This window comes from Variovorax sp. H27-G14 (assembly GCF_046156345.1).
Lineage (GTDB): Bacteria > Pseudomonadota > Gammaproteobacteria > Burkholderiales > Burkholderiaceae_C > Variovorax.
Map to the genome: position 1 here is coordinate 1 of NZ_JAYLVN010000031.1, position 55753 is coordinate 55753.

The window sequence follows — 55753 nt, forward strand, 5'->3', positions numbered from 1 at the left end:
TGTCTTCTTTCTCTTGCCTGCATGCTCGGCATCCGAAAAACTGATCTGGCTCATCGTTGGCTCTCCTTCAGCTGGGTGATCAACGTTCAGGTCGGCAATCGGTGGACTTGATCAGACGTTCCCTAGGCGGCTTCGTTCAGGGCAACCCCTTCCTGGCCAGAGGCCCGGCACGCATCATCCTCAACGAAGTCAACGGCGGCGTGCCCAGCCAGTTGCGCGGTTATGTCGAGGTCGGCGGGCAGCGCGCCGAAGTGATCATTGCGAACCCCGCGGGCATCAGCGTGAGCGGCGGCGGCTTCATCAATGCGAGCCGCGCGACGCTGACCACCGGGGTGCCGCAGTTCAACGCGGCAGGCCAGCTCGACAGCTTTCTGGTTCGCGGCGGCACCGTCACCATCGACGGCGCAGGCCTGGACCTGAGCAGGACCGACTACGCAGCCATCCTGGCGCGTGCCGTGCAGGTCAATGCCGGCATCTGGGCCAGCGAACTCAAGGTGGTGACGGGCGCCAACCAGGTCTCGGCCGATCACGGCCAGGTCACACCCGTTGCTGCAAGTGGCGCTGTGCCAGGCTTCGCGCTCGACGTGGCTGCGCTGGGCGGCATGTATGCCCAGAAGATCAGCCTGATAGGAACCGAAGCCGGGCTGGGCGTGCGCAACGCGGGCAGCATCGGCGCCGGCGCGGGCGGGCTGGTCGTGACCGCGGCGGGACGCCTTGAAAACATCGGCACCATCGAAGGCCCGAGCCTGCAGCTGAGCACGCCCGGCGACATCGACAACCGCGGCGGCACGATCCGCCAGACCGGCATGGCGGGGCTGACGATCGGCTCGGCCGTGTTGAGCAACACCGGTGGTGGGGTGATCGGTGCGCAGGCTGTGGGTGCAGGCGCAGGCCCGGCAAATTCTGGAAGTGCGAACCCAGGCAGCACCAGCCCAACGAGCGGCCAAGGCATGGCGACATCGCTCGCAACAGACAGCGGCAACGCCGCAGGTGAAGGCTCATTCACGCCCGCCGTCTACACCCCGCCCGCACCCGGCGCCATCACCGCGGGCGGCACCATTTCCAACGACGCAGGCCGCATTTATGCAGGCGGCCCCATCCCGCTGAACACGCCGCAAATCGACAACGCAGGCGGCACGCTGAACGTCGTGGCGCTGGCCGTTACCGGGCCCAAATTCAGCAACGCGGGAGGCACGCTGAACGTCAGCCGCAACTTCAGCGCCGATGTGGCACGGCTGGACAACAGTGGCGGCACCTTGCGCGCGAGCAGCGTGCAGATCCACACCACGGGCGACCTGGTCAACGTCGACGGCACCCTCGCCAGCGCCAGCGACACGCAACTGACGGTGGGCGGCAAGGCCGACAACACGCGCGGCACTGTTTCTGCCGTGGGGGCACTGAGCGCAGACGTCGCGGGCGCGGTCGACAACACCGCCGGCACCTTGCTTGCGAACAACAACGTCGCACTGAAGGCCGCATCGCTGGACAACGGCATGAAGGGCAGCGTTCAGTTGGCACAGGGCGCGACGCGGCTGAACGTCGCAGGCGCGCTGAGCCAGGGCGATGGCGCGGTCGGTGCAGCCACCGACCTGAGCGTCAGAGCGGGCGCGCTGAACAGCAGCAACGGCGGCAGCCTGCGCGGCGCAAACGACGTCGATCTGCGGGTCGGTGGTGCGCTGGTGAACGGCGGCAGCATCACGGCGGGCCGCAACACCACCATCTCGGCGGGGAGCGTGACGTCGGGCAGCACGGGGGTGCTGGGGGCGGGTGTGGGCAGTGATGGAACGCTGGGGGGTGTGGGCGAGTTGCGGGTGACCGCTTCCGGTGCGCTGGTGGCCAATGGGACAAACCTCGCCGCAGGCAACACCACCCTTCAAGGTGCGAGCGTCGAGCTCTCGGGCAGCCAGACCCAAGCGGCGAACATCGCCCTCACGGCGACGCAGGGCGATGTGCGCACCACCGACAAGGCCAAAATCGTCACGCCCGGCACCCTGAGCATCACGGCCAATGCTCAGCCCCGGCAAACCTTTGTCAACGGCGCCGGCAAGCTCACTGCGGGCCGGCTGGACCTGAAGGTCTCCAACCTCACCAACGCGCGCCTCGGCGAGATCGTGCAGACGGGCGCCGAAGCGGCCACCGTGCTGGCCGTCTCAGGCACCTTGAACAACGACGGCGGGCGCATCGCCAGCAACAGCCAGGATCTGAGCCTGAGCGCGGCCACGCTCGGCAATGCGAGCGGAAAGATCGAGCACGCGGGCGCGGGCACCTTTCGCATTTCGGGCGGCAGCTACGCCGGGGAGGGCGGGCACATCACCGGCAACGGCGCGCTGGTGGTGGACGTGGCCCGCAGCTTCGATCAAGACCACGGCCAGACCCACGCCGGCCAGATCACCATCGACGCCGGCTCGTTGAGCAACCGAGGCGGCAAGATTCTGGGCAGCGCGTTGTCGGTGAACACCCGTGGCGGCGCGCTGGACAACAGCACCAAGGGAACGATGTCGGCCGCGGGGCCCGTCACGCTGCGCTCGGGTGCATTGAACAACGACGCAGGCCTGATCCAGTCCGGCGGTTCATTGCACATCGACACCAACCGCGAAACACTGACCAACACCAACGCGGCCAACTACAAAGCCCTGCCTGAAGACAAGACCGGAGGCATCGTCAGCGCAGGCCCGCTCACCCTGAAAACGGGCAAGGTCGAGAACAGTGCGGGCGCCATCGCATCGAAGGGCGCGCTGAGCGCCGACACGCTGGCCTTCACCAACACGGCCAGGGGCGAGGTGATCGGGCGCTCCACAGTGACCATCGACACCCACGGTGCCGGTTACGACAACGCCGGCGGCCAGACGGTGGCCGCTGGCGATCTGCGCCTGAACGCAGGCGCCGGAACGATCGGCAACAAGGGCGGATTGATCCGCTCGGGTGCAAGCGCCATGCTCGACGCCGCCAGCGTCGTCAACACAGACACGTCGGATGCGCAGCAAGGCATCGAGGGCAGAAACGTCACCGTCACCAGCAGCGCGAGCGTGAACAACACGGCGGGACGAATGTCCGCCGTGGAAACGCTGCGCATCAAAGACCCGAACGCGGCCAACCCCGCCGGCAGAACCCTGTCTGTCACCAACACCAATGGCGTGCTCATGGGCGGCCAACCCTCTGCGCTCGACGCGGACGGCACAGTGACAAAGGGTGTCGGGGGCGTCTTCATCGAGGCCAAGTCCTTCAGCGGCGACGGCCGCATCGCCTCGGCCAACGACCTGGGCATTGCGCTGGGAGAGGACGCCACGAACAACCAGCAGCTCGGCGCGAGCGGCAACCTGACCTACAAGACCAGCGGCAAGTTCACGAACAACGCCAAGCTCTCCGCGGGGCGCACGCTCAGGGTGGAAGGCGACAGCATCGACAACAATGCCGGCGCTGAAATGTCGGGCAAGGACACCGTGGTGAGCGCCACCAAGGTGCTTGTCAACCGAGGGCTGATCGACAGCCAGGGCGCGACGCAGATCGACGCGGGCACGCTGAACAACATCGGCACGGGCCGCATCTACGGCGATGCCGTGTCCGTGGCGGCCGGCACGCTCAACAACCAGGCCGAGACCATCGACGGCGTGACCAGGGCCGCCACCATTGCGGCACGCAAGACGCTGAACATTGGCGCGGGCACCGTCAACAACCGCGAGCACGCGCTCATCTTCAGCGGCGGCGCAGCCCCCAAGGCCCTGAACATCGGCCGCGAACTCGACGCGAACCGCCAAGCCACGGAGAGCGGCGGCGTGCTGAACAACGAGAGCGCACGCATCGAGTCGCTGGGCGGCATGACCATCTCCATGGGGCAGATCAACAACGTGGACACCCGCGTCAAGCTGGGCACGCCGACGATCACCAAGGAGTTCGCCCGAACCATCGGCGTGGAAGGTATCGGCTTCTTCAAACTGGAGGACATTGCCTACGCGCCGGGCAAGCCCAATCTCACGCTACGCAACCCCGGCGGCCCATGGCGGGCTGCCAACGGCCACGTCTGGGGGCTCTGGGACAGCACCGTTGCCACCACGACTGACAACGCAGTCGACGCCGACCCCGCCGTCATCGCCGCCGGTGGAGACATGACGCTCAACGGCGCTGGCGTGAACCGCAACAGCCGCATCACCGCCGGCGCAACCTTGACGGCTCCCGGCATCGGCAATGAGGCATTGCAGGGCGAGGTCACGACGCAACGCGCGTCCATCGTGCATTGGCGTGCCACCAAACGCAGCCCGGACGTCATCGAGCCCGTCACCCGAGTAAGCAAGGACGTCGGCGCCTATGTCAAAACCGGCAACCTCAACGCCACCCGGGGGTACGACGCGGGCAATTCTCCCGGCGGCGCAACCGGTGGCCAGGGCGTCGTCACCATCGTCGAAGTGCCGGCCAATGTGGGCATGGTCGTGCAGCCCGGCTGGCGCAAGGCTGGCGCAGCCGTCGGCGACAAGAGCAACGCCAGCACCAGAACCAGCACCAGCCAGACCATCCCGATGGTCGTGCGCACCAGCACCCCGCGCACGGCCGTTCCCCAGGCCAGCCTGTTCAACCTGAACAGCGGCCCGCGCGGCTACCTGGTAGAGACCGATCCGCGCTTTGCGAACTACCGAGCCTGGCTGAGCAGCGACTACCTTCTGAACAACCTCGGGCTCGACCCCAACACCACCCTCAAGCGCCTGGGCGACGGCTTCTACGAGCAGAAGCTCATTCGCGAACAGGTGGCCCAGCTCACCGGCTACGGCTACCTGGGCGGCCACTACAACGACGAGGCGCAATACACCGCCTTGATGAACAACGGCGCCACCTTTGCAAAGCAGTACGGCCTGCGCCCCGGCATTGCGCTGACAGCGGCCCAGATGGCGCAGCTCACCAGCGACATCGTCTGGCTGGTCGAGCAGACGGTGACGCTGCCCGACGGCAGCACCCAGAGCGTGCTGGCGCCGCAGCTGTACGTGCGCGTGCGGCCCGGCGACATCGACGGTTCAGGGGCGCTGCTGAGCGCGGACGCCACCTTCATCGAAGGCACGGGCGACCTGGCCAACACCGGCACCATCGCCGGGCGCACGCTGGTGAAGATCGACAAGGACAACGTCAACAACATGGGCGGGCGCATCGCGGGCGGCGACGTCGATGTGCATGCCAGGAAGGACATCAACAACACCGGCGGTCGCATCACGGCCGAAGACTCCGCGGTCTTGAAGGCCGACCGCGACGTCAACATCGAGACCACCACCCGCACACAGGACGGGCTGTTTGCGAGCAGGACCAACATCGACCGGGTGGCCGGGGTGTACGTGAGCAACCCGGGCGGCTCGCTGATCGTCAACGCGGGCAACAACGTCAACCTGATTGGCGGCGTGCTGTCGAACACGGGCAAGGACAGCTTCACGTCTGTCACTGCGAAGAAGAGCATCAACCTGGGCACGGTCACCGAGGCGAGCCGCATGGCTGTCGTGGGGGCGAAAAGGACGTATCGCGAGGCGTCCAGCAAGGAGACCGGCAGCACCATCACCGGCAACGGCACCGTGCTGCTCAACGCGCTGGGCGGGGACATCAACGTGCGAGCTTCCAGCATCGCGGCCGGGCCGGGTGTGCTGGGCCTCACGGCGGCGGGCGACATCAACATTTTTGCGGATGAAGAAACCCGCTCGACGGCAGACCAGCGCCAGGACAAGAAAAAACGCATCCTCAAAACCACCACCACCACGACCACCACCGACAGCGAAGAAGAGTCCACCACCAGCATCGCCAGCCGCTTGTCGGGCGGATCGGTCGGGCTCTTTGCTGACGGCGACATCAACGTGGTGGGCAGCGACATAGAAGCGCAGAAGAACGCACTCATCAAAGCCAAGCGCCGCGTGAACATCGTGTCCTCGACGGACAGCACGTCCAGCAGCGTGGACACCGCGCGCACCACCAAGGGCCTGTTCGTCCCCAAACTCACCGATTCGAACATCGACCGCAAGCGCGTGCTGCAACAGCATGCGGACGTGTCGAGCCAGACGCAGCGCGCATCCAACATCACCGCCGGGGAGAACCTCACCGTCATTGGAGACGAGGAGGTCACCGTCTTCGCAAGCCACCTGGGCGCGGGCGAAGACTTGTACGTCAAGGGCGGCAAAGTGCGCATGCTGAGCGGCCTGAACGAATCGAGCATCGAGAGCGGCACCAAGACCTCCAGGCAATCCATCGGCACGACTGGCATGCCCACGCGCACAGGCACGGGCATGAACGGCAAGTCGAACGTGACCGACCGCGTGTACGAGACCACGCTCGCACCGACCACGCTCAGCGGCAAGAACGTCAAGCTCGAGGCGACCGAGGGCGACCTGACGCTGGCGGCAGCTCAGATTCGCGCGGAAGAAAAAGTGACGCTGAGCGCCGTGAACGGCAAGCTGAACATGGCGCTGGTCAAGACCGCCAAAGAGGTGAGCCAGAAGCGCGGCGAGAGCGACCCGCTGTACCAGCGCACACGCGAGACCGGTTCGTATGAAGAGAGCGCGAACTACACGCGCATCGACAGCGCGAGCCTGGCGCTGAAAACGCCCAAGGTGAACGTGGAGTGGGGACAGAAGCCGGTCAAGGAGCAGAACGGAGCCGCCGCGCAGCAGACCCTGGAGCAGGTGCTGGCCGTTCAGCGCAACCAGCCCGGCATGGGCTGGCTGGAGCAGGTGCAGAACGACGCAGCGCTCAACAAACTGCAGATCGACTGGCAAAGCGTGCCGCTGGCGCAGCGGGAGTGGGCGCAGAAGCAGGGCAGCCTGACGCAGGCCGGTGGGGCGGTGGTGGCGATCGTGGTGGCGGTGCTGACTTGGGGCGTGGCCAGTGGGGTGGGGGCTGCAGCGAGCAGCGGCTTGAGCGGTGCGACCGCGACAGTGGCCAACGCGGCCGTCAGTGCGGCGGTGTCGAGCATCGCCTCGCAAGCGGCGGTGGGCCTGATCAACAACAACGGCGACATCGGCAAGGTGATACAGGAGCTGACGTCCAAGCAGGGCGTCAAGAGCATCGTGACCGCGATGGCGACTGCGGGGGTGCTGCAGGGGCTGAACATCGGACTGGGGATGGAGGGCTACACCGCAGCCAATGTCGGAACGACGCTGGCGGATGGGACCACTGTGGGGTGGGCGCAGGTGCTGCAGCGCAACCTGATCAATGGCGTGTCGGCAAGCATCGTTCACTCGGCGATCCAGGGCACGAGCGTGGAGCAGGGGATCAAGAACGGGTTGCTGACTGGGCTGCTGAACACCGCGGCTTCAGGAAGTGCGAAGTGGATCGGCGAGAACGGGCCGGACGGAAATCAGAACCTGAACCGACTGGCGGCAGAGGTTGCGCATGCGATTGCCGGGTGTGCAGTGGGTGCGGGTCGGGCGAGTGGCGGTGGTGGCGCGAGCGGAAGTGCCGGGTGCAAAGCGGGCGCCGTCGGCGCATTCGCAGGGCACCTGACAGGCCAGCTCTACAACCCGAACGCTGACCCTGAATACGCGGAACGGACCATCAAGCTGGGGCAGATGGTGTCGGGGGTTGCGGGGGCGTTGGTTGGGGGGACGCAGGAGGCGGCGGATATTGCTGCGGCTGCTGGGCCAATGCGGTAGAGAACAACTGGATGAGTCGGCCAGATCGAGGGACGCTGGATGGCTTGACGGAAAAATGCAAGTCTGAATGTTCAGATGAAGAGAAATCGAGGCGAAATTCCCTTGCCCTTAAAGACAAAAAATCGGATGCATTGCTTGCACAGTGCGTTGAAAATATGACGTCTTTTTGTACGGGTGTGTGGAAAAGATATCTGAACGATATGACGACCTATGATTCAACTACACACTTTTCAAGTGATTTGAATGGATACCAGTCGGGGAACTTGGTATTGCCAGGATTCCATGACTATGCGATTAAATCCCAAGCGTGTACTGTCGGTGAGAGCGGTTGTACGATGGATAAAGTTTTCGAGGCGCTAAAAATGTATCCCGCTCCATCCCGGTTTGCAACGCCAGATCGGCAAGTCGGAATAAAAACTGGAGATCGGTCTTTTGCACTAGGTGTCGGTGAAGTAACTCACTGGGTGGGAAATTACACGATTACAAATACAACAATTACGGGCCTGCATTTGCTAAACCCAGGAGTGGTGATCAGAAGTGTGGAACAAGAGGGGAATTCTATTGTTGTCGTTACGCGTGGATACGGCGAGGGGCTGTTTCCCTTGCTTAATGGCGGAAAAGCAGCCCAATGGATTTGGGGGAAGTACACGGATGGAAAGATAAAAGACTACTTAAAAAAATGATGCCTTATGAAAATCGCCAAGCTAACCCCAATCATCTTGTTGCCAATTCATTTTTTCGTCTACTTGACTGCGGCTAACTTTAGGTTTTTTTCTTTTGATTTTGATGCTATTTACCTGGGTTGGTTTTTCGGGCTCTTTTTTTGGTGGATTTTAGTTTATCCAATTTACAATATTTTGGGTGCTGGTGGAAAGGTTGTTCTTTGTTTTTCAATATTAGTTCCATTGGTGGCTGCGCTTGCTGCGTACGCTAGTTTTTCATTTGACATTACGCCGGGTGTAACTGCGGTTTCTGGTTCAAAAGTTTATGTGGAAAATGGCGTCTACACAGATTCTTACGCGAGAGAAATTCGTTGGAAAATTGTCGCATCAATCGTCGGCGTATTGATTGAGGCTCCATTTTTTTATAATTTTTTGAACTATCAAAAAAGCAAAAAATAAAAATGCGAGTGGCCGATGAATTTCCCTGAAATGGCGCTTCGATTCCGAGGCACGAGCGTGGAGCAGGGGATCAAGAACGGGTTGCTGACTGGGCTGCTGAATACCGCGGCTTCAGGGAGCGCGAAGTGGATCGGTGAGAACGGGCCGGACGGTCTTGAAGGAAGCCAGAACCTGAACCGACTGGCGGCAGAGGTTGCGCATGCGATTGCTGGGTGCGCAGTGGGCGCGGGTCGGGCGAGTGGCGGTGGTGGCGTGAGCGGAAGTGCGGGGTGCAAAGCGGGCGCCGTCGGCGCGTTCGCAGGGCACCTGACCGGCCAGCTCTACAACCCGAACGCTGACCCTGAATACGCGGAGCGGACCATCAAGCTGGGGCAGATGGTGTCGGGGGTTGCGGGGGCGTTGGTTGGGGGGACGCAGGAGGCGGCGGATATTGCTGCGGCTGCTGGGGCCAATGCGGTAGAGAACAACTGGATGAGTGGTGCGCAGAAGAAACAGCGCGCTGCCGAGTTGGCGACTTGCGGCAAAGGCGCAGCTGCCTTGAGCTGCCAGCTCAAAGTGGCTGAGCGTTGGATTCAGGTGGATGCGAGCCAGCAAGTCGTGTTCGACAACTTGACGGCCGCAAAAGACAGGGTCGTGGTCAATCCCACCCCTGCGAACCTGGCCGCGCTCGATGACGCTATCGCGGGCATGGCGAGCCTGTTCGGAGGGTTCGAGGCCACGGGCGACAAAGGAGCAGGCCGTACCCTGAGCGCGGCGCTGGTGCCTGCGGTGCTTCTCAGAGGACAAAGTTGCGCGGTGATGCAAGGTGCCTGCGGCCCGATCACGCTGAGCACCACGGAACGCCATGTCGTGGGTCAGGCCTTCAGCGATTTCGGATTCGCGGCCGATGGAAACCTTGGCGCGGGCAATCTGCGGAACATGCAGGCCATCGGGGAGGCGATTGCTTCGGGCGGCGCGTCGACATGGAAAGCGATTGCGGACGCATCCAAGGGCCTGAGCGATGCGACCAAGCTGGTGCTGCGACCAGCGAGCGGCGGCGCCACTGCCGCTGCGGCGGCCGGCGAGGTACAGGTGCCAAGTACGGTGGCGAAGCTGCCTGGTACTACGGATGGGACTGCGAGCAGTCCTTACAGCAGTGAAGGGGTGAAGTACGGGACCAGTGCGGCAACTGACGCGGCTGGCACTGCTGTCCCTACTGTGCCGAGCGTGAGGGTCGGTGCAGGGCGGCTAACAGGCTCAGAAATTCCATCAAATTTCACCTCGCTCTTATTGGAGCACAACACTCAAATCGGAATAAGAAATAGCAAAGCAGGAACGATTTCTGGGGCTCACAATCACGATTCTTTTTTGGAATCTATAGAGATTACAGGTGCAAAAATATTAAACAAAATAACTGATGTTCGCTTTCCAGGGCTCGTGGAATACACTTATCAGCTTCCTCGGGTTGATGCCAAAGGGGACTTAATTGGAGGTTACAAGCCGCCCTCGACTAAAACCACTTATAAGTCAAGCGTAATATCGGATAATAAAATTGCAGAACTCTCATCCCGGGCGGCAATTGAAGCCGAGTTGATTTTAAAGGGAGATCTTTCCCTGCAAAATTTAAGCGTAAAAGTCGATGGCTATTATTTTCAGGTCACGCGAAATAAGAAGACAAATGAAATTACAAATTCTTTTGTTACAATGCCTCCGAGGAGTAAGCAGTGAAAGATAAGATTTGGCTGGAAAAGTTAAAAGCAAAATTTGCCGCCAGTGCAATTTATAGCGATGACTTTTATGACTTATTAAATGAGGCGGTGATCGATAAAAGGATTAGTTTTGCTGGTATTTTATTTGATGCCGCAAAGGGGCATGGCTGCCGAGTTAGCGAAGGGTTTTTTTATTCACTTGATCAGGATTGGGATAATCCCTCCGAGTTCGATGGCGTCGCGTTTTTTATTGGCGATATTGAAAGCTCGGTGATGCCAGTTAAAGATTATCTAGCCTTGATAAAGATTGCAGCTGAGGTGTATTTGGAGTCGTTTCCAGAGGAAATGAAAAGAATTTTCGATTCTTTAGAAGAGATCGAAAAACGATATTCTTGAATGACTCTTTCTAGGATGGTCTGCGCAACGTAGTCCGAAACGCTGAAAACAAAGAGAAGCGCAGATTAAAGACCACTAACCCGGCGCGAGCTGCGACGAATAGTCCAGCGCCAGCATAGCCAGTCGCTCGTCAGTTTACTGGATGGAAACTGACTCTAGGAAGACCTCGGCTTGAAATTATTAAAAAAATGGAGTATTGCGGCGGGTAAACTCATTATAAATTTGACTCATTCATTTTTTAATAATGAGTTTCCCCCGGAAGATTTTTCCAATGGATTTATTAATCAATGGAATTTTGAGCGAGGCGATGGGGTCTTGAATATTAACGACCCCAAGATGAGCGCGGCGCTACCCACCAAATTTTTAGCGGATACGTTCAATGGCGATGATCATCGTGAAATTTATGAATTGAGTGAATGAAAATTAGGGATCGAAATGGGGCGGGTGCCGATAGAGGTGGGGTTTTAAATTTCTTCTTAATTCTGACCTGACCAAATCAATGTGAGCCGAATATTTGCAGGAAAATAATCAAGCGAGCAAGGTGCAGTTGTCGCTTCAATATCAGACGGCATGAATGAAATTCATGTGCCAAAAGACATCACTCTTCCAAAGGTGCGTTGAGGATTTATTCGATGAGAGTATCAAAAGATTTTGGGATTGTTATTAGGCGAGAAGCTATCCGTCAAAGATCAATGGATTTATTTCCGGTGATGAAGGAGTTTTAATTTGAAAAGTATTTCGACGAGTCAGCAGCCTTCGTGTCGCTTGGGCAGTTCTTCGGGGGAGATAGCGCAGAGAGTTGTATGAAGTCACTGGAGAGGCAAGGTTTAGTCTATATCGACGATTTTTTTATTATGGAAGGCTATTTTCCAGCTTGGTGCAGGGTTGAAGTATTTGATGTTGATGGTGGAAATCCGTTATGACGCAAAATAAATACCCTCCTTGGCTGGACAAATCGAAAGATGGCGCCATTTTCGAAATGGATGCTATTAGATGAATATGAAACTTCGACGAGTCAACTGAATAGTTCCTGATGTGCGTGGCGTGAGTAATTCAGCGCGTCCAGCAGCGTGGACACCACGCGCACGACCAAGGGCTTCATCGCTCCAAAAATCACCGACGCGAGCCTCGACCGCAAGCGCGTGCCGCAACAGCATGCGGCGGTGTCGAGCCAGAAGCAGCGCCCATCCGACGTCACTGCCGGCGAGAACCTCACCGTCATCTGAGACAAGAAGGTCACCGTCGTCGCGAGCCACCTGGACGCGGGCGAAGACTTGTACGTCAAGGGCGGCGCAGTGCGCATGCTGAGCGGCACGAACGAATCGAGCATTTAAAGCGGCACCAAGACCTCCAAACAATCATTCGGCTCGACGGGCAACCCCAAGCGTTCAGGCAAGGGCATGAACGACAAGTCGAACGAGACCGACCGTGTGTACGAGACCACGCTCGCACCGCCTGGATGACAACGCAGGCTCATCCCCGAGTTACGATTTCCGACCAAAACGTTGCGCCCCGAGCGACAGCGTCAAAGAAGCGATAACCCCAGGGAGCCGCCCAGCGCGGAATGCATGAAGCTCATCCACATCACCATGTGCGCCGTGGCGGCGTTGCTCGTTGCGGGCTGCGCGTCCCCGAGCCGCCCGCCGACGCCCATCGTCGGCAGCCTCGTCGAGCACAGTCTGCTGCGCGTCGACGACCAGGTGTCCTTTGCCTTGGAAGACGGGCCCGAGACGCGCAACCTCACGGTCGCGTGCAATGCGCCGCAGGCGTGGTTGCTCTACTCGGACTTGCGCACCGGACGCAGCTACCCGGTCACGGCCCGGCGTTACGGCGTGCGCAAGGAGCTGGGCGAGGTTCAGTCGCAGGCCCTGTCGGTATTGCCGGCATGGCCCGCGGTGCAGCGCGCATGCCGCGCCGCACCGCCCGACTGGCGCGAGGTGCAACGCAGCCCCGACGGCACCGTCACGCTCATCGACATCGCAAACATCGAAACATCGGGCGATGCATTGCTCTTCTGGGGCGCTTTCGACTATCCGCGGATGGACTTCGACCCGCCTTACCGGGCCCCCTTCGGTCAGAAGCGCGAGCGCTTCAGGCTCGCGTGCCAATCGCAGTCCTACGCGCAGGTGAGCGGCTTCGACATCGATGAGCGTGGCCGCGTCACCGACGGGCGGGTCGATGGCGACAAGGCCAAATCGTCGGTGGTCGGCGGCGACACCAACGAGGACTACAAGGCGTTGTTCAAGGCGGCCTGCGGCAGCGCGTCGGCAGTCAAGGCGCTGCCTGCATTTGCGCCTCGCGCCAAGGTAATGCCCGATGCCGCAGGCCTGACGACGCCGAGCCCGGCGGTGATGAACGCCGTTTCGCAGCTCGGACTTTCGCCGGCGCCCAAGCGCCTCAAGCGCGTCGTGCTGGAAGGCACCTTTACCCGCGACGGCAAGACCTTGCCGACCCGCAGCGAACTCTTCATTGCACCGGATGGCGCCCCCTCCACCCCTGCCACCCCCTCCACCCCTGCCATGTTCCGAACCCGTACGAAGTCCGCTACCGGTTCCGCGAACGGCACGTGGGCGCAAACCGCTTCGTTGCTGGGGCTGGTCAATCTGAGCAGCTTCGTCAACTTTCTCCCCGGCACCGACACGATCAGCCGGGCAACGACCGACCTCGCATTGACCGGCGACTGGCAACGCATGGCGGTCGGCTCGGAGCTGCGCTACGCCACGAAGACGCTGAGCCTGTTCAGCATGATCGGCGGGGTGACCTACGACTACACGACGGTCTGCAAGGTCGTGGGTGCGGGCGCAGCCTCTGAACTGCATCCCGATCTGAGCGGCGATGCCAGGCGCCTGGAGTGCCGCATGGCACCGGACTCGCTCGACCGCACCGACACCTATGTCTACCTGACCGACTACGGCTATGCGCTGCAGGTGGGGGAGGCCGCGGCCAAGCCGCCTTCCGCAGGCGTCAAGAAGATTACGGCGGTCGAACAATGAGCGCCGTCATCGCCTGGCAGCGCACGCTGCTGCGCCGCCTTGTACTGCTCGCGGCCTGCGCAGGCACGCTCGCTCTTGTGGCCTGCGGCTCCAGCCCCAAGACCCCACCGCCGCTCCCCACCGTCACCCGCATCATGGTGATCCCCGTGGCGCCCATCGCCAAGCTGCACACCGAGAACAAGGGCATTCCCCTGGGCGTGCTGTGGCAGTCGATAGCCGATCGCGTGAAGGGGGCGGACTTCAACGAGCGCATGGAGTCCGTGCGCAAGGACATGGGGCCGAAGCTCACGGCGGCGCTGGTCGAACAATTGAATGCGCAGGGCTACCAGGCGCAGGTGCTCGAAGGCGTGGTGCGGCCGGCGGGCTCGCCGGACAACATCGATCTTGCGAAGCTGCCGACGTCGCTGCCCGTGCTGCATGTGTATTTCAACGAGGTGGGCATGCTGTCGGCGCGTTTCTCCAACGACTACGTACCGCGCGTCAACGTGAGCGGCTATCTGATGGGCAGCAGGAACGACGACACCGTGTGGACAGACACGATCTACTACGGCGCCGACGCAAGCGGCGACACGCCGACCAGCGTGCCAGGCAATCCGGCGTATCGCTGGTCGAGCTTCGGCGAGATGGTGGGGCAGCCGCAAGCGGTAGCCCAGGGCTACGACGCGGCAGTCACCGCACTGGCGTTGCGCATCGCGAAGAACGTCCGGGCGAGCACCTCGCCGCCACGCTGACGCAACGCCATTGAAAAAGGGCACCGAGGTGCCCTTTGCTTTTTTTGACGAGGCAGGTGTTCCTGCCTTCAGCGCTCAGCGCCCGAACGAACGGCCACCACCACCACCACCGCCGCCGCCGCCACCGGAACGGCCGCCACCGCCGCCGCCGCCGCCGTAGCCACCGCCGCCACCACCCGAACGGCCACCGCCGCCCGAACGGTTGCCGCCGTAGCCGCCACCACCACCACCACCCGGGCGACCGCGACCGCGGCCGGCACCCATGTGGTCAACGCTCGTGCGCAACGGATCCGGCTGGCCTGCTGCACCGCCTTCGACCGCTTCGGCACGCAGGTGCGCGACCTGGTTGGCTTGCGTCGGGCTGTGGCTGTTGCCGTGATGGCGCGGTTGGCGCTCGTCATGCGGCTGATGGGCCTGCTGCTGGTGCGGTGCATGGTGCGGCGTGCGTGCCGGACCTTGCGGGCCGCGCCCTTGAGGCGCGCGAGCGCCGGGACCGCGCGGGCCCTGGCCACCACCGCCGCCACCACCACCGTTGGCGCTGCGCCCTTGACCGCCGCCCTGGCCCTGGCCGCCACCGCGGCGTTGACCGCCACCGTTGCCACCACCACCACCGCCGCCGCCGCCGCCGCCATTGCCGCCACCCTGGCCGGCCTTGTTCTCACGGATGCGCGACAGCATCTCGGTGCGCGCCGCCTTGGCAGCGGCCTGCATCACGTCGCGGCTCGGCGGACGGCCGGCGCCGCCCCAGATCGTCTGGCGACCCATGGCGATCGGCTCGGCGCGTTCGCCGTCTTCAGGACCGAAGCCCTCGACGGTCTGCACGGGAATCGTCTGCTTGGTGAAGCGTTCGATTTCCTGCATGAAGCCTTCTTCGTCCAGGCACACGAAGCTCACTGCCTCGCCGCTGGAACCGGCGCGGCCGGTGCGGCCGATGCGGTGAACGTAGTCTTCGCTGACGTTCGGAATTTCGTAGTTCACCACGTGCGGCAGTTCGTCGATGTCGATGCCGCGGGCAGCGATGTCGGTGGCCACCAGGGCGCGGATGTCGCCGCTCTTGAAGCCGGCCAGCGCCTGCGTGCGTGCGCTCTGGCTCTTGTTGCCGTGCAGCGCCATCGCCTCGATGCCGTTCTTGGTGAGGAACTCGGCCACGCTGTTGGCGCCGAACTTGGTGCGCGTGAACACGAGCACCTGGCTCCACTTGTTCTCGTTGATGATGTGCGCGAGCAGTGCCTTCTTCTTGCCGCGGCCCACCGGGTGGATCACCTGGGTGATGCGCTGCACGGTGGTGTTGCGCGGCGTGACCTGGATGCTTTGCGGGTTCTTCAGCAGCGTGGCGGCCAGGTCGCGAATTTCGTCGCTGAAGGTGGCCGAGAACAGCAGGCTCTGCTTTTCCTTGGGCACCAGGGCCAGGATTTTCTTCACGTCGTGAATGAAGCCCATGTCCAGCATGCGGTCGGCTTCGTCCAGGATCAGGATCTGCACCTGGCTCAGGTCCAGCATGCCTTGCTGTTGCAGGTCGAGCAGGCGGCCTGGGGTGGCCACGAGGATGTCGACACCCTTCTTGAGCTTGCTGATCTGCGGGTTCATGCCCACACCGCCAAAGATCACGGTGGAGTCGAGCTGCAGGTACTTGCCGTACGTGCGAACCGATTCCTCGACCTGCGCGGCCAGTTCACGCGTGGGCGTGAGCACCAGGGCACGAATGCCGATGCCGCCGAACTTGTTGGTGGCGCTGCGGCTCATGGTGAGCTTGTGCAGCATCGGCAGCGTGAAGGCGGCCGTCTTGCCGGTGCCGGTTTGCGCGCCGCCCAGCAGGTCGTGGCCTTCGAGCACCGCGGGAATAGCTTGCGCCTGGATGGGGGTAGGGGTGTCGTAGCCGTGCTCGTGCACAGCCTTCAAGATGGCGGGAGCCAGCTTCAGTTCATCAAAATTCATTGGAAACAATAAGCGCCATACACGGCGCAGTGGCATCGGCCCGCCAGGCGTCTTTGGCGACGCAAGGCCAGTCAAGGCAGATGAAGGTCAGGGGTGGGAGCCGGAAAACCTGTTGTGAGAAGGGTCTTCTTCGTCCCCGGCAGAGAGCCGGTGTAGCGGGCAACTGGACCCGGCAACGTTGACTATTGTCGCATGAGTCGATAATCAGTGGTTTGCCGCGCCCGAATGCTTTGTTCTGGCGACCGCGCTTTCCCCCATCTTTTGTACCCAAGGTAACTTTCCACACATGGCTCAATACGTCTATTCGATGAACCGTGTCAGCAAGACCGTGCCGCCGAAGCGGCAGCTCTTGAAGGACATTTCGCTTTCGTTTTTCCCCGGCGCCAAGATTGGCGTGCTCGGCCTGAACGGCTCGGGCAAGTCCACCCTGCTGAAGATCATGGCCGGCGTGGACAAGGAGTTCGAGGGCGAGGCCCTGCCCATGCCGGGCATGACCATCGGCTACCTGGAGCAGGAGCCCAAGCTCAACAACGAGCACACGGTGCGCGAATCGGTCGAAGAGTCCATGGGCGCGGTGTTCGCGGCCAAGGCGCGTCTTGAAGAGGTCTACATCGCCTATGGCGCGGAAGACGCCGACTTCGACGCGCTGGCCGCCGAGCAGGCCCAGCTCGAAGCCGTGATCGCCACCGCCGGCACCGATTCCGAGCACCAGCTCGAAATTGCCGCCGACGCGCTGCGCCTGCCGCCGTGGGACGCGAAGATCGGCCTGCTCTCAGGCGGCGAAAAGCGCCGTGTGGCCCTGTGCCGCCTGCTGCTGTCCAAGCCCGACATGCTGCTGCTCGACGAGCCGACCAATCACCTGGACGCCGAATCGGTCGAGTGGCTCGAAGTGTTTCTGCAGCGCTTCACCGGCACCGTGGTGGCCATTACCCACGATCGCTACTTCCTGGACAACGCCGCCGAATGGATCCTGGAAATGGACCGCGGTCGCGGCATTCCATGGAAGGGCAACTACAGCACCTGGCTCGAGCAGAAGGGCGAACGCCTGGCGCAGGAGCAAAAGGGCGAAGAAGCCCATGCCAAGGCCCTGAAGAAGGAACTCGAATGGTCGCGCCAGAACCCGAAGGCGCGCCAGGCCAAGAGCAAGTCCCGTCTCGCCCGCTTCGAAGAGCTGAGCGACATGGAATACCAGAAGCGCAACGAAACGCAGGAAATCTTCATTCCTGTGGCCGAGCGACTGGGCCAGCAGGTGTTCGAGTTTCACGGCGTGAGCAAGTCCTTCGGCGACCGCATGCTGATCGACAACCTGAGCTTCACGGTGCCGCCAGGTGCCATCGTCGGCATCATCGGCCCGAACGGCGCCGGCAAGTCGACGCTGTTCAAGCTGCTCGCGGGCAAGGAACAGCCGGACGCCGGCCATGTGGTGATCGGCTCGACGGTCAAGGCGGCTTTTGTCGACCAGCACCGCGACGAGCTCGCCAACCAGAAGACCGTGTGGGAAGACATCTCGAACGGCCTGGACATCATCAACGTCGGCAAGTTCCAGATGGCCAGCCGCGCGTATGCGGGCCGCTTCAACTTCAACGGCGCGGACCAGCAGAAGAAGGTCGGCACGCTGTCGGGCGGTGAGCGCGGTCGCTTGCACCTGGCCAAGACGCTGATTGCCGGCGGCAACGTGCTGATGCTCGATGAACCGTCGAACGACCTGGACGTGGAAACCTTGCGCGCACTGGAAGATGCGTTGCTCGAATTCGCCGGCACCGTGATGGTCATCAGCCATGACCGCTGGTTTCTCGACCGTATCGCCACGCACATCCTGGCCGCCGAAGGCGACAGCCAGTGGACCTTCTTCGACGGCAACTACCAAGAGTACGAAGCCGACAAGAAGAAGCGTCTGGGCGAAGAAGGCGCCAAGCCCAAGCGCATGCGCTACAAGGCGCTGAAGTAACTTTCAGTCTGCTTCGACAAGAGCGCGCGGTTCCGCAAGGGGCCGCGCGTTTTTTTCATGGGGCGCTGCAAACTAGGTGGAAGGCGCGAGCAGATCAGCGTCGATCCAGCCGCGCAGGCTGTTCACGAAGGCCAGGGCCTGCACGCGGGGCAGGTCGTCCACCCGCACGACCGCTTCGGCAAGCTGGCCGCTGTGCAGCCGCACGGCACGGCCGATGCCGCCCAGCAGGCCGCAGCGCAGCGGCGGCGTGACCCAGCGGCCGTCGAGCCGCAGCGCGATGTTGCCGCGCGTGCATTCGGTGATCTCGCCATCGGGGTTCCACAGCAGGGTGTCGAACACGTCAGGCGAGGTCGCTGCGTCGGGCGCGAAGGCGTCGTATTGCGCGCGGTGCGTGGTCTTGAAACGGGTGAAGTCGCCGTGGGCTTCCTCGAATGCGTGCGTGGCCAGTTGCAGCTTCACGCGCGAGGGGGCCGCTTGCATCGCGAAGGCCTCGGCGCGCGGCTGGCCTTGCGCGTCGAGCAGCAGGCGCACGCGCCACATGCCCGTGGGGTGACGTGCCTTCAGCCCATCGAGGCAAGCCGCCACCTGCACCGCGTTCCACGCACGGCCGAAGTGCAATGCCGCACCCGCCATGCGCGCCAGGTGCGCGGGCGCATCGCGCAGTTCACCGTCGACCAATGCAAGTGTTTCGAGCAGGTCGAACACGGGCTCCGCAGGCCGGCTCGCACGCTCCAGAAAGGCCCGCTTGTGCCGCCATTCGTCCCACTCGGCATCGGCCTGCGCGTCGGCGGTGATGCCGCTGCCGATGCCGCAGCGCGCCTTGCCGCCGCGCAGCGTCACGGTGCGAATCGGCACGTTGAAGGTCGCATGCCCACCGGGCCGCACGATGCCCAGCGCGCCGCAGTACACGCCGCGCGGCTCGGGCTCCAGCGCACGGATCATGCGCATCGCGCTCACCTTCGGCGCGCCGGTGATCGAGCCGCAGGGGAACAGCGCCGCGAACATGTCGACCAGCGTGGTGCCGTCGCGCACCAGCGCCTGCACATCCGACGTCATCTGCCACACGGTGGGCAGCGCCTCGGTATGGAACAGGCGCGGCACGCGCACCGAGAAGGGCTGGGCAATGCGCGAGAGGTCGTTGCGGATCAGGTCCACGATCATCACGTTCTCCGCACGCTCCTTGGGCACGGTGCGCAGCCGCTGTGCCAGCGCTTCGTCTTCGGCCGGCGTTGCGCCGCGCGGCGCGGTGCCCTTCATGGGGCGCGTGAGCACCTGCTCGCCGTGCCAGTCGAAGAAGAGCTCGGGCGACACCGACAGCACCTGCTCCTGGCCGCTGTCGATGAAGGCGGTGTAGCCGCCGGGTTGTGCCCTTTGCAGCGCAAGGAACAGGGCCTGCGCGTCGCCATGGAAGCCAGCTTTCAGCGCGGCCGTGTAGTTGAGCTGGTAGAGCTCGCCGTTCGCAATGGCGTGGTGAATGGCTTGCACCTGCCCATCGAACTCGGCGCGCGAGAGCGTGGCTTGCCAGTCGAGCGAGGGCGGCTGCTGCGAAGCGGCCGGTGCCTGCGGCCAAGGCAGCGCCTCGTCGTGCACGCCGAACCAGGCCAGCGGCCCATCGCCGTTCGCATGCACCGTGAAGGCCGCATCGAAAGCCGCAGCCGCTTCATAGCGCAGATAGCCGACGCACCACCGGCCTTTACGCGAAGCCGCTTCCACGGCCTCGAGCACGGGCTTGACCTCGGCCGCCGTGTGCGCCGCCAGCACCACAGACGGCGCGCCGAAAGCCAGGCGCAGCCGCTGCGCACCGCCGTGCGGGTCCGCGAAATCGATCAGCGCATGCAGGGCGGGCGGCGGGTCGTCACGCCGCATCGTTGGCTGCGTTCACCGGTTCGCTGTTGCCCGCGGGCGCGTTGCGCGCCAGCACCCGCTTGCGCACCGCATAGATGTTGTTGCGCAGCGCGTAGAGCTCGTCCGCATACGACAGCGGCACCGCCACCTTGTTGACCGTGCGGTCGAGCTGGTCGAGGTCGTCCAGCAGGGCCTTCTGCTCGCTTTGCTTCACCTCGGTTCCGGCATCGACCTTGGCCTCGATGTCGCGCAGCCGCGCGTACCAGCGGAACACCCGCCGGCGCACGCGGAACTGGTACAGCGGCGGCACCACGCGGCTCAGCGGCAGCATCAGCACCAGCAGGCCGCCCAGCACCAGCCACATGCGCTCGATGAGGTTGCTGGCCCAGAACGGCATGTAGCGCTTCCACACCGGCGGCGTGCCGTTGATGGCGCGGTCGCCCTCGGGGCTCACCGGCAGTTCGCTGGTGCGCGTGTTCGGAAAGTCACGCGCCCGGTTGAACCAGCCCGCGCCGCTGTGCACCGTCTGCGCTGTTTCCGCGAACAGCTGGCGCAGGGCAGGGTGGGTTTCTTCGCGCGACAGCAGCGAGGTGGTGGCCGCGAGCAGCGTCACGTCGTGCGGCGGCAGGTCTTTGGACAAGTCGACCACGCCGCGCGGCAGCGTCACGGCCGACAGAAACGGAAAGCGCCGCGAGTAGGCGTCGGCCTGGCCAAAGTCCATCAGCTTGATGTCGTCCGAGCGCAGCAGGCGCTGCACCTGCGGCGACTGCGGTGCCGACGACAGCACGATCACGTCGAGCAGCCCGGCCTCCAGCGCGCCCACGGCCGCGCCCTGCTCCAGGTTGGACAGCAGCAGGTCGTCGGGGCCGAGCTTGTTGGCCTTGAACAGGCGCTCCATGATTTCCGGCAGCCCGCTGCCCTGCAGGTCGACGTTCACGCGCAGGCCGCGCAGTTGCGTGAGCGAGCCCAGCGTGCCGGTCTTGCGGTCGATCTTCTGCGCCGTGTCGGCGCGGTAGAACAGCCAGATGGGTTCGTAGAACAGGCTGCCCAGCGAGTTGAGGCCGGCCTCTTCGTCGGCCTTGGGGTCGGCGCTGCCGCCGCGCACAAAGCCCACGTCGGCGCCGCCGTTGCGCAGCAGCTCCAGGTTCTCGGTGGAGCCCGAGGTGGGCTTCAGCTCGACCTCGATGCCGGTGTGCTTCAGCGCCTCCGCGTAGCGCTTGCCAAACTGCGCGTAGGCGCTGCCCGTGGGGCCGGTGGCCAGCGTCACGTGCTTGGGCGGCTGCGGCTGCAGGTACCAGTAAGCCGCAATCAGCAGGCCGATGACGATGAACACGATCGGCCCGGCCGAGGCAATCAGGTCCCGGATCGACAGCAGGATCAGCTTGAGTGTCTTGGGCATGGCCATGGTGTGTGCTTTCAGCCGCGCGGCGCGCCAAGGTCGGCCACGCACGGAATGTGCAGCTCGCCCACCGACACCGTGCGCGCCGCATGCACCGCGCGCAGCGTGGCAATGGCCACCGCCTCGGCCGCCATGGTGCTCAGCACCGTCATGCCGGGCGCATTGCCTTCTAGCGGCACGCGGCCGGTGGCCAGCGCAAAGAGGGTGTCGCCGTCGCTCATGGTGTGCACCGGGTTGATGGCGCGCGCCAGGCCGTCGTGCGCCACGGTGGCCAGCCGGTTGGCTTGCACCTTGGTCAGCACCGCGTCGGTGGCGATCACGCCGATGGTGGTGTTGGTGCCCGCGAGCAGCGGCTTGGGCAGCTCGCCGCGCAGCAGTGCACGGCGCGTGTCCAGCAGCGCGGTGCCGTCTTCGGTGCGCGCGCCGGCCACGGGCTGGCCGGTGTTGTGGTCGATCACGTCGCCCAATGAGTTGACTGCAATCAGCGCGCCCACCGTGACCCCGCCGACCGTGACCGACGCCGTGCCCACGCCGCCCTTCATCGCCCGGTGCACGCCAAAGAGCTTGCCCACGAGCGCGCCGGCGCCCGCGCCCACATTGCCTTCGGCGGGCGCCGCGGTGCTGGCGGCCTCGCAGGCCGCGTAGCCCGCGGCGGCGTCGGGGCGAATGCGCGCGTCGCCCATCGGCAGGTCGAACAGCACGGCCGCGGGCACGATGGGCAGGGTGCCAAAGCGCACGTCCATGCCGATGCCGCGCTCTTCCATCCAGCGCATCGCGCCTTCGGCCGCCGCCAGGCCCCAGGCGCTGCCGCCCGCGAGCATCACGGCGTGAACGTGCTGCACCAGGTTGCCGGGCGCGAGCAGGTCGGTCTCGCGCGTACCGGGCGCCGCGCCGCGCACGTCCACCCCGCCCACGGCACCGTCGCGGGCCATGACCACGGTGCAGCCTGTGGGGCGGCGGGTGTCGGAGAAGTGGCCGACTTCGATGCCGGCGACGTCGGTGATGGAGCCGGCGTCAGAAGCCGGGGAAGGAGAAGGGTGCGAGGAAGGAGTGGGGGCGGACATGGCGGCAGATTATGGGACCGCACCCTGCGCGGTTCGTGGTGTGACGGTTGCAAGAAGTTTCTCGGTGGCCGACACGCGCCGCCACGAGGCGGTGATCGGCGCGGGTGCGATGGGCTGCGCCACGTCAGTTCGCCGGCGCGATCGAAATCACCGTCAGCGCACCGTCGACCTTGTCCGCCGTGAACTGCACCTTGTCGCCCGGCTTCACCCGCGCAAGAAACGCCGGGTCTTTCACGCGGAAGACCATGGTCATGCCGCTCATGTCGAGGTTGGGAATGTCGCCGTGCTTCAGGGTGATTTTCTTGGCGTCGGTGTCCACCTTGCGGACCTCGCCTTCGACGGACGGCAGCGCGGCCTGGGCGAAGGCGGCGGTTGCCAGCAGGGCGGTGGAGAGTGCGGTGGCAAGGGAAACAGCGAGTTTTTTCATGGCGGGTTTCATGTGTCGGGTTGCAGGTCGGTTCATCGGTAGCTTTGATAGACGCGCGTGCTGCCGTCGGCCAGCACCAGCAGCACGTCGTACGGGTCGCGCTGGTCGCCGTAGGCCGGGCCATCCATGCCGGGCGAGCCCACCGGCATGCCCGGCACCGCGAGGCCCACCGCCTTGGGCTTTTCCTTGAGCAGGCGCTGCACTTCGCGCGCGGGCACGTGGCCCTCCAGGGCATAGCCGCCCACCACGCCGGTGTGGCACGAGCCCAGCTTGGCCGGCATGCCCAGGCGGGTGCGCGCGGCGCTGTTGCCTTCGTCGTGCACGCGCGTGGCAAAGCCGTTTTGGTTGAGGTGCTTCACCCAGTCCTGGCAGCAGCCGCAACTCGGGTCCTTCCAGATTTCGACCATCGGCGCGGCGGCCAGGGCCAGGGGTGTGAAAGCGCTGACGGGCAGGCCGGCGGCCAGCGTCAGCAGGGTTCTTCTTTGCATGTCGATGTGCTCCTTGATAGGTGTCCGTGGTGGGGTCGGTGTTGGGTTCAGTGGTGGGTTCAGTGGTTGTGGGCGCCATGCCCGGAGGGCTTGCGCACGGTGGCGTCGGTGCGGTCTGCCGTGGACGGTGCGGGCGCGTTGCGCGTGGCCGCCGGCACGTTGGCGCCCTCGGCGTTCGGCACCTCGCGCGCTACCGTTCCTGCCGGGTGCTTGAACCAGCCGGGGTCGCGGTAGTCGCCGGGCTTCTGGTCGCGCCGCACTTTCAGCAGCGTGAACATGCCGCCCATCTCGGCGGGGCCGAAGGGGCCGGTGCCGGTCATCATGGGCAGGGTGTTGTCGGGAATGGGCATTTCCATGCCGCCCATGTCGGCCATGCCCTTGTCGCCCATCACCATGTAGTCGGGCACGAGCTTTCTGATTTTTTCGACCACGCCCTTGTGGTCGACGCCGATCATGGTGGGCACCTCGTGGCCCATCGGGCCCATGGTGTGGTGTGCCTTGTGGCAGTGCAGGGACCAGTCGCCTTCTTCGTCGGCAATGAACTCCATCTGCCGCATCTGGCCCACCGCCACGTCGACCGACACCTCTGGCCAGCGCGCGGTGCGCGGCACGGGGCCGCCGTCGGTGCCGGTCACCTCGAACTCATGGCCGTGGATGTGAATGGGGTGGTTGGTCATGGTGAGGTTGCCCACGCGAATGCGCACGCGGTCGCCCTGGCGCACGTTGAGCGTGTCGATGGCCGGGAACACGCGGCTGTTGAAGCTCCAGATGTTGAAGTCGGTCATGGTGTTGACCTTGGGCGTGGCGCTGCCGGGTTCCACGTCGAAGCTGCCGAGCAGAAAGCAGAAGTCGCGTTGCACGGTGTCGATGAGCGGATGTTTTTCTTTCGGGTGGGTCACCCAGAAGCCCATCATTCCCATGGCCATCTGCACCATTTCGTCGGCGTGCGGGTGGTACATGAAGGTGCCGGGCCGGCGCGCGGTGAACTCGTAGACGAAGGTTTTGCCCGGCGGAATGTGCGGCTGCGTGATGCCGCCGACGCCGTCCATGCCGTTGGGCAGGCGTTGGCCGTGCCAGTGCACTGTGGTGTGTTCGGGCAGGCGGTTGGTGACGAAGATGCGCACGCGGTCGCCTTCGACCACTTCGATGGTCGGGCCGGGCGACTGGCCGTTGTAGCCCCACATGTTGACCTTGAAGCCGGGCGCCATTTCGCGCACGACGGGTTCGGCGACCAGATGAAACTCTTTCACGCCAGCGTTCATGCGCCAGGGGAGGGTCCAGCCGTTGAGGGTGACGACGGGGTTGTAGGGGCGGCCGTTGGGCGGCATGAGCGGGGGGGCCGTTGCTGTCTCTTGTCGGGAGACGGGTTCGGGGAGGGCGGCCATGGTCGCTCGGCTGACGGCTGTTGCGGCGGCTGCTGTCGCGGCGCCTGCGAAGAAGTTGCGGCGGTTCATTTCAGGGTCTCTTCGTGTTTGTGTTCTTGGGCTTGCTGGTCAGGGCTCTGTTGTTCATGGCGCTGTTGTTCATGGCGCTGTTGTTCTGGGCGCTGTTGTTCAGGGCGCGTGCACAGGCCGCCGGGTACTCCCCTCCGCGAATGTCCCCCGCCTTCGGCTCCTCCTTTATTTCGCTGCGGGGAGCACCCGACGCCCTGTGCACCAGGGCACGCTGCTGGTGTTCCGCTGATCAACGACTGCTCCGAATAACGCGCAGGAGGGTGGGGTGCCTTGCGCAGCGAAATAAAGGAGGAGGGCGAAGCCCGGGGGACATTCGCGGAGCAAGGTACCCCGCCCTCCTGAGCGAGCCCCGAATGGCGACGCTCAAAAAGCACAGAGAAAGAAGTCGTCATCTCAGTGCCCTCCCGTAGTGGCGGAGTCACCGAGAGCACCAGCCTGCAGCGCCGTCATGCCCCCAGGTGAACTGCCCGTGAGCACCAGCTGCAGATCGGTGTCCGCCAGCCAGAAATCACGCTGCGCCTCGATGCCCGCATTCACCATCAACATGCTGGCGCGCGTCTCGCCCAGCAGCTCCCACACACTCGCGAGCATCCCGTTGTAGCGCAGCACCATCTCCTCGTTCACCTGCTTGCGCAACGGCAACACCTCGTCGCGGTAACGACGCGCTATGGCATAGGCCGTGTTCCAGCCCTGCCAGGCTTCACGCGCCTCGCTGGCCGCCAACACCCCCACGTCGCGCACACGCGCTGCCGACTGCAGGTACAGCGCCTGCGCCCTTGCGTTGCGGGCCTGGCCCCAGTCGAAAATCGGAATCGGCAGGTCGAGCTCGAAGCCGCGCTGCGTGCTGCGGGAACTGTCCGCACCGGTGTCGAACTTGCTGTTACGAACCACACCCAACTCCATCGCGTTGACCACGCTGGTCGCGCGCGTGAGTCCCAGCGAACCGGCCACGGCCGTGTTCTGGGCCTGCGCCGAACGCACGTCCAGCCGGTCGCGCAACGCCAGCGCCTGCACGTCGCCGAGCTCGGGCACGGCCTTGGGGAGCGGGGGCAGGCGGTCGGGCAGGGTGCAGGTGGCGGCACTCTTGCCGCTGAGGCCCAGCAGCCGGTTGAGCTGTTCGCGTGAAGCCACGGCCGACTGCTCGGCACGCGCCAACTGCGCCGCCGCGTCGGCCAGCAGCAACTGCTCGCGCGTGCGCTGCAGCGCGCTCCAGTTGCCGACCTGGACCATGCGGTGCGCTAGCTCGGCACCGGCTTCGGCAGCCTCCTTGGCGTCTCGCAGGTACACCACGCTCTGCTGCGCGGCCACGGCACGCACCCACGCGCGGCGGGTGTCGGCGGCCAGCAGCAGCACGCTCTGCGCAGCCTGCAGCTTGGCCGCCTCATGCCGCTGGCCGGCCCAGCGCGCCTGCCAGGGCAGCGCGAGCAGGCCCACCACGTTGAAGCTCAGCAGGCGGTCGATCTCTCGCTGGCTGCCCTCGGTGAGCCGGCTGAAGGCGAAAACCGGGTTCGGCAGGCTCGCCGCCTGCACGCGGTCGGCGTCGCTGAGCTGCAGCGTGGCAAAGGCCTCCTGCACGCGCGGGCTGTTGAGCAGCGCGATGCGCACGGCGGCTTCGGCATCGAGCGGCTGGGCGAGCAATTCTTCGACCCGCTGCTGCGACGCCGCGTCCGGCGCGCGCTGGGCGGCGGCGCCCGCCAAGAGCGGGTTGGCGCCGACCAGCGCCTGCACGTCGGCGCTGCCGCCGTCCGGCGACAGGCTGGCGCAGCCGGCCAGCACCGCCGCGGCGGTCAGCGCGGCTGCCGATCTGGTGAATGAAAAAGCGGGGTTGCGCGCGTCATTCGTACGCATGCCGCCATGTTTTGAACAGCGACGGATGCCGGCCAATGGCCAGCCAAAAAAGGGGTTCACGCTCGATCTCCATGAGCAATACGACCAGCGCCGCAAGCCTGTAGAGGCTCACTGCGGACGGACCACGGGCAGGGAGATCAGGAAATGGGTGGCTTCAGGCCCTGGGCGGGCTCTGCGCTGGCGAAGCGGCTGGCATGTGCGGCCGGCGGCGCCTGGGGCGCGCCGTGCACGGTGTCGATCAAGGGCAGGCCGCCCAGGGCGACCGTGTGGCAGACCTGGCAAGCGGTGCAGGTGCCGCAACCCTGGTGGTCGCCGCCGCCGCTGCCGCCGCTGTCATGGGATGCGTGATCGGTGCTGCCCATGTCCATGGTCATGGCCATGGACATGGCCATCTGCATGCCGGCCTCGTCGCCGGAGGCCATGGCTTCATGGCAATGGGCTTCGCTGGCCGCGCCGGCCATGGAAGCCGACGTTGCGGTTGCAGCCGCCGGCAGCGAATGCCGCGCCATCTCCACCGCCATCGCGTCGCCCAGCCAGCCGCGGATGGGCAGCAGGGCGATCATGAGGGCGAGCAGCAGGGTGCGCATGGGGCCGGATGATAGACGCGGGTGCTAAGACACCAACTGCGTGCGGGCCTTGTCCGCCCACACCTGCAGGTTGTCGAGCAGGTCTTTCTGGCTGAAGGAGCAGCTCTCCTCGCTGAACAGCGCGCTCGACTCCAGCCGATCGAGCAGGTTCAGCAGCACCTCGGTATAGCGTGGGGGCAGGGCGGCCAGCAGCTCGGTGCTGGCGCGTGCGTCGTTCGACAGCGTGGTGACCGACCCCGCCGAATCAGCCCCCTCGCGCAGCGCGGCAAGTTGGCGCGCGATGGTGTCGAGTTGCTGCGTGGCGGTGCTCATGGCGTGTTCTTTCCGGGTGGCGGCAGCGACAGTTCGCGCTCGCGCATCAGGTCGCGCAGCACGTCGGGGTAGTCGGTGATGATGCCGTCCGCGCCCGCGTCCATCAACCGCAGCATGTCGGCGCGCTCGTTCACGGTCCACGGCAGCACCTTCATGCCGAGCTTCTGCGCTTCCTTGATGACGGCGGGCGTCAGGTCGGCATAGGCCGGCGACCAGGTGACCGGGGCGGGTGCCTTGCCGGAAGCAGGAGCAGAAGCAGACGCGGCTTTCACCATCTGCGGCACCGACGCGAAGCTGCCCGCCTCCAGCCCGGCCGTCCAGCGGCTGTCCTTCAGGGTGCGCGGTGTTGTGAGGTAGGCGCGCGGCAGTTGCGGCGCAAGCTGGCCGACCAGCGCCAGCGTGCGCCAGTCGAAGCTCTGCACGGTCACGCGGTCGGCCATGCCGGCCTTGTCGATCTCGGCCAGCAGCGCGCGCACCATCGGCTCGGGCGCGGCGGTCTCATTTGGCTTGGTCGGGTCGACCTTGGTCTCGATGTTGAAACGCACCGTGGCTGCATTGGCGCCGCGGGCCTGCACCTGTGCGAACAGGGCGGCCAGCGTGGGAATGCGCTCGCCGTCGCGCGGCTGCTGCAGCGCAAACTGCTTGCCGTAGTTGCTCGACGGGTTCAGCCGGCCCACGTCGTAGGTCTGCAGCTGCGCCAGCGTGAGCGTGCGAATGGCCGCGCCGCTTTTCGGCGCAAGCCAGTTGCCGCCGGCGTCGCGCGTGTGGTCGGGGTTGAGCGAGGTGTCGTGCGAGATCACCACCACGCCGTCGGCGGTGAGGCCGATGTCCAGCTCCAGCGTGTTCACACCCAGGTCGATGGCGTTGTTGAACGCGGCGAGCGTGTTCTCGGGCGCCAGCCCGCGGCCGCCGCGGTGGGCTTCCAGGTCGAAATGCAGCTTGGCCGTGGGCGCGATGGAAGCACAACCGGCCATGAGCACGGCAGCGGCAAAGGCAAAAGCGAAGGGAGCGAGCCCGGAGCGAGCGCTTGTCATTTGAGTTGCACCTTGATCCCGTTGTCCTGCACCGTGATGTCGCCAATTTCGTAGGTCTTGCGCCCCACCGTCAGCTCGTCGGCCGTGAAGCTGCGCAGCATCTGGCCCTGCAGCAGCTCCTGCGCCACCAGCGCGCCCACGCGCTCCAGCCGTTCGGCGTCTCGGCCTTCCACGCCCTCCAGCGTCAGCCGCTCGGCCTTGGGCTGGTCCAGCCGCAGCGCGCGCGTGGCGGCGTCGTACTTCAGCGCACTGCTGACCGACACCAGCCCCTGCACCGGCGAGGCCGCCAGCAAGGGGCTTGCAATGGTCAGCGTGGCGGTGATGGCCGCGCGGTTGGTCTGGGCGTTCAGCGCCAGTTGCGGGTCACGCAGGCCGACCATGAAGATCTCCGCATAGCGCTCGGCCACCGGAAAGCGCTTGGCAATCTGCGCCTGCAGCTCGTCGCGGGTGGCGGTGTATTCGCTGGTGAAGAAGTTGAAGCCGGCCAGTGCCGCAAAAGGCACCTGCAGGGCAGTAACCCCGAGCAGCGCGCGCAGCACCCGGCGCCGGGAAGGGGAGAGCGAAGAGAGGGCAGGGCGAATGTTCATACGGTTGGCGAGCTTGCCACAGCCGGGTGTGTTTCCGGCGACGGCGCGGCCCTGGGGGGTCAGCGTTCGATCATCTCCTGCACCTTGGCCGTGAGCGCGGCCACGTCGAAGGGCTTGGTGATCACTTCCATGCCGTATTCGAGCAGGCCGTTGCCCACCGCCGCGTTTTCCGCATAGCCGGTGATGAACAGCACCTTCAGTTGGGGGCGGCTCACGCGGGCCGCGTCGGCCACCTGGCGCCCGTTCAGCCCACCGGGCAGGCCCACGTCGGTCAGCAGCAGGTCGATGGTGTCTTGCGACCGCAGCACGCGCAGCGCGGCGGCGCCGTCGCCCACGGAAATGACGCGGTAGCCGGCGTCTTCCAGCTCCTCGGCCACTATCGCGCGAATGGTGGCTTCGTCTTCCACCACCAGCACCACCTCGCCTTCGCCGCGGTGGTCGGCCACCGGCAGCATCGGCGGCGCGTCTTGCTCGGCCTCGCCGATGAAGCGCGGCAGGTACAGGCACATGGTGGTGCCTTCGCCCGGCTCCGAATAGATGCGCACCTGGCCGCCCGACTGCCGCACAAAGCCGTACACCATCGACAGCCCCAGCCCCGTGCCTTGCCCCATGGGCTTGGTGGTGAAGAAGGGGTCGAAGGCGCGTGCCGCCACCTCGGGCGTCATGCCGGCGCCGGTGTCGGTGACGCACACCGAGATGTACTGGCCCGGCGGCAGTTCGCGCTCGGTGGCGGCGCGGTCGTCCAGCCACTTGTTGGCGGTCTCGATGGTCAGGCGCCCGCCGTGGGGCGACATGGCGTCGCGCGCATTGATGCACAGGTTGAGCACCGCGTTCTCCAGCTGCGAGGCGTCCACCTGCGTGAGCCACAGGCCGCCGGCGCCCACCACCTCCACCACCACCGACGGTCCCACCGTGCGGCGCACCATCTCCTCGATGCCGCCAATCAGGCGGTTCACGTCGGTCGGCTTGGGGTCGAGCGTCTGGCGGCGCGAGAAGGCCAGCAGGCGCTGCGTGAGCGAGGCGGCGCGGCGCACCGACTCCTGCGCCATGCCGATGTAGCGCGTCACGTTGTCGAACTTCTGCATCTGCAGGCGCTTTTCCAGCACCTGCAGGCTGGTGCTCATGCCGCCCAGCAGGTTGTTGAAGTCGTGCGCAATGCCGCCGGTGAGCTGGCCGATGGCCTCCATCTTTTGCGACTGGCGGAACTTGGCCTCCACCTCCATCAGCTCCTGCGTGCGCTGCGCCACCTTGCGTTCGAGCGACTCGTTGGCTTCGCGCAGCGCGGCCTCGCTGCGCACGCGCTCCGCCGCGGTGCGGGTGCGGCCTGCAATTTCGCGCACGAAGGCGGCCTCCTCGGGCGTCCAGGCGCGCACCTGCGCATGGTTAAGAAACAGCACCGCCACCAGCCGGCCTTGCTCCATCAACGGCACGTTGAGGAAGGCACGGGCGTGCAGGGCTTCCAGCGCGGGCGCGGCGCTGCGCGTGCGGGGGTCCAGCCGCACGTCGGCGATCAGCACCGGCTCGTCCTGCTTGAGGCTGTCGACGAACGAGCCGAAGTCGCGCAGCTTCAGCATGCCGGCCAGCGATGCGCAGCCCGGGGCGGTCCAGTCGCGCTCCACGTGCAGGGTTTCGTTGTCGGGGTCGACGGTGCCGTAGCCCGCGCGGCTCACGTTCAGCGTGGCGCCCAGAATTTCGGCCGCGGCCTGGGCCAAGTCATGCGTGCTCTGCAGCGTCGGCAGCCGCTCGGTGAAGCCGGCGAGCGCCTCGCGCCGGGCCTCGGCCGTCATGCGTTCGGTGACGTCGACACCCTCCACGAAGATGCCCGACACCGCGCCGCGCGTGTCGCGGATGGGCTGGAACACGAAGTCGACATAGCGCTCGCGCACCGGCGAGTGTTCGACCTGCACGTCGTACCGCGCGGCGCGCGCCGTGAGGGCCTGGCCGCTGCGATACACGTTGTCCAGCAGCGCGACGTAGCCCTGCGCCGCCGCGTCCGGCAGCGCCTCGGCCACGGGCAGGCCGATCAGCGGGCGGTTGCCCACCAGCCGCAGGTAGGCGGGGTTGGCCAGCACCACGCGGTGTTCGGGCCCCTCCAGCATGGTCATGAAGCTGGGCGCCTGCTCGAACAGCTGGGCAAAGCGCTGGCGGTCGTCCTGCAGGCGGCGCTCCGCCTGCACCTTGGCCGTGGTGTCGACCACCAATGCCCACACGCCCACCGGCGTGCCGCTGTCGTCCAGCAGCGGCGAATAGTCGAGGTTGATCCACACCTGCTCGGCCGCGCCACGGCGGTTGAGCAGAAATTCCAGGTCCTGGTAGCTGAGCGTGCCGCCGGCCAGGCCGACCTTCATCACGTTGTCGTTGAAGTCGGTGGCTTCCTCCCAGGCTTGGCGCACGCCCATGCCCAGCAGCTGCGGGTGCCGCACGCCGGAGAACGCGGCGTACGCGTCGTTGTAGATCAGCACGCCCGCTTCGCCCCACAGCGTGGCCATGGCCAGGTCCGACCTGAGCATCATGGAGACCGCGCTGCGCATGTGGCCGGGCCAGTTTTCCAGCGGCCCGACACCGGTGCCGCCCCAGTCGAAAGCGGCGATCAGCCCGGCCATTTCCCCGCCGCCCGTGAGGAAGGGATACCCCGTTGTCGATGTTGCGTTGACCATGCGCGCCGCCTTCTGCTTGCCTGAGCCTGTGTTTTCACCAGCGCAAGAAACTAGCAGAACTCAGGCGGCACCCTGGTCAGACAAACGCGCCATGCGTCACCGGCGCGAGGCGCCACGCGCGGGCCACCGAACGGTCGCCTGCTCGGTCAGAGCGGCCGGCGGCGCGCATAGCGCACCACCGTCACGCCCGGCTTGGCCTGGCGCGTGGAAGGCATCACCAGCACGCAGTCGTCATACGGCGTGGCCACGGGCTCGCCGTCGTTCCAGCCGATGACGGTACCGGCCTGCGCAATCACCTCAAGGCCGGTGAAGTGCTTGGCAAAGCGAAAGTCTTCGCTGCGCGCGACCACCGGGCCGGTGACGTCCAGCGCCCATTGGCGCGGCGCGTCGGGTTGCAGCCAACCCGGCAGCGCCTGCGCAATGGCCGCGTCGTCCAGCGTGCCGGCCGCGCGCAGAAAGCGCGCGCACTGGTCCTGCGCCACGGTGCGGCTGTCGGGGTCGCCATGAAAGCCGCATTCGACCAGCAGCGCCAGCGCGTCGGTGGACGGGTCGGCATCGGGCGCGCCGAAGCGGCCGAAGTCGCGCATGCGCACGCCGTCCTTGTGGCCTGCGTCGATCACGATGTGCTCGGGGCTGCGCAGCGCACGCGCCAGCGCCAGGTTGCGCGGGTGCATGCCGGTGAGCGTGAGCGGGGCGGAGTGCTCGTGCATCGAATGCAGGTCGAGCAGCCAGTCGGCCTGCGCCACGTGCGGCTGCAGCGCCAGCGCGCGGCGCCGCTCTCGGGTGCCGCCGGCCTCCAGGCGGTCGGCCGACCACTGGCGGTTGAGGTCTTCGTCGGTGAAACGCGAGGCGTCGGCGTCGGCCGGGTCGAAGCTGTCGAAGGCCTCCAGGTTGCACAGCGCCAGCGTGAGGCTGCCGCGCTGCGGGCGCACGCCCGCCTCCAGCAGGCCCTTCAGCGCCCAGGCGCCGCAGATCTCGTTGCCGTGCACCAGCGCGGAAATCATCACGTGGTGGCCGGGCTGCCCGGAGGCGAAATGCCAGACGCCTTCGGTGCCGGTATTGCCGGCGCGCCAGGCCGACATGTCGGGCGCGGTGAGTTCGAAAGTGGAAGCGGACAAGCTCATTCCTTGATGTTGGCGAATTGCACGATGTTCCGGTATTTGGCGGTTTCGGTGACCAGGAACCGGTCGATGTCCAACGGCGCCAGTGGGACGACCGAGCTGGTGGCCTCCATCTTCTTGCGGAAGTCGGGCGATTGCAGGGTCTCGTCCAGCGCCTTCTTCAGCCGCGCCAGCACCGGCTCGGGCAGCTTGGCCGGGCCCATCAGCGCGAACCACACGCCGATGTCCATGCGCTGCAGCGCCGGGGTTTCGCCCAGCGCGGGCAGGTCGGGCGTGATGGCGGAGCGCCTGGCCTCGGTGGTGCCCAGCGCCACCATCTTGCCGCTGCGGATGTAGGGCAGCGCGCTGGACAGCACGAACATGCCGAAGTCGATGTTGCCGCCCAGCAGGTCGTTGGTGAGCGGCGCCACGCCGCGGTAGGGCACATGCGTCATGGCCACGCCGCCCTGCTGCTTGAGCATTTCGCCGGCCAGGTGCAGCGAGGTGCCGACGCCCGAGCTGCCATAGCTGTACTTGCCCGGGTTCTTCTTCAGCAGCGCCAGCAGCTCGCCCGCGTTCTTCACGCCCGCGGCCGGCGCCGCCACCAGCACCAGCGGCTGCGAGGCGACGAGGCCGATGGGCGTGAAGTCTTTCTGCTCGTAGCGCACGCTGGCGTTCACCAGCTTGCTGATGGCGACCTCGTTGTTGGCGCCCAGCAGCAGCGTGTAGCCGTCGGGCGCCGCATTGGCCACCTTCTGCGCGCCGATGACGCCGCCGGCACCGCCGATGTTGTCGATGATCACCGGCACGCCCAGGCGGTGCGACAGCTCCACGCCCAGCGCGCGGCCGGTCAGGTCGGTCGAGCCGCCCGGCGGGTAGCCGACCATCAGCGTGATCGGCTTGCTGGGGTAGGTGTCTGCAAAGGCGATGGAGGGGACGAAGGCCGAGGCGGCAAGGCCGCACAGGGCCAGCGCAAGGCGGGAAGGGAAAGCACGGAGAAGACGCATCGTGGCCTCGGGTTTTGTGAAGTGAACCCGCGGATTCTGCGAAGCGGCCGGCTGCTTCGTGGTGCCAAGCTGGCACGAAGTGGTGCCGATTGGGCCCGGCGCAGTGGTGTGTCCGGCTACCAGACTACCCGGCTACCGCGTCGCCATCGCGCGCCACACGTCTTCGGCCAGCGGGCCGAGACGGCGCTTGGGTCGGTACAGGCGCACCTCGAAGCGCACCTCCATGCGCCGCCCGCCCGTGGTCACCAGGCGGCCGGCCTTGCAGTCGGCCTGCACCATCGACCACGGCAGCCAGGCCACGCCCAGTCCGCGCAGCACGTATTCGTACAGCGCGTCGGCCGAGTCGCATTCGATGTGGCGCTTCAGGCGCGGCGCCTGCGGGTTGTTGGCGAGCAGGTCTTCCACCAGCCGGCCCATGGCCAGCGTGCGCACGTAGGAGAGAAACGGCACGTCGCCCGGCGCGTCGAAACTGTGGGCCGCGCGGCCCTGGGCGTCGGCACGCGACACCGGCACCAGCTTGTCGGAGGCCACCGTCACGTGCGAAAACTGCCGCCCGTCGAGCCGGAAGGTGAGCGCCGAGTGATGAAAGATCAGCGAGAAGTCGACCTCGTTGTGCTCCAGCATGCGCACCGTCTCGGCCAGCGCGCCGGTCAGCACGCGCACCTCGCCGCCGCGCAGCAGCGGTTGCAGCCGCACCAGCCAGTCGGCCATCACCGTGCGCGCCAGCGTGCGGCCGGTGACCAGCGTGACGGTGCGTGCTTCGCGCCCGGCCACGCTGTGCATTTCCTCGCGCGAGCTCTCCACGCCGCGCACCATCTGGCTGGCGTTTTCCAGAAAGCTCTCGCCGGCCGGCGTCAGCGCCACCGGCGAGCTGCCGCGCTCGACCAGCGCCGTGCCGGCCCACGACTCCAGCGCGCGAATGCGCCGACCGAAGGCGGGGTGTGTCACGTGGCGCAGTTCGGCCGCGCGCGTGAAGCTGCGCGTTTGTGCCAGCACGATGAAGTCTTCCATCCACTTGAATTGCATGGCGTGGTGCGGGTGAGCGGATCAGGTCGCGAGCGGCGCAACCGCCAGCTCGAAGCGCGCAAAGCCGCGTTCGCCCTTGTGCACCACGCTGTGCAGCAAGAAGCCGTGGCGCTCGTACAGCGCGCGCAGTGGCGCGCGGTCGGCCACGCAGTCCAGCCGCACGAACGAGCGGCCGAGGCTGCGTGCGCGCTCGCGTGCGAAGTCCAGCAGCAGTGCCGGCACGCCGTGGCCGGACCATGCGCGGCGCACCGCGAGCTTGTGCACATAGAGCGACGTGCCGCTTTCGATCTCGGGCCAGAAATACGGGTCTTCGAGGTCTAGCCGCACGACACCCGCTACTTCACCGTTCGTGCGTGCGATGAAGTAGTTGCCGGTGTCGGTGTCTTTCTGAATACGCTCGGGCGCAATGTCGGCCGGGGACCAGAGCGGGCGGCCTTCGGCGGCGATCCACTGGGCGGCTTCGTTCAATACGGCTGCGACTGTGGCGGTTTCTGAGGGGTGGGCTTGTTGGATCTGCATCGTTGGTGAGGATAGCGGGGCGACGTTTTTGGCCCTTTTTTCAGGGCGTGTGCACAGGCCGCCGGGTACTCCCCTCCGCGAATGTCCCCCGCTTCGCTCCTCCTTTATTTCGCTGCGGGGAGCACCCGACGCCCTGTGCACCTGGACACGCTGCTGGTGCTCGCTGATCAACCAGTGCTTCGAGCAACGACCACGCTGTGGGTGTGCGGGTGATCAACCAGAGCACTGAACTCGCTCACGTCGATGGGGTGCTCCCCGCAGCGAAATAAAGGAGGAGGCCGCAGGCCGGGGGACATTCGCGGAGGGGAGCACCCCGTCGGCGTGAGCGCCGCCCTGAACAGCAGCGCTCCCCAAATCAGCAGAAAAGCTCACCCGTACAGCACCACATCGAAGCCCTCCGCTTCAGACGGCGCAACAAAGTGCGCGGTGATCAGCTCGAACTCAGCCTCCGTCGTCTCGAAAGGGTGCGTACCGCTTGCATTGCGTGCGTGCAGGCGCGCCTTGCAGACCGCGTCTGGCACGTCCAGAAAGTGCAACGTGTGCGCCACGCCGGCCGCTTCGAAGAGGCTACGCATCCATCGTCGACTGCTCACAGTGTTGGACGGAAAGTCGAGCACCACCGACACGCCCGCCCTCAGCAAGGCCACCACATGGTCCGACATGGCCTGCTTCAGTCGGCCCGAACAGCGCACGTAGTCAGGCAGTTCGTGGATCTCGTCCGGGTACAGCGCGTCCAGCCATGCGTCCTCGCTGATCAGCACCGTCGCGGGCGCCGCGGCAAGCTGGCGCGTGAGCGTCGATTTGCCGGCGCCGATCTTGCCGCAGACCATGTGAAGCACTGGCGTGTGTGGGGCGGTCATGTCGTTTCTCCTGAAGTCGGGTTGAAAGAAAAGAACCCCAGGAAACGAAAAACCCGCCTCGTGGGGCGGGTCGTATGGCGTGAACTTGTGGAACCGCGCGCTAACCCACCATCTTGGAGATGGTGCGAATAATCAACGCGGTGTGCAGGCAAGCCATGGGCCGAGGATAGCCCACTCTCTCGCCTTCCCCTGCGCCGTCAGTCATGCAGCGACGACAAGAACTGCTTCAGCTCCGCCGTCTGCGGATTGCCGAACAGCTCCGCCGGCGGACCCATCTCGTGCACGCGGCCCTGGTGCATGAAGATCACGCGGTCGCTGACCTTGCGCGCAAAGCTCATCTCGTGCGTGACCATCAACAGCGTCATGCCCTCGTCGGCCAGCGACTCCACCACGCGCAGCACCTCACCCACCAGCTCGGGGTCGAGCGCCGAGGTGATCTCGTCGCACAGCAGCACCGCCGGCTCCATGGCCAGTGCGCGCGCAATGGCCACACGCTGCTGCTGGCCGCCCGACAGCTGCTCCGGCATGGCGTCGAACTTTTCTTCCAGCCCCACGCGCGTGAGCAGCTTGCGCGCCTGCGAGGCGGCTTCCAGGCCGCCGCGCTTCTTCACCAGCGTGGGCGCGAGCATCACGTTCTTGCCCACCGTGAGGTGGGGGAACAGGTTGAAGCTCTGAAAGATCATGCCCACGCGCTGGCGCAGCTCGCGCATGGCCATGGCGCTTTCGTGCAGCAGCGGTTTGCCGTCGACGGTGAGCGAGCCTTCCTGAAACACCTCGAGCCCGTTGATGCAACGCAGCAGCGTGCTCTTGCCCGAGCCGCTCTTGCCGATGATGGCGATCACCTCGCCGCGCTTCACGTCCAGGTCGATGCCCTTGAGCACCTCGTTGGTGCCGTAGGACTTGCGCAGCGCAGTGATGCGCACGATGGGGGCGCCCACCGACGTGGCGGGCTGTTGGGGTTCAAGCACGGCGGCCATGGGTTTTCCTCTCGAGGGTCTTGGCGTACAGGCTCACGGGAAAGCACAGCACGAAATAAAGCAGGGCCACGCAGCTGAACACCACGAAGGGCTTGAAGGTGGCGTTCGAAATCATGCTGCCGGCCTTGGTGAGCTCCACAAAGCCGATCACCGACGCCAGCGCCGTGCCCTTGATCACCTGCACCAAGAAGCCGACCGTGGGCGCAATCGCAATGTTGACGGCCTGCGGCAGGATGACGTGGCGCATCTGCTCGCCGAAGCTCAGCGCCAGGCTGCCCGAGGCCTCCCACTGGCCCTTGGGAATGGAGGCCACGCAGCCGCGCCAGATCTCGGCAAGAAAGGCGCTGGTGTACAGCGTGAGCGCCACGCTGGCCGCGGTCCACGCCGACACGTCGATGCCGAACAGCGCAATGCCGAAGTAGGCAAGGAACAGCTGCATCAGCAGCGGCGTGCCCTGAAACAGCTGCACATAAACGCTCACGGCCCGGTTCGCGAACTTGCCGCCGCGCAGCCGCAGAAACAGCAGCAGGCCGCCCACGATGCCGCCGCCTACAAAGGCGATGAGAGAGAGCACGACGGTCCATCGCAGCGCCAGCAGCAGGTTGCGCAGAATGTCCCAGAGAGAAAAGTCGGTCATGGTGAGACAAGGCTCCTGTGTTCGCTCAGCGGCCAAAGAAGAACTTCGGCCCCGCCCAGTCGAGCAGCCGGCGCAGTGCGACCGACAGCGCCAGGTAGATCAGCGTGGCGATGATGAAAGCCTCGAAGGCGCGGAAGTTGCGGCTTTGGATGAGGTTGGCCGCGTAGCTCAGCTCCTCGGTCGAAATCTGCCCGCACACCGCCGAGCCCAGCATGACGATGACGATCTGGCTCACCATGGCGGGCCACACCTTCTTCAGTGCCGGGGGCAGCACCACGCGCAGGAACACCTGCGCCTTGCTCAGCGCCAGGCTCACGGCGGCCTCGATCTGCCCCTTGGGCGTGGCCTCGATGCCGGCGCGAATGATCTCGGTGGAATAGGCGCCCAGGTTCATCACCATGGCAATCACCGAGGCCACCTCCGGCGAGAGCTTCACGCCCGCAGCTGGCAGCCCGAAGAAGATGAAGAACAGCTGCACGATGAACGGCGTGTTGCGGATCAGCTCCACATACGTGCCCACCACCAACCGCAGCCAGCGCGGGCCGGCCGAGCGCGCCCACGCGCAGAAGGTGCCCACGGTCATGCCCAGCACGGTGCCCACGGCCGTGAGGCCGATGGTCCACGCCACGCCGCGCAGCAGCAGCGGCCATTCCGACAGAACCGCACCAAAGTCGAATTCGATGTTCATGGCCGCGTCAGTCGATCAGACCGGCAGGTCGCCGGCGGGGCGGCCGAGCCACTTCTTGGACATGGCGTCGATGGTGCCGTCCTTGCGCGCGGCGGCAATGATCTCGTTCACCTTGGCCTTCAGCTTGTCCTCGCCCTTGGCGATGCCGACGAAGCAGGGGCTGTCTTTGAGCAGCAGCTTGTATTCGGCATTGAGCTGCGGGTTCTTCTGCATCATGTCGCCGGCCACGGCGGCGCTGGCGGCCAGTGTTTGCGTCTGGCCCGCCACGAAGGCGGCGATGGTGGCGTTGTTGTCCTCGAAGCGCTTGTAGTCCAGCGTGGTGGGCGCGACCTTGGCAAGCTCCTGGTCTTCCATGGCGCCGCGGGTCACGGCCACGCTCTTGCCGCCCATGTCGGCAAAGGTCTTGATGTTCAGGCTCTTGGCCGCGAACACGGCCTGGAAGAAGGGCGCGTAGGCCGAAGAAAAGTCGATCACCTTCTCGCGCTCCGCGTTCTTGCCGAGCGTGGAAATCACCAGGTCGGCCTTCTTGGTCTGCAGGTACGGAATGCGGTTGGCGCTGGTGACGGGCACCAGCTCGATCTTCACGCCCAGCTTGGCAGCGATGAGCTCGGCCATTTCCACGTCCAGGCCCTGCGGCTTCATGTTCCTGTCGACCGAGCCGTAGGGCGGGTAGTCGGTGGGCACGGCGATCTTGATGGTCTTGGCCTTGAGCACGTTGTCGAGCGCGTTCTGGGCCTGGGCGGCGCCGGTGGCGGCCAGCATGGCGATGGAGGCCACTGCGAGGGCGAGGTGGCGTTTGGACAGAGAGAAGGTCATAGCAGGGCTCCTAGGTAAGTCGAAGAATCGGAATCGGAATCGGGGTCGGTGGATGCGGCGGCCTTGCGGCCCTTGGCTTTGGTTGCCGGCTTGGCGGTGGCGGCGGTGTTGTGTAGCGGCGCCAGCGCGTCGCGCAACTGCGCCAGCGGGTCGGTGGGGGCCTGCACGCGCAGGGCCGACTGCACCGTGCCGATGTGCGCGCCCATCAAGGCCTCGGCCGCGGCATGGTCGCCACGCTCCAGCGCCGCGACGATCTGCACATGGTCTTCGCACGACTGCACCGCGTCGTGCGTGGACTGGTAGAGCATGGCGATGAGCGTGGTGCGCGCCGTGTAGTCGCGCAGCGTGTCGGCCAGCAGCGTGTTGCCCAGGCACTCGGCCAGGCACACATGAAAGTCGCCCAGCAGAAAGCTGCGGTTGCCGACGTCGCTTTCTTTCAGTGCGGCTTTTTCACGCTGAAGGTGCGCCTTCAATTGGCGCAGGGCGGTTTTTTCGATCTTTCCGGTGCTGCCTGCACTGCGGATGAGGCCCAGCTCGATGACGCGGCGCGCCTCGAAGGCTTCACGCGCCTCGTCCTGCGAAGGCTCGATGACGAACCAGCCGCGCCGCGCGCTCACCGTGACGATGCCGCGCGCCGCCAGCCGCGTGAGGGCTTCGCGCACGATGGTGCGGCTGCAGTCGAACAGCATGGCCAGCTGCTGCTCGCCCAGGCGCGAACCCGGCGCGAGCTTTTGCGCCATCACCGCTTCAACGATGCGTGCACTGATTTCGGATGCGGAGATGGCCATGGTCCTGCATACCAGCAGCTTCTGTGCCAACTGGTATGCAAGGCGTGTGCACCGAAATGGACCGCAGGCCCCGTGCCGGGCCCCCCGCGATGGGGCGCGATCGGTGCCTGGCGCGGCTCAGTGCCGCGGAGTTCGGCCGAGCGCGCTGGCCGGCATGGCCACAAGCATGAGCAATGCCGACAGCACCAGCGCCCCGCTCAGCACATACAGGCTGGCCGTGAAGCCGCCCGTCAGCGTCTTCAGCGCGCCGACCATCATCGGCGCCACCAGCCCCGCACTGCCGCCGATGGTGCTGATGAGCGCAATGCCCGCGGCCGCCGCGCTCTTGGACATGAAGGTGCCCGGCACCGACCACAGCACGGTGAACGCGGCGGAGATGCCCATCGACGCCAGCGCCAGGCACAGCACGGCGGCCAAGGCGTTGTGCATGAACAGCGTGGTGAGCGCCAGCCCGGCCGCGCCCACCACCGCGCTCAGCGCAAAGTGCCAGCGGCGCTCCTTGCGCCGGTCGGACCGGCGCCCCACCACGATGTTGGCCGCGATGCCCGCCACCGCCGGAACGACCGCATAGAAACCGATCTGCAGCACGCTGAGCCCCATCGACTTCAGGATGGTCGGCTGCCAGAACGAGAGCGCGTAGATGCCCAGAATGATCAGGAACGACATGAACCCGATCAGCCACACCCGGCCGTCGCGCATGGCCGCGCCAAAGGTGTGGCGCTCGGCGGCGCCGTGCGCAGCCTGGTCTTCGGCCAGCAGGCGCGCCACGCGCTGCTTTTCGGCGGCGGAGAGCCACGGTGCCTGCGCCGGGCTGTTGGACAGCCAACGGAACGCCGCAATGCCCAGCAGCACGCTCGGCACCCCTTCGAGCAGGAACAGCCATTGCCAGCCGCGCAGCGACATCGCGCCGTCCAGGTAGGTCATGGTGAGCCCGGCGATCGGCCCGGCCACGATGGGCGCCGCGCCAAAGGCCATGAAGAAAAGCGCCGTGGCCTGCGCGCGCCGGTGCGACGGAAACCACAGCGTCAGGTAGAACAGCACGCCCGGCGCAAAGCCGGCCTCGAACACGCCGATCAGAAAGCGCAGCACGTAGAAGTGCGTGGGCGTGGTGGCAAATATCATGGCCGCCGACGCGAGCCCCCACAGGCCCATGATGCGCAGCAGCGTGGCGCGCACGCCGATCCTGGCGAGCATCAGGTTGCTCGGAATCTCGAACACCGCATAGCCGATGAAGAAAATGCCCGCGCCCAGCCCGAACACCGCGTCGCTGAAGCCCAGCTGCTCCTTCATCTGCAACTGCGCATAGCCGACGTTGGTGCGGTCCAGATAGTTCAGCACGTAGCAGGCGCACAGCAGCGGCATCAGCCGCCAGGTGATCTTGCGAAAGAGCGCTGCGTCTTCATGGCCTGCGACAGAGGCCGGCGGGCGCGGACTGGCGTTGTCCAGCGTGGCGGTGTTCATCGTTCGTCTCCTGTTGTTGTCATGAGGTTCAGGCGAGGGTGGGTGTGCCGAACACCGTTTCGCCCCACAGGTGGCTGGTGGGTGCGCCCGGAAACAGCCAGTGCGGCGAGCATTCGCTGGAGGGCACCACGTTGCTGAAGCCGTGCGCGGCCGAGGTGCCCGCGAGCGTTTTCTCCAGCACCATCGACAGGTACTGGTCGTTGCTGCTTTCTTGCGTGTTGCCGTTCAGGATCACCTCGGCGCCCGTGGCTTGCGCGTAGCGCCGAATGCCGTTGTGGCGCGACAGCAGCGGTGACCAGCTGTCGGTGGACACGCCGTTCTCGCTGCTCACGCGCAGGCCGTCGGGCGCGCGGTAGACCAGCGAATGGTTGCCTTCGGTGTGCCCTGGCGTGTGCACCAGCGCCAGCCCGCGGCCCAGCTGGACGCTGCCGTCGAAAGCCACCACGCGCTCGGCTGCCACGCCGTCCAGACCATGCGGGCAATACCACTCGGCCTGCACCGGCAGCAGCCCTTGCACGTTGGCCAGTTCCTGTCGGTGCACCAGCAGCTTGGCGTTGGGCAGCAGGCCGGGCGCACCGGTGCTGCCGAGCCAGCGGCGCACGTCCTGTGTGTGCAGGTGGTCGTAGGTGATGTAGTCGACCTGCCCGGGCGCCACGCCGCAGCTTGCGAGTGCCTGCGGCACGGTCTGGTAGACCGGCGCGATGGTCTTGTGCAGGAACTTGGGCGTCTGTTCGCTCAGGCGTTTGAAGTAGGGCGTTTCATTGCCGGCCTCGAAGTCGGCCGGTGTGAACAGCAGGGTGCGCAGGCGGCCTTCGAAGTCGTCGTACTGAATCAGCGTGGTGCGCGCCAGCAGATGCACCATGTGCGGCTTGAGCAGTTGCTGCGAGTACACGCCGGTGAAAGCGAACCACGCGGGGTACGGAATGCGCAGCAAATTGAAGCTGCGCGCAAAGCGCACGGGTGGGGCGTCGAGCAGTCGTTCACGCAGCCCCTGGGCACCGTTGCGAATTGCGCTGAGTCGGTCCTGCGGCATGGCGGCGGACCGTGCGCCGTCGAAATCTGTCAGCTGGGCGAAGCCTGTGGGGTCGGGGTCTCTTGTCATGCGCATGTCCTTGGAATGGGAAGCTTTGGTCTTCGGGTTTTCTTGCTGTTGTTGTTCTGGGGCTGTCGTTGTTCTTGAGCTGTCGTTGTTCAGGGCGACGCTCACGCCGACGGGGTGCCTTGCTCCGCGAATGTCCCCCGCTTCGCTCCTCCTTTATTTCGCTGCGCAAGGCACCCCATCGACGTGAGCGAGTTCAGAGCAGTGGTTGATCAGCGGAACACCACGAGCGTGTCCAGGTGCACAGGGCGTCGGGTGCTCCCCGCAGCGAAATAAAGGAGGAGGGCGAAGCCCGGGGGACATTCGCGGAGGGGAGCACCCGACGCCCTGTGCACACGCCCTGAACAGACGGCAAAAGCTCAATAAACAGACCGCCCACCAGAAATATCAAACACCGCGCCCGTACTGAAAGAGCAGTCATCAGAAGCAAGCCAAACAGCCATGGCAGCCACTTCATCGACCTCCACGAACCGCCCCATCGGCACGCGAGAAAGCAGCACAGTGCGCAACTGATCGCGATGCTCCACAGGCACGGCCGCAAAAACATCGGTATCCGCCGCAGAAGGCGTGATGCAGTTCACCAACACGCCCGACGACGCCAGCTCCTTTCCGAGTGACTTGGTCAGCGCAATCAGCCCCGCCTTCGACACCGAATAAGCCGCGTTGAGTCCATTGCCCTCCTTGCCCGCCACCGAGGCCATGTTCACGATGCGCCCGCGCCGCCGAGCCAACATCAACGGCACCACCGCACGACAACACAACCACGCACCAGTGAGGTTGATGTCCAGCACGCTGCGCCACTGCGAAGGTGTGTGCTCCCACGCCGGCACCGTCGGCCCCAACACCCCCGCGTTGTTCACAAGAACGTCGATGCCGCCAAAACGCTCCTGCGAGCGAGAAGCGGCGCGGGCAATCTGCGCTTCGTCGCGCACATCCACCACCTCGGCCGTCACCGTGCCGAGTGCGGCCAATGCTTGCTGTGCCTCGCGCAGCACCGGCGCATCGACATCCCACAGCGCAACGCTGGCGCCCGCCGCCAGACAGCGCCGCGCAACCGCCAGACCGATGCCGCGCGCACCGCCCGTCACGATGGCGTGACGGCCTGCGAGCGCGTCGTGGCGTAACGCGCTCATGCCGTGGCGGCTTCGCTGGGGTGGGCGGGTGCCGGTTCAGGTACCGGTACCGGCTGCCCCAGCAGACTGCCCACCAGCGCCGCGACATGCGCCGCGGGCACGCCGACCAGCAACTGCCGCAGCATCGTCAGCGTGTCGAAGTACACGCGCTCGCACACCAGCCGTTCGCCCTCGAAGATGAAGAAGGCGTTCATGCGGCAGCGAAAGCTGTTGCCCGTGGGCGCAATGCCCTTCAACGGGCCGCGGTGCGTGCCGAGCAGCCAGAACTCAACGATCACCGAATCGTCGGCATGCCGCAGCTGGATGATCTCGTGGCGCTGGTCCGGAAAGGCGCGGCGCGTGTCGGCGTAGTACTGGCGCACGTCGGCCATGCCGTCGTGCACCTCGCCGCTGGGAATCAGCTCGTAGTGTGGGTGCGGAAAGGTGCCGAGCACGGCGTCGAAGTCCTGGCGGGTCTCGTCGGCGAAATGGTCGAGCACGAGGCGCTCGCGGCGGGCTTGAAGTTCGGTGTGTGCGTTCATCGGGGTGTGCTCCATGTGACAGGGAATGACAGGGCTCCGGGTTGCTGCGCATGCGCCGCGCCGGGCTTGCTGCGTACTATCGGCACGCCCCCGAAACAAGACTGTCCGGTGTTGGCAATTGCCGCTACGGACAAACCCGCGATGCCACGCACGCCCACGCCCAAACCCGCGCATACGCCCACGCCCACGCCCACGCCATCGAGCCTCCCGGCATCGAACGCACCGCGCTCGCCCGTGCACAACAGCGACATGCGCCTGGCCGACGACGTGCAGCAGCGCCTGCTCGCGGTGGCGCACCGGCGCACGCTGGCGCGTGGCGAATCGCTGTTTAGCAAGGGCTCGGCGCCCGATGCGCTGTTCGGCGTGGTGGGCGGCTCGCTGCGGGTGAGCGTGGTGGCACCGGGCGGGCGCGAGGCGGTCATCGCCATGCTGGAGCCTGGCCACTGGTTCGGCGAGGTGTCGCTGCTGGTGGGGCTGGAGCGGGTCTATGACACCTGCGCGGTCGACACCACCGAAATGGCCGTGGTGTCGGCGGCGGACTTCCACCGGCTGGTGGCCGAGCACCCCGATGTGCACATGGCCTTCACGCGGCTGGTGTGCATGCGGCTGCGCCAGGCGCTGGCTTGGATCGACGACGTGATATTGATGCCGCTGCCCGTGCGGCTCGCGCACCGCCTGCTCACGCTGGACGCGCACGGCCAGGCGCCGGGCAATGGCGAGGACGGAGGCGGGGGCGGCACGCTGCTGGGCGTGTCGCAGGAAGACCTGTCGTTCATGCTCGGCGTGTCGCGCCAGAGCGTGAACCGGCAACTGAAGCTGTGGGAGGAAGACGGCACGCTGCGGGTGCGCTACCGCAGCATCGAGCTGCTGAGCCGCACGCAGCTGGAACAGCACGCGAACAGGCCGAGCTGAACAACGCCGCGCGGGCCGCGAGCACAGGCTCCAACTAACATCGGCCGGTTTTCATCCTGCCGCCAGGCCCCCCGATGTCCGCCACCTCCCTCCTGCTGCAACTCATCGTCATCCTCTCCACCGCGCGCCTGTGCGGCTGGGTGCTGCGTTACGTGGGCCAGCCCAGCGTGGTCGGCGAGATGGCGGCCGGGCTGATGCTCGGGCCGGTGGTGATGGGCGCGCTGTTCCCGGCACTGCATGCGCAGCTGTTCTCCAAGGAGTCGCTGCAAGGGCTCTCCTCGCTGTCGACGCTGGGGCTGGTGCTGTTCATGTTCGTGGTCGGGCTGGAGCTGCGTGCCTCGCAGGGCGTGCGCGAGCAGTTGCGCTCGGCTGGGTATGTGGGGGTGCTCAGCATCTTGGTGCCGGCCGCGTTGGGCATCGCGATTGCGCCCGCGCTGCATCCGTCGCTGGCGCCGGCGGGCGTGGGCTTCTGGCCGTTCGCGCTGTTCATTGCGGCGGCGCTGTCGATCACCGCGTTCCCGGTGATGGCGCGCATCCTGAAAGACCGCGGCATGACGCGCACGCCCTTCGGCCAGCTGTCGCTGGGCGCGGCCGCGGTGGTCGATGTGTTCGCCTGGATTCTGTTGGCCTTCGTGGTCGCGATGGTCGGTGCCGGGGAGGGCTACCAGGGGCTGCTGAAGACCACGCTGGGCATGGTGGTGGTGCTGTGCGTGCTGTTCCTGGCCGTGAAGCCGGCCTTCGCCTGGCTGCTGCGCACCAAGGCGCCCGAGGGCGAACCGTCGATCACGCTCATGGCGGCCCTGATGATCGGGTTGCTCGCCACCTCGCTGGCCACCGAATGGCTGCACCTGCATGCGGTGTTCGGCGCCTTTCTGTTCGGTGCCTGCCTGCCGCGCGACGACCGGCTGCTGAAGTCGCTCACCGAGCGCATCGAGCCGATTTCCATCGTCGTGCTGATGCCGCTGTTCTTTGCGCTGGCGGGGCTGGGCACCACGGCCAATGCGTTTTCGGGTGCGGGCGTGGGCGCCATGCTGCTCATTCTGGGCGTGGCGGCCTTCGGCAAGATAGCGGGCGGCGCCATTGGCGCGCGCATGGCGGGCTACGGCTGGCGCGACAGCCTGGCCACGGGCTCGCTGATGAACGCTCGCGGGCTGATGGAGCTCATCGTCATGAAGATCGGGCTGGACGCGGGGCTGATCGGCCCCGAGCTGTTCACCATGCTGCTGGTGATGGCGCTGGTGACCACCGCGATGACCGGGCCGTTGATCAACCTGTTCATCGGCCGAAAGGCCGTTGCAGTTACCGAACAGCCCGCAGAGCTCAACCGCCCCGCCGCACCGTGAACCCGATGCGCGTTTCGCCGCCCTGGCTCGACGCGAACACGCGCCCGCCGTGCATGCGCGCAATCGCCTCCACGATCGACAGGCCCAGCCCGTGGTGCCGCGTGGAGCCGTCGCGCGCCTGCGCGGCGCGGTAGAAGCGCTCGAACAGCCGGGGCAGGGCGGCGGGGTCGATCGGCTCGCCCTGGTTGACCACCGCCACACTGACCTCGCCCGGGCCGTCCACGGCCACCTCGATGCGAATTGCCGATGCGGGCGTTGCAAAACGGATCGCATTGCCCAGCAGGTTGAACAGGGCGCGCCGGATCAGCGCGGCGTCCACGTCGGCCGTGGCGTCGCCGCGCACCTCGGCGCGCAGGCCGGCTTCTTCAAGCGTGGCGTCATAGAAGTCGATGACGTCGACCGCCTGCGCCGCCAGGTGCGTAGCGGCCCGCGTGCGCATCGCACCGCCGCGCTCGGCCTGCGAGAGAAACAGCATGTCGGTGACGATGCCCGACAGCCGCGCTATCTCCTCCAGGTTGGAGGCCAGCACGGTCTGCAGCTCTTCATTGCTGCGCGGGCGGGTGAGCGCCAGCTCGGTGGAGCCCAGCAAATTGGCCAGCGGCGTGCGCAGCTCATGCGCCACGTCGGCATTGAAGGACTCCAGCTGCACGTAGGCGCGCTGCACGCGCAGCAGCAGGGCGTTGAATTGCGTGACCCAGGGGCGCAGCTCTTCGGCGAAGGCCATGGCGTCGATGGGCGGGTTGTCCTTGTCGGGGGCCATGGCCGCGGTGCGCTCGGCCAGCACTTTCAGCGGGCGCAGGCCGCGCCGCACCAGCCACATGCCGGTGAGCGAAACCAGCGCGGTGCCCAGCGCCACAGCGCCCAGCAGCGTCCAGGCCAGGCGTTGCAGCAGGCGCTCCTCCTGCGTCATGTTCACGCCCAGCTGCACCGACAGCGGCGTGGTCTTGCCGGCCTGCGTCCACGGCACCTCGAGGTTGCGCAGTATCCAGTGCGGGCCCGGGGCGGGGGTGGACTGGAACAGTTCGCGGCCCGCATGCGAGATGGTCAGCGACACCTCGTCCTGCATGGAGAAAAAGTCGTTCAGCTTGTGTTGCAGAAACTGCAGGTCGCCGCCTTTTTCGGCCTCCTGCAGCAGGTGCTGCACCAGCACCACCTTCTGGTCGAGCTCGTCCTGCTGCTTCTGGCCGAAGCTCCAGGCCGTGACCAGGTACACGCCCAGGCACACCACGCTCAGGCCGAACAGCGCCTGCGCGGCGAACCACAGAGACAGGCGCTGCTGCAGCGACTGCCGGCGCGGCCGCAGGGTCATGCCCAGGAGCGGTCTTCGAGCACGTAGCCCATGCCGCGCACGGTGTGCAGCAGCTTCACGTCGAACGGGTCGTCCAGCTTGCTGCGCAGGCGGCGGATGGCCACTTCGACCACGTTGGTGTCGCTGTCGAAGTTCATGTCCCACACCTGCTCGGCGAGCGTGGTGCGCGACAGAATCTGGCCGCGCCGGCGCAGCAGCACCACCAGCAGCGTGAACTCCTTGGCCGTGAGGTCGAGCCGCGTGCGGTTGCGCGCGCACTTGCGGCTGATGAGGTCGACCTCCAGGTCGGCCAGCCGCAGCTGGGTCGACTCCTGCGGCTTGCCACGGCGCAGCAAGGCCTGCACACGGGCCAGCAGTTCGGAAAACGAGAAGGGCTTGACGAGGTAGTCGTCCGCGCCCTGCTGCAGCCCCTGCACGCGGTCTTCGACCTTGTCGCGCGCGGTGAGCACCAGCACGGGCACGTTTTTCGTGCGCCGGATGGCCTGCAGCACGGCAAAGCCGTCGATGCCGGGGAGCATCACGTCCAGCAGCACCAAGGCGTAGTCGCCCTCGGTCGCAAGGTACTTGCCTTCGATGCCGTCGCGGGCGACATCCACCACGTAACCGTTCTCTTCGAGTCCCTTCTTGAGGTAATCGCCGAGTTTGGGCTCATCTTCAATGACAAGAATTCGCATACGAGGATGTTAACGAAGCTCTTTCACTACGCCGGTTACGATTTAGTAATCCTATCGACGGACAAATGCGCTCTCCGGTGTCATACATTGCGCCGGGCCTGCAAATGGCAGGCCATTCGGCGGGGCTTTGCTCGAAGCCCGCTCACACGCCGTCGATATACTTTTTGCCTCATGCGCCGCTGGCTCCTCATCTTTCTGCTTGCTCTCTTGCCGCTCCAGCTGAGCTGGGCCGCGGCATCGGCGTACTGCCAGCACGAGCGCGACACGCAGCCCGAGCACTGGGGCCACCACGACAGCGAAGGCCGTGGCACGGACCGCAGCCACAGCGGCGAGGGCGCGCAGAAAAACGCCAGCACCCAGCCCAACGCCGTGGTCGGCGACTGCGCGGTCTGCCATGCAGGCTGGGCACAGCATGCCGACGCCGCCACCGAGCCCGCATCCGCCCTGGCCCCCGTGGCCCAGGCGCCGCGCATGACGCCGGCAGAACGCTTCGCCTCGCACATTGCCGACGTTCCGGTGCGCCCCGACTGGTCTCTCGCCCTCTGATTCGGCGAGAGAACCCAACCCACCTTCTGATCTTCATCATCAGCTGAGCTCTCGCCGAATTCGTCCGTCCGTTGTTTTGCAACCCAGGAGAATTCGATGCGCACGCTCTTCGTGCCGCTGGCCGTTTTGGCCATGGCGGCGCCCCCTGCCTTTTCCCAAGATTCACAGATTTCGCGTGCCGGGCTTCAGTCTGCCTCTGCCCGTGCGGCCACCCGCGCAGCCACCCGCACGCTGGAGCCCGCCGGCCCGCTGAACCTGCAGGCCGCCGTAGCGATGGCGCTGCAGGCCAACCCCAGCCTGTTTGCCGCGTCGCGCGAGCAGGACGCCACCGAGGCCGCCATCGTGCAGGCCGGTGCCTGGCCCAACCCCACGCTCGACGCGCAGGTGGAAGACCTGCGCCGTGACAACCGCACCACCACGCTGCAACTGAGCCAGCCCATCGAGCTCGGCGGCAAGCGCGCGGCGCGGGTGACGGCGGCGGAGCGCGCGCGCGACCAGGCCGCGTCGGCACTGGACGCGCGCCGCGCCGAGGTGCGCGCGGCCACCGTCACGGCCTTCTTCGAGGTGCTGACCGCGCAGGAGCGCCTGCGCCTGGCGCAGGACTCGGTGGGCCTGGCGCAGACGGCCACCCGTGCCGCGGCCAACCGCGTGGCGGCCGGCAAGGTGTCGCCGCTGGAAGAAACCAAAGCGCGCGTGGCCGAGGCCGGCATTCGCGTCGAGCTGCTGCAGGCCGAAGGCACGCTGCGCACGGCACGCCAGCACCTGACCGCGCAGTGGGGCAACCCAGCGCCACGTTTCACGCAGGTGGAGGGCGCGGTCGACCGGCTGCCGGCCATGGTGTCGGCCCAGGGCATGCAAGACATGCAGAGTCGTCTGGCCGCCGCGCCCGTGCTGCGGCAGGCGCGGCTGGAGGTCGAGCGGCGCCAGGCGCTGTCCGACCTGGAGCAGGCCAAGCGCATGCCCGACATCACCGTGTCGCTCGGCGCCAAGCGCGTGCCTTCCGCCGAGGGCGACACGGGCGGCGGCCGGCGCAACCAGGTGGTGGTGGGCCTGTCGATTCCATTGCCCATCTTCGACACCAACCGCGGCAACGTGGCCGAGGCGCTGAGCCGCGAGGAAAAAGCGCGCGACGACCTGGCCGCGGCCGAGCTGCAACTGGGCACCGACGTGGCGCAGGCCACCGAGCGCCTGGGCGCCGCGCGGGCCACTGCCGAGACGCTGCAGCGCGACGCGCTGCCGGGCGCCGAAAGCGCCTACAAGGCCGCGACCAAGGGCTTCGAGCTGGGCAAGTTCAGCTTTCTGGAGGCACTGGATGCGCAACGCACGCTGTTCCAGGTGCGTGCGCAGTACCTGCTGGCGCTGGCCGACGCGCACCGCGCCGCCGGCGACCTCGACCGCCTGCTGGGCCGCCAGAACGACGACACACCGCTCGCTACATCCGTCGCGCGCTGACAAGGAACACCCCACACCATGAACGCACAAGAACGCACACCCCTCGCCGAGCGCGTGGGCAAGAAGCAGTGGATCGCCATCGCGGTGGTCCTTCTGATGGGGCTCGGCGCGGGCGCGCTGATTCTTCGCGCCGCGCCGGCCAAGCCGGAGGCCGCGGGCCATTCCGAAGCGGCCGGCCACGGCGACGGTGAGCACCATGAAGAGGGCGACGCCCATGCGAAGGAGGGCGGCAAGCCAGAAGCCAAGCCAGAAGCGAAGGACCACGACCACAGCCACGGCGAGGCCGCCGGTCATGGCGACAAGGAGCACCACGGGGAAGACAAGACTGCGGGCAAGGACGAAGGAAAGAACGCATCCGCCGAGAACAAGCAACACGAGGAACACAAGGAAGGTAAGGACAAGAAGGAAGAAAAAATCGCCTTCACCGACGCTCAGGTCAAGGCCGCCGACATCGCCATCGAAAGCGCCGGTACCGCGCGCATCAAGCTGTCGCTGCAGCTGCCCGGAGAAATCAAGTTCAACGAAGACCGCACGGCCCATGTGGTGCCGCGCGTGGCGGGCGTGGTCGACAGTGTGTCGGCCAACCTGGGCCAGCAGGTCAAGCGTGGCCAGGTGCTGGCGGTGCTGTCGAGCCCGTCGCTGTCGGAGCAGCGCAGCGCGCTGCAGTCCGCGCAGCGCCGGCTCGCGCTGGCCCGCACCACCCACGAGCGCGAAAAGAAGCTGTGGGAAGAAAAAATCTCCGCCCAGCAGGACTACCTGCAGGCCCAGCAGGCCATGCAGGAGGCGCAGATCGAGGTGGCCAACGCCAACCAGAAGCTGCTGGCGCTGGGCGCCACGCCCGGCTCCGCCGCGCTCGGCCGCTACGAGCTGTGCGCGCCGTTCGACGGCATGGTGGTCGAGAAGCACATTGCGCTGGGCGAGGCGGTGAAGGAAGACGTCAACGTGTTCACCATTTCAGACCTGTCGAGCGTGTGGGCCGAGATCAGCGTGGCCGCCAACAACCTGAACCTGGTGCGCATCGGCGAGCCGGTGACCATCCGCTCCAGCGCGTTCGATCAGACGGCCACGGGCAAGGTGTCTTACGTGGGCTCGCTCATCGGCGCGCAAACGCGCACCGCCACAGCCCGCGTCACGCTGACCAACCCGCAGGGCATCTGGCGCCCGGGGCTGTTCGTGAACGTCGAGCTGGTGGCCTCCGAAACGCAAGCGCCCGTGACCGTGTCGGCCGAGGCGATTCAAACGGTGGAAGACAAGCCCACCGTGTTCCTGCGCGTGCCCGGCGGCTTTGTGCCCCAGCACGTGCAGACCGGGCGCAGCGACGGCCAGCGCGTGGAGATCGTCGGTGGCCTTGCGCCCGGCGCCAGCCACGCCGCGAGCGGCAGCTTCGTCGTGAAGTCGCAGCAGGGCAAGAGCTCTGCCACGCACACCCACTGAAGAGGCCCGCATGTTCGAACGCATCATCGGCTTCTCCATCGCGCAGCGCTGGCTGGTTCTGCTGGCCGTGCTGGGCATGGCCGCGCTCGGTGTCTTCAGCTACCAGAAGCTGCCCATCGACGCCGTGCCCGACATCACCAACGTGCAGGTGCAGATCAACACCGCCACGCCCGGCTACTCCCCGCTGGAGACCGAGCAGCGCGTGACCTATCCCATCGAGACCGTCATGGCGGGCCTGCCCGGCCTGCAGCAGACGCGCTCGCTCTCGCGCTACGGCCTCTCGCAGGTGACGGTGATCTTCAAGGACGGCACCGACATCTACTTTGCGCGCCAGCTTGTCAACGAGCGCATTCAGTCGGCGCGCGAGGGCATGCCCAGCGGCATCTCGCCGGTGATCGGCCCCATCTCGACCGGCCTGGGCGAGATCTACCTGTGGACCGTGGAGGCGGAGGACGGCGCGAAGAAGGCCGACGGCAAACCGTATTCGCCGACCGACCTGCGTGAGGTACAGGACTGGATCATCAAGCCGCAGTTGCGCAACGTGGCGGGCGTGACCGAGATCAACTCCATTGGCGGCTACGCCAAGGAGTTTCAGATTGCGCCCGACCCCGCCAAGCTGCTGGCGCACGGCCTGAGCATGACCGACCTGGTCACCGCGCTGGAGCGCAACAACGCCAACGTGGGCGCGGGCTACATCGAGAAGCGCGGCGAGCAGTACCTCATTCGCGCGCCGGGGCAGGTGAAGTCGGCCGAGGACATCGGCAACGTCATTCTGGGCAACGCAGGAGGCATTCCGCTGCGCGTGCAGGACGTGGCCGAGGTCGGCATCGGCAAGGAACTGCGCACCGGCGCGGCCACGGACAACGGGCGCGAGGTGGTGCTGGGCACGGTGTTCATGCTCATCGGCGAGAACAGCCGCACCGTGTCGCAGGCGGTCGACAAGAAGATGCAGGAGATCAACCGCACGTTGCCCGCGGGCGTGAAGGCGGTGACGGTGTACGACCGCACGGTGCTGGTCGACAAGGCCATTGCTACGGTGAAGAAGAACCTGTTCGAGGGCGCGGTGCTGGTCATTGCCGTGCTGTTCCTGTTCCTCGGCAACATTCGCGCGGCGCTGATCACCGCGCTGGTGATTCCGCTGTCGATGCTGTTCACCTTCACCGGCATGGTGAACCAGAAGATCAGCGCCAACCTCATGAGCCTGGGCGCGCTGGACTTCGGCATCATCATCGACGGGGCGGTGGTGATCGTGGAGAACTGCGTGCGGCGCCTCGCCCATGCGCAAGCGAAGCATGGTCGGCCGCTCACGCGCAGCGAGCGCTTTCATGAGGTGTTCGCAGCCTCGCAGGAGGCGCGCCGCCCGCTGCTGTTCGGCCAGCTGATCATCATGATCGTGTACCTGCCGATCTTTGCGCTCACGGGTGTGGAGGGCAAGCTGTTCCACCCGATGGCCTTCACCGTGGTGATTGCGCTGCTGGGCGCGATGATTCTGTCGATCACCTTCATTCCCGCGGCCGTGGCGCTGTTCATCGGCGACAAGGTCAGCGAGAAAGAGAACCGGCTCATGGTGTGGGCCAAGCGCGGCTACGAGCCGCTGCTGGCGCGTGTGATGCAGGCCAAGGCGCTGGTCATCACCACCGCGGTGGTGGCCGTGGTGCTGTCGGGCCTGCTGGCCACGCGCCTGGGCACGGAGTTTGTGCCCAGCCTGAGCGAGGGCGACTTCGCCATTCAGGCGCTGCGCATTCCGGGCACCAGCCTCACGCAGTCGGTCGAGATGCAGAAGCAACTCGAAAGCACGCTGAAGGCCAAGTTTCCTGAAATCGAACGGGTGTTCGCGCGCACCGGCACGGCCGAGATTGCGTCGGACCCGATGCCGCCGAACATCTCCGACGGCTACATCATGCTCAAGCCCGAAAGCGAATGGCCCGCGCTCGAAGGTGCGTCGCGCCGCACGCGCGCCGAGCTGCTCGCGGCCGTGCAGGAAGAGGTGGAGAAGCTGCCGGGCAACAACTACGAGTTCTCGCAGCCCATTCAGCTGCGCTTCAACGAGCTCATTTCGGGCGTGCGCAGCGACGTGGCCGTGAAGATCTTCGGCGACGACATGGACGTGCTGAACAAGACGGCAGCCGAAGTCTCCGAAGCGCTCGGCAAGGTGCCCGGCGCGGCCGAGGTGAAGGTCGAGCAGACGACCGGCCTGCCGATGCTCACCGTGAACATCGACCGCCAGAAGACCGCACGCTACGGCTTGAACGTGGGCGACGTGCAGGACGCGGTGTCCATCGCGGTGGGCGGGCGCGAGGCGGGCACGCTGTTCGACGGCGACCGGCGCTTCGACATCATCGTGCGGCTGCCCGAGAACCTGCGCACCGACCTGGAAGCCATCAAGCGCCTGCCGGTGGCGCTGCCCAAGGGCGCTGGCGGCGAAGGCCTGCGCACCAGCTTCATTCCGCTGGGCGAGGTGGCCACGCTGGACATTGCACCCGGCCCCAACCAGGTGAGCCGTGAGGACGGCAAGCGCCGCATCGTGGTGAGTGCCAATGTGCGCGGGCGCGACCTGGGCTCCTTTGTGGCCGAGGCTGAAACCGCCATGCGCGGCGTGAAGATTCCCACCGGCTACTGGACCGTGTGGGGCGGCCAGTACGAGAACCTGGCCTCGGCCACCGAGCGGCTGCAGGTGGTGGTGCCGGTGTCGCTGCTGCTGGTGTTCACGCTGCTGTTCGCGATGTTCGGCAACCTGAAGGACGGGCTGCTGGTGTTCACCGGCATTCCGTTCGCGCTCACGGGCGGCATCGTGGCGCTGTGGCTGCGCGACATACCGCTGTCGATCTCCGCGGCCGTGGGTTTCATTGCGCTGTCGGGCGTGGCGGTGCTGAACGGGCTGGTGATGATCGCGTTCATCCGCAACCTGCGGGAAGGCGGCATGCCGCTGGACGCGGCCATTCGCGAGGGCGCGCTCACGCGGCTGCGCCCGGTGCTGATGACGGCGCTGGTCGCGTCGCTGGGCTTCGTGCCGATGGCCATCGCCACCGGCACCGGTGCCGAGGTGCAACGGCCGCTGGCGACGGTGGTGATCGGCGGCATTCTGTCGTCGACCGCGCTCACGCTGCTGGTGCTGCCGCTGCTGTATCGCCTGGTGCATCGGCGCGACGAAGACGAGGTTCAGGCGCCTAGCGCACTGCAGAGCCACGGGGCGCCGGTGGCCTAGGGAACATCTGATCAAGTCGTAAATTGACTTGATGACGAGCGCGCGTGTTGTGTCGCAGCGCTCGCCGGCTCGTTGCACCGGCATTCGATGTGTTTGAGCGCTTCTGTAGTGCCCTTACGCTG

Annotated in this window: 45 protein-coding genes; 16 read left to right on the top strand and 29 right to left on the bottom strand. The window is 66.0% G+C overall.

Annotated features, from left to right (window positions below; genetic code table 11):
• The first annotated feature begins 107 nt into the window (after positions 1-107).
• The 9 genes from VLK31_RS34295 to VLK31_RS34335 all read left to right on the top strand — a co-directional run bounded on the left by VLK31_RS34295 (position 108) and on the right by VLK31_RS34335 (position 14539).
• Positions 108-7610 carry a hemagglutinin repeat-containing protein gene (locus VLK31_RS34295; RefSeq protein WP_409172961.1) on the top strand — a complete coding sequence of 2501 codons (7503 nt, stop codon included), beginning with the start codon at positions 108-110 and terminating at the stop codon, positions 7608-7610.
• An 11-nt stretch (positions 7611-7621) separates the two neighbouring features.
• Positions 7622-8293 carry a hypothetical protein gene (locus tag VLK31_RS34300; protein ID WP_409172962.1) on the top strand — a complete coding sequence of 224 codons (672 nt, stop codon included), beginning with the start codon at positions 7622-7624 and terminating at the stop codon, positions 8291-8293.
• A 6-nt stretch (positions 8294-8299) separates the two neighbouring features.
• Entirely contained in the window at positions 8300-8731 is a 432-nt protein-coding gene (locus tag VLK31_RS34305) for a hypothetical protein (RefSeq protein ID WP_409172963.1), read from the top strand.
• 15 nt (positions 8732-8746) lie between these two features.
• Positions 8747-10438 (top strand): CdiA family toxin C-terminal domain-containing protein, encoded by a 1692-nt coding sequence (locus VLK31_RS34310; protein WP_409172964.1) that lies wholly within the window; start codon positions 8747-8749, stop codon positions 10436-10438.
• Complete coding sequence (locus tag VLK31_RS34315) at positions 10435-10815, top strand: hypothetical protein (protein WP_409172965.1); 381 nt, start codon at positions 10435-10437, stop codon at positions 10813-10815. Before VLK31_RS34310 ends, VLK31_RS34315 begins: the two co-directional genes overlap by 4 nt.
• 171 nt (positions 10816-10986) lie before the next feature.
• Positions 10987-11235 carry a hypothetical protein gene (locus tag VLK31_RS34320; protein WP_409172966.1) on the top strand — a complete coding sequence of 83 codons (249 nt, stop codon included), beginning with the start codon at positions 10987-10989 and terminating at the stop codon, positions 11233-11235.
• Between the two features lie 650 nt (positions 11236-11885).
• Positions 11886-12041: a hypothetical protein gene (locus tag VLK31_RS34325; RefSeq protein WP_409172967.1), complete on the top strand. Its 156-nt coding sequence runs from the start codon at positions 11886-11888 to the stop codon at positions 12039-12041.
• 342 nt (positions 12042-12383) lie between these two features.
• Positions 12384-13808 carry a hypothetical protein gene (locus VLK31_RS34330; protein ID WP_409172968.1) on the top strand — a complete coding sequence of 475 codons (1425 nt, stop codon included), beginning with the start codon at positions 12384-12386 and terminating at the stop codon, positions 13806-13808.
• Positions 13805-14539, top strand: a complete 735-nt coding sequence (locus VLK31_RS34335) for a hypothetical protein (RefSeq protein WP_409172969.1) — start codon at positions 13805-13807, stop codon at positions 14537-14539. The genes VLK31_RS34330 and VLK31_RS34335 overlap by 4 nt, the downstream gene beginning before the upstream one ends.
• Positions 14540-14614: 75 nt before the next feature.
• Here the strand turns inward: VLK31_RS34335 and VLK31_RS34340 are convergent, their stop codons facing one another.
• Positions 14615-16474: a DEAD/DEAH box helicase gene (locus VLK31_RS34340; RefSeq protein ID WP_409172970.1), complete on the bottom strand. Its 1860-nt coding sequence runs from the start codon at positions 16472-16474 to the stop codon at positions 14615-14617.
• A 286-nt stretch (positions 16475-16760) separates the two neighbouring features.
• Here VLK31_RS34340 and ettA point away from each other — a divergent pair, with 286 nt between their 5' ends.
• Complete coding sequence (gene ettA / locus VLK31_RS34345) at positions 16761-18422, top strand: energy-dependent translational throttle protein EttA (protein WP_409172971.1); 1662 nt, start codon at positions 16761-16763, stop codon at positions 18420-18422.
• Positions 18423-18494: 72 nt separating this feature from the next.
• Here ettA and pabB read toward each other — a convergent pair whose 3' ends face one another.
• From pabB to VLK31_RS34475, 26 genes are all read right to left on the bottom strand, one after another.
• The gene (pabB, locus tag VLK31_RS34350; protein ID WP_409172972.1) at positions 18495-20288 is read right to left on the bottom strand and encodes an aminodeoxychorismate synthase component I; all 1794 of its coding nucleotides are present in this window, start codon (positions 20286-20288) and stop codon (positions 18495-18497) included.
• On the bottom strand, positions 20278-21672 hold the full coding sequence (locus VLK31_RS34355) for a TAXI family TRAP transporter solute-binding subunit (RefSeq protein ID WP_409172973.1): 1395 nt from the start codon (positions 21670-21672) through the stop codon (positions 20278-20280). Before VLK31_RS34355 ends, pabB begins: the two co-directional genes overlap by 11 nt.
• Before the next feature lie 11 nt (positions 21673-21683).
• Positions 21684-22730 carry a P1 family peptidase gene (locus VLK31_RS34360; protein WP_409172974.1) on the bottom strand — a complete coding sequence of 349 codons (1047 nt, stop codon included), beginning with the start codon at positions 22728-22730 and terminating at the stop codon, positions 21684-21686.
• A gap of 124 nt (positions 22731-22854) precedes the next feature.
• Positions 22855-23157 (bottom strand): copper-binding protein, encoded by a 303-nt coding sequence (locus VLK31_RS34365; RefSeq protein WP_409172975.1) that lies wholly within the window; start codon positions 23155-23157, stop codon positions 22855-22857.
• A 32-nt stretch (positions 23158-23189) separates the two neighbouring features.
• The gene (locus VLK31_RS34370) at positions 23190-23645 is read right to left on the bottom strand and encodes a DUF411 domain-containing protein (RefSeq protein WP_409172976.1); all 456 of its coding nucleotides are present in this window, start codon (positions 23643-23645) and stop codon (positions 23190-23192) included.
• Between the two features lie 59 nt (positions 23646-23704).
• On the bottom strand, positions 23705-25099 hold the full coding sequence (locus VLK31_RS34375; protein ID WP_409172977.1) for a multicopper oxidase family protein: 1395 nt from the start codon (positions 25097-25099) through the stop codon (positions 23705-23707).
• Positions 25100-25492: 393 nt separating this feature from the next.
• Positions 25493-26947 carry a TolC family protein gene (locus VLK31_RS34380; RefSeq protein WP_409172978.1) on the bottom strand — a complete coding sequence of 485 codons (1455 nt, stop codon included), beginning with the start codon at positions 26945-26947 and terminating at the stop codon, positions 25493-25495.
• Between the two features lie 137 nt (positions 26948-27084).
• On the bottom strand, positions 27085-27534 hold the full coding sequence (locus VLK31_RS34385; protein ID WP_409172979.1) for a hypothetical protein: 450 nt from the start codon (positions 27532-27534) through the stop codon (positions 27085-27087).
• A 24-nt stretch (positions 27535-27558) separates the two neighbouring features.
• On the bottom strand, positions 27559-27846 hold the full coding sequence (locus tag VLK31_RS34390; RefSeq protein WP_409172980.1) for a hypothetical protein: 288 nt from the start codon (positions 27844-27846) through the stop codon (positions 27559-27561).
• Complete coding sequence (locus tag VLK31_RS34395; RefSeq protein ID WP_409172981.1) at positions 27843-28880, bottom strand: glycerophosphodiester phosphodiesterase; 1038 nt, start codon at positions 28878-28880, stop codon at positions 27843-27845. The genes VLK31_RS34390 and VLK31_RS34395 overlap by 4 nt, the downstream gene beginning before the upstream one ends.
• Positions 28877-29467 (bottom strand): DUF1439 domain-containing protein, encoded by a 591-nt coding sequence (locus tag VLK31_RS34400; protein WP_409172982.1) that lies wholly within the window; start codon positions 29465-29467, stop codon positions 28877-28879. The genes VLK31_RS34395 and VLK31_RS34400 overlap by 4 nt, the downstream gene beginning before the upstream one ends.
• A 59-nt stretch (positions 29468-29526) precedes the next feature.
• A complete protein-coding gene (locus VLK31_RS34405) occupies positions 29527-32124 on the bottom strand; it encodes an ATP-binding protein (RefSeq protein ID WP_409172983.1) in 2598 nt (865 codons plus the stop codon).
• A 146-nt stretch (positions 32125-32270) separates the two neighbouring features.
• Positions 32271-33206, bottom strand: coding sequence for a succinylglutamate desuccinylase/aspartoacylase family protein (locus tag VLK31_RS34410; protein WP_409173004.1), 936 nt, complete (start codon positions 33204-33206; stop codon positions 32271-32273).
• A gap of 38 nt (positions 33207-33244) precedes the next feature.
• Positions 33245-34231, bottom strand: coding sequence for a Bug family tripartite tricarboxylate transporter substrate binding protein (locus VLK31_RS34415; RefSeq protein WP_409172984.1), 987 nt, complete (start codon positions 34229-34231; stop codon positions 33245-33247).
• Positions 34232-34363: 132 nt separating this feature from the next.
• Entirely contained in the window at positions 34364-35257 is an 894-nt protein-coding gene (locus VLK31_RS34420) for a LysR family transcriptional regulator (protein ID WP_409172985.1), read from the bottom strand.
• A gap of 21 nt (positions 35258-35278) precedes the next feature.
• Positions 35279-35776 (bottom strand): GNAT family N-acetyltransferase, encoded by a 498-nt coding sequence (locus VLK31_RS34425; RefSeq protein ID WP_409172986.1) that lies wholly within the window; start codon positions 35774-35776, stop codon positions 35279-35281.
• 368 nt (positions 35777-36144) lie between these two features.
• Positions 36145-36636, bottom strand: a complete 492-nt coding sequence (locus VLK31_RS34430; protein WP_409172987.1) for an AAA family ATPase — start codon at positions 36634-36636, stop codon at positions 36145-36147.
• Positions 36637-36833: 197 nt separating this feature from the next.
• A complete protein-coding gene (locus VLK31_RS34435) occupies positions 36834-37613 on the bottom strand; it encodes an amino acid ABC transporter ATP-binding protein (RefSeq protein WP_409172988.1) in 780 nt (259 codons plus the stop codon).
• Positions 37597-38250 (bottom strand): amino acid ABC transporter permease, encoded by a 654-nt coding sequence (locus VLK31_RS34440; protein ID WP_409172989.1) that lies wholly within the window; start codon positions 38248-38250, stop codon positions 37597-37599. Before VLK31_RS34440 ends, VLK31_RS34435 begins: the two co-directional genes overlap by 17 nt.
• A 25-nt stretch (positions 38251-38275) precedes the next feature.
• The gene (locus VLK31_RS34445) at positions 38276-38938 is read right to left on the bottom strand and encodes an amino acid ABC transporter permease (RefSeq protein WP_409172990.1); all 663 of its coding nucleotides are present in this window, start codon (positions 38936-38938) and stop codon (positions 38276-38278) included.
• A gap of 15 nt (positions 38939-38953) precedes the next feature.
• Positions 38954-39754, bottom strand: coding sequence for a transporter substrate-binding domain-containing protein (locus VLK31_RS34450; RefSeq protein WP_409172991.1), 801 nt, complete (start codon positions 39752-39754; stop codon positions 38954-38956).
• On the bottom strand, positions 39751-40542 hold the full coding sequence (locus VLK31_RS34455; protein WP_409172992.1) for a GntR family transcriptional regulator: 792 nt from the start codon (positions 40540-40542) through the stop codon (positions 39751-39753). Before VLK31_RS34455 ends, VLK31_RS34450 begins: the two co-directional genes overlap by 4 nt.
• A 117-nt stretch (positions 40543-40659) precedes the next feature.
• Positions 40660-42003 (bottom strand): MFS transporter, encoded by a 1344-nt coding sequence (locus VLK31_RS34460; protein WP_409172993.1) that lies wholly within the window; start codon positions 42001-42003, stop codon positions 40660-40662.
• 28 nt (positions 42004-42031) lie between these two features.
• A complete protein-coding gene (locus tag VLK31_RS34465; protein ID WP_409172994.1) occupies positions 42032-43105 on the bottom strand; it encodes a hypothetical protein in 1074 nt (357 codons plus the stop codon).
• Positions 43106-43461: 356 nt separating this feature from the next.
• Positions 43462-44235 carry an SDR family NAD(P)-dependent oxidoreductase gene (locus tag VLK31_RS34470; RefSeq protein WP_409172995.1) on the bottom strand — a complete coding sequence of 258 codons (774 nt, stop codon included), beginning with the start codon at positions 44233-44235 and terminating at the stop codon, positions 43462-43464.
• Complete coding sequence (locus VLK31_RS34475) at positions 44232-44756, bottom strand: ester cyclase (RefSeq protein WP_409172996.1); 525 nt, start codon at positions 44754-44756, stop codon at positions 44232-44234. Before VLK31_RS34475 ends, VLK31_RS34470 begins: the two co-directional genes overlap by 4 nt.
• 141 nt (positions 44757-44897) lie before the next feature.
• On the opposite strand from VLK31_RS34475, the gene VLK31_RS34480 reads away from it, so the two are divergent.
• On the top strand, positions 44898-45668 hold the full coding sequence (locus VLK31_RS34480; RefSeq protein WP_409172997.1) for a Crp/Fnr family transcriptional regulator: 771 nt from the start codon (positions 44898-44900) through the stop codon (positions 45666-45668).
• A gap of 74 nt (positions 45669-45742) precedes the next feature.
• The gene (locus VLK31_RS34485) at positions 45743-47011 is read left to right on the top strand and encodes a cation:proton antiporter (protein ID WP_409172998.1); all 1269 of its coding nucleotides are present in this window, start codon (positions 45743-45745) and stop codon (positions 47009-47011) included.
• Here VLK31_RS34485 and VLK31_RS34490 read toward each other — a convergent pair.
• Together VLK31_RS34490 and VLK31_RS34495 are read right to left on the bottom strand one after the other, a co-directional pair.
• Positions 46989-48314: a heavy metal sensor histidine kinase gene (locus VLK31_RS34490; protein WP_409173005.1), complete on the bottom strand. Its 1326-nt coding sequence runs from the start codon at positions 48312-48314 to the stop codon at positions 46989-46991. The genes VLK31_RS34485 and VLK31_RS34490 overlap by 23 nt on opposite strands.
• 2 nt (positions 48315-48316) lie before the next feature.
• Positions 48317-48994 (bottom strand): heavy metal response regulator transcription factor, encoded by a 678-nt coding sequence (locus VLK31_RS34495; RefSeq protein ID WP_409172999.1) that lies wholly within the window; start codon positions 48992-48994, stop codon positions 48317-48319.
• A 171-nt stretch (positions 48995-49165) separates the two neighbouring features.
• Between VLK31_RS34495 and czcI the strand changes: the two genes are divergently transcribed.
• The 4 genes from czcI to VLK31_RS34515 all read left to right on the top strand — a co-directional run bounded on the left by czcI (position 49166) and on the right by VLK31_RS34515 (position 55631).
• Positions 49166-49540, top strand: a complete 375-nt coding sequence (gene czcI, locus VLK31_RS34500) for a cation efflux protein, CzcI family (protein ID WP_409173000.1) — start codon at positions 49166-49168, stop codon at positions 49538-49540.
• A 96-nt stretch (positions 49541-49636) separates the two neighbouring features.
• Positions 49637-50992, top strand: coding sequence for a TolC family protein (locus VLK31_RS34505; protein WP_409173001.1), 1356 nt, complete (start codon positions 49637-49639; stop codon positions 50990-50992).
• An 18-nt stretch (positions 50993-51010) separates the two neighbouring features.
• Positions 51011-52426, top strand: coding sequence for an efflux RND transporter periplasmic adaptor subunit (locus tag VLK31_RS34510; RefSeq protein WP_409173002.1), 1416 nt, complete (start codon positions 51011-51013; stop codon positions 52424-52426).
• A 10-nt stretch (positions 52427-52436) separates the two neighbouring features.
• A complete protein-coding gene (locus VLK31_RS34515) occupies positions 52437-55631 on the top strand; it encodes a CusA/CzcA family heavy metal efflux RND transporter (protein ID WP_409173003.1) in 3195 nt (1064 codons plus the stop codon).
• Positions 55632-55753: the final 122 nt, after the last annotated feature.

Coding starts and splice junctions, on each gene's coding strand:
- VLK31_RS34370 (WP_409172976.1), bottom strand. CDS start 23,645: ATGCAAAGAAGAACCCTGCTGACGCTGGCCGCCGGCCTGCCCGTCAGC.
- VLK31_RS34310 (WP_409172964.1), top strand. CDS start 8,747: ATGAATTTCCCTGAAATGGCGCTTCGATTCCGAGGCACGAGCGTGGAG.
- VLK31_RS34365 (WP_409172975.1), bottom strand. CDS start 23,157: ATGAAAAAACTCGCTGTTTCCCTTGCCACCGCACTCTCCACCGCCCTG.
- VLK31_RS34505 (WP_409173001.1), top strand. CDS start 49,637: ATGCGCACGCTCTTCGTGCCGCTGGCCGTTTTGGCCATGGCGGCGCCC.
- VLK31_RS34445 (WP_409172990.1), bottom strand. CDS start 38,938: ATGAACATCGAATTCGACTTTGGTGCGGTTCTGTCGGAATGGCCGCTG.
- VLK31_RS34415 (WP_409172984.1), bottom strand. CDS start 34,231: ATGCGTCTTCTCCGTGCTTTCCCTTCCCGCCTTGCGCTGGCCCTGTGC.
- VLK31_RS34305 (WP_409172963.1), top strand. CDS start 8,300: ATGAAAATCGCCAAGCTAACCCCAATCATCTTGTTGCCAATTCATTTT.
- VLK31_RS34385 (WP_409172979.1), bottom strand. CDS start 27,534: ATGCGCACCCTGCTGCTCGCCCTCATGATCGCCCTGCTGCCCATCCGC.
- VLK31_RS34400 (WP_409172982.1), bottom strand. CDS start 29,467: ATGAACATTCGCCCTGCCCTCTCTTCGCTCTCCCCTTCCCGGCGCCGG.
- VLK31_RS34515 (WP_409173003.1), top strand. CDS start 52,437: ATGTTCGAACGCATCATCGGCTTCTCCATCGCGCAGCGCTGGCTGGTT.
- VLK31_RS34470 (WP_409172995.1), bottom strand. CDS start 44,235: ATGAGCGCGTTACGCCACGACGCGCTCGCAGGCCGTCACGCCATCGTG.
- ettA (WP_409172971.1), top strand. CDS start 16,761: ATGGCTCAATACGTCTATTCGATGAACCGTGTCAGCAAGACCGTGCCG.
- VLK31_RS34410 (WP_409173004.1), bottom strand. CDS start 33,206: ATGTCGGCCTGGCGCGCCGGCAATACCGGCACCGAAGGCGTCTGGCAT.
- VLK31_RS34495 (WP_409172999.1), bottom strand. CDS start 48,994: ATGCGAATTCTTGTCATTGAAGATGAGCCCAAACTCGGCGATTACCTC.
- VLK31_RS34480 (WP_409172997.1), top strand. CDS start 44,898: ATGCCACGCACGCCCACGCCCAAACCCGCGCATACGCCCACGCCCACG.
- VLK31_RS34335 (WP_409172969.1), top strand. CDS start 13,805: ATGAGCGCCGTCATCGCCTGGCAGCGCACGCTGCTGCGCCGCCTTGTA.
- VLK31_RS34375 (WP_409172977.1), bottom strand. CDS start 25,099: ATGAACCGCCGCAACTTCTTCGCAGGCGCCGCGACAGCAGCCGCCGCA.
- VLK31_RS34330 (WP_409172968.1), top strand. CDS start 12,384: ATGAAGCTCATCCACATCACCATGTGCGCCGTGGCGGCGTTGCTCGTT.
- VLK31_RS34340 (WP_409172970.1), bottom strand. CDS start 16,474: ATGAATTTTGATGAACTGAAGCTGGCTCCCGCCATCTTGAAGGCTGTG.
- VLK31_RS34390 (WP_409172980.1), bottom strand. CDS start 27,846: ATGAGCACCGCCACGCAGCAACTCGACACCATCGCGCGCCAACTTGCC.
- VLK31_RS34455 (WP_409172992.1), bottom strand. CDS start 40,542: ATGGCCATCTCCGCATCCGAAATCAGTGCACGCATCGTTGAAGCGGTG.
- VLK31_RS34425 (WP_409172986.1), bottom strand. CDS start 35,776: ATGCAGATCCAACAAGCCCACCCCTCAGAAACCGCCACAGTCGCAGCC.
- VLK31_RS34440 (WP_409172989.1), bottom strand. CDS start 38,250: ATGACCGACTTTTCTCTCTGGGACATTCTGCGCAACCTGCTGCTGGCG.
- pabB (WP_409172972.1), bottom strand. CDS start 20,288: ATGCGGCGTGACGACCCGCCGCCCGCCCTGCATGCGCTGATCGATTTC.
- VLK31_RS34435 (WP_409172988.1), bottom strand. CDS start 37,613: ATGGCCGCCGTGCTTGAACCCCAACAGCCCGCCACGTCGGTGGGCGCC.
- VLK31_RS34475 (WP_409172996.1), bottom strand. CDS start 44,756: ATGAACGCACACACCGAACTTCAAGCCCGCCGCGAGCGCCTCGTGCTC.
- VLK31_RS34395 (WP_409172981.1), bottom strand. CDS start 28,880: ATGACAAGCGCTCGCTCCGGGCTCGCTCCCTTCGCTTTTGCCTTTGCC.
- VLK31_RS34355 (WP_409172973.1), bottom strand. CDS start 21,672: ATGGCCATGCCCAAGACACTCAAGCTGATCCTGCTGTCGATCCGGGAC.
- VLK31_RS34300 (WP_409172962.1), top strand. CDS start 7,622: ATGAGTCGGCCAGATCGAGGGACGCTGGATGGCTTGACGGAAAAATGC.
- VLK31_RS34360 (WP_409172974.1), bottom strand. CDS start 22,730: ATGTCCGCCCCCACTCCTTCCTCGCACCCTTCTCCTTCCCCGGCTTCT.
- VLK31_RS34485 (WP_409172998.1), top strand. CDS start 45,743: ATGTCCGCCACCTCCCTCCTGCTGCAACTCATCGTCATCCTCTCCACC.
- VLK31_RS34430 (WP_409172987.1), bottom strand. CDS start 36,636: ATGACCGCCCCACACACGCCAGTGCTTCACATGGTCTGCGGCAAGATC.
- VLK31_RS34380 (WP_409172978.1), bottom strand. CDS start 26,947: ATGCGTACGAATGACGCGCGCAACCCCGCTTTTTCATTCACCAGATCG.
- czcI (WP_409173000.1), top strand. CDS start 49,166: ATGCGCCGCTGGCTCCTCATCTTTCTGCTTGCTCTCTTGCCGCTCCAG.
- VLK31_RS34460 (WP_409172993.1), bottom strand. CDS start 42,003: ATGAACACCGCCACGCTGGACAACGCCAGTCCGCGCCCGCCGGCCTCT.
- VLK31_RS34405 (WP_409172983.1), bottom strand. CDS start 32,124: ATGGTCAACGCAACATCGACAACGGGGTATCCCTTCCTCACGGGCGGC.
- VLK31_RS34465 (WP_409172994.1), bottom strand. CDS start 43,105: ATGACAAGAGACCCCGACCCCACAGGCTTCGCCCAGCTGACAGATTTC.
- VLK31_RS34420 (WP_409172985.1), bottom strand. CDS start 35,257: ATGCAATTCAAGTGGATGGAAGACTTCATCGTGCTGGCACAAACGCGC.
- VLK31_RS34450 (WP_409172991.1), bottom strand. CDS start 39,754: ATGACCTTCTCTCTGTCCAAACGCCACCTCGCCCTCGCAGTGGCCTCC.
- VLK31_RS34510 (WP_409173002.1), top strand. CDS start 51,011: ATGAACGCACAAGAACGCACACCCCTCGCCGAGCGCGTGGGCAAGAAG.